This is a genomic window from Oceanibaculum nanhaiense, from assembly GCF_002148795.1.
In the GTDB taxonomy this organism is placed as follows: Bacteria; Pseudomonadota; Alphaproteobacteria; order Oceanibaculales; family Oceanibaculaceae; genus Oceanibaculum; species Oceanibaculum nanhaiense.
The window spans coordinates 393573-450617 of sequence record NZ_MPOB01000002.1; the positions used below are offsets into that span (position 1 = coordinate 393573).

Consider the following 57045-nt stretch of genomic DNA (forward strand, 5'->3'; position numbering starts at 1 on the left):
TGGATGCCAGCGTCGCGCTGCCACGCAGCGATACGAAGGTCATTGGCCTCATCAGTACGGCGCATTTTCTCAGCCATGTCTACATGCTGGTGCTGCCACCGCTGTTTCCGCTGCTGAAGGATGTCTATGGCGTCAGCTTCGCGGCGCTGGGCCTTGCACTGACCGTGTTCAACGTGGCGACCGGCCTGACCCAGGCGCCGATGGGCTTCCTGGTGGACCGGTTCGGCGCACGCGCCATCCTGATCGCCGGGCTGATCGTTGAGGCCATCGCCTTCATGATGATCGGCCTGTTTCCCAGCTACTGGGCGCTGATCGCGTTGATGGCCGTGGCCGGCCTCGCCAATGCGGTCTATCACCCGGCCGACTATACGATCCTGTCGGCCTCGGTCGATGGCAAGCGCATGGGCCGGGCCTTCTCGATCCATACTTTCGCCGGCTATTTCGGCTTCGCCGTCGCGCCGGTGATGATGGTGTTCCTGCTGGGCGCGGTGGGCTGGCAGATGGCGCTGGTCATCGCCGGCGGTGCGGGGCTGGCGGTGGCGCTGGTGCTGATGGCGTTCTCCGGCGTGCTGAAGGACGAGACGCCAGCTGGTGGACGCAAGCCGAAACCGGAAGAATCAGCGTCCGCCTCAGGCCCCCAGGGCGGCCCCCAGGGTATCCGGTTGCTGCTCAGCCTGCCGGTCATCATGGGCTTCCTGTTCTTCGTCGGCATCTCGATGACCAATGGCGGCTTCACCAGCTTCGGCGTCTCGGCGCTGGTGACGATCTATGACGCCCCGCTGGCCCAGGCGAACGTGCCGCTGACCGCCTATCTGTTCGCCAGCGCAGCCGGCGTGCTGGCCGGCGGGTGGGTCGCCGACCGCACCAACCGCCATTCGCTGGTGGCCGGCGGCTGCTTCCTGCTGGTCGGGCTGTTCGTCGCCTGCGTCGCCGCCTTCAGCCCGTCGCTGGCGATTGTCGGCGTGCTGTTCGCGCTGGCCGGGTTCTTCAGCGGCGTCGTCGCCCCGTCGCGCGACATGATGATCCGTGCGGTCACCCCGGCCGGCTCGACCGGCAAGGTGTTCGGCTTCGTCTCCACCGGCTTCAATCTGGGCGGCGCGATCACGCCCCTGATGTTCGGCCTGCTGCTCGACCGGGTGGCCGATCCGTCGATCCTGTTCTGGGTGATTGCGGGGCTCAGCGTGGCGACCATCGCCACCGTGCTGACGGCGGGCAGCGTCAGCCGGCGCTGACCCTGTCGCGGCGCGCGAGCTGGCGTTCGCGGTGCCAGACATACAGGCCGCTGGCGACCAGCAGCGCGGAGCCGGCCAGCATATGGACCGCCGGCACATCGCCGAACATCAGGAAGCCCAGCAACATCGCCCAGACCAGCTGGCTGTAGCTGAACGGCGCCAGCGCCGAGGCCTCCGCCAGCTTGTAGGCGCGGATCAGCACCAGATGGCCGAAGCCGCCCAGCGCGCCGACCACACCAAACAGCAGCCAGCTTTCCAGCGGCACGGCGCGCCAGTAGAACGGCACGATCAGGCTGGTCACGATGCAGCCCACCACCGCCGTATAGAGCAGCATCGTGGTGCCGTCCTCGGTGCGGCCCAGGATGCGGGTCATCAGCGAGAAGCCGGCGAAGGTCAGTGCCACGCCCAGCACCAGGAAGGACGCCCAGTGCACGCTGCCCATGCCGGGCCGCAGGATGATCAGCACGCCGACCAGGCCGACGATGACGGCGGCCCAGCGGCGCGGGCCGACCTTCTCGCCCAGCACCGGCACCGACAAGGCGGTGACCAGCAGCGGCGACAGGAAGCCGATGGCGCTGGCATCGGCCAGCGGGATGTAGCTGATGGCGGTGAAGAACATCGCCGTCGAGGCCAGCAGCAGGCTGGCGCGCAGGATCTGCGCCAGCGGCCGCTGCGTCGCCAGCAGGCGCGGCAGGCGGTGCGGCCCCAGGATCAGCGCCATCGCCAGCAAATGGAAGCTGTAGCGTGCCCAGACCACCTGCGGCATCTCGTGCGATTGCAGCAGGAATTTCGCCAGCGCGTCCATCGAGGCGAAGCAGGCGATCGCCAGAAGGATCAGCAGGATACCGCGGGCATTGTCGATGGGGGTGGCGGGCATGCGTTGTCCGGTGTAGGAACGGCGGGTTGCCGCATCGTGCCACCCTAGCCTTCGGCGCTGCGTCCTGTCATCCTGGAGACGCGCGACACAGCCATGTGCCGCGCCGGGAAACGGGATTCCGGCGCCAAACCGGCCCAGTGCCAGTTGGTCATGTAATTGGCGCAATGCGGCGGCATTGTGCGGTCCCGCCCGCTGGCGGGGAGTGTTCCGTTACCCCTACGCCTCTGCCGGTTGGCGAGAGGCGTTCCTTTACCAGTGCCGGGAAAGCATGTCCTACGGTCTATACGATACTGAACGGCGTTATCGGAAGCGCCTTATCGGGCGGGTGCTGCGCTTCGTCCTTTTCGTTGCCCTGCTGGCGGGGGTCGGGCTGTTCGCCTATCAGCTTGGCATCGAGGATCGCAGAACCCAGCTTGACCGGCAGCGCGACGATCTGGCGACGGCGCGCGCCGAGATCGAGTCGCTGAACCAGCAGGCCCAGGCGGCGCTGCTGCGCAGCCGCGAGGCGGCACAGCAGCTGGCGGCGTTGCAGCAACGCTACGAACGCGATGTGCCGGCGCCGCAGATGCAGCAGATGCTGGCGCTGGTCCAGGAAAGGCTGTCCGCTGGTGTGCCGGCGGAGCGGCTGGGCTTCGTGATCCGCGAGGCCAGCGTCGGGCGCGATTGCGAGCCGGCCGAGACCAAGCGGTTCCTGGTGCGCACGCCGCTCACCGACGGGGCGGCCTCCACGGTCGGTTTCGTGAACAACACCGTCACCATTACCGGCCTCGGCGAATCCGCGCTGAATGCCGAAGGGCGGCCGGAAGCCTGGTTCGACCCGGCACAGCCGATGACGCTGACAATCACCCGGATCGACGGCAAGGCGGAACAGAAGACGGATGTGCTGCCGATGACCCAGTCCGTCGTCATTGGTGCGGTCGAGCATCGTTTCGCGGTGACCGCCGGGCAGCGCGGCTTCGTGCAGGTGACTGCCGAACGCTGCCGCTTCCCGTAAGGATATGACGCAGGACACCCTTCCGGCCCCGGCCCCGACCCCAGTCCCGGCGCTGACGGAGCGCGCACGGCGGCTGGCGATGGTGGCGCTGCTGTCGGTCTCGCTGGGCGCGGGGCTGATGATCGGCATCACCATGCCGCTGCTGAGCATGCTGCTGGAGCTGCGCGGCACCGACACGCTGCTGATCGGCCTGAACGCCGCCATGTCCACCTTTGCCATCCTGCTGACCGGGCCGTTCCTGCCGCTGGCGATCCGGCGTTTCGGCACGCTGCCGGTGATGTACCTCTCCATCGTGTTCGGCATCGCCGTGCTGCTGGCAATGCCGGTATTCACCAGTCTGCCGGCCTGGTTCGTGCTGCGCTTTGCGCTGGGCATCTCGGTCGGCATCGCCTGGATCGCCAGCGAGGCCTGGCTGAATGCCATCGTGACCGACCGGAATCGCGGCAAGATGCTGGGGCTCTACGTCACCTGCTTCGCCGGCGGCTTCGCGCTGGGGCCGGTAATCGTCGGGACGGTGGGGCTGCAGGGGCCGGTGCCGTTCCTGATCGCCGCCGCGATCCTCGGTGCCTCGGCCCTGCCCTTGCCGCTGGCGCGCCACGCCCTGCCGCCGGTGCCGTCGCACGCGGCGGGGAATATCCTGCGGCTGATGCTGCTGGCCCCCACCATCATGCTGGCGGCGATGATCAGCGGCCTGTCGGACGCCACCGTCTTCGCGCTGCTGCCGGTCTATGCGCTGCGTGTTGGTTTCGCGCCGGAAACCGCGGTGCTGCTGCTTTCCACCTTCCTGGCCGGCAATCTGGCGCTGCAGGTGCCGCTGGGCTGGCTGGCCGACCGGGTGAACCGCCGGCTGCTGCTGGCGATCTGTGGTGCTGCCGGCGTGCTGGGGCCGGCAGCCGTTGCGGCGGCGCTGGGTACACCGCTGGTCTGGCCGCTGCTGTTCGCCTGGGGCGGGGTGGTGATGGGCGTCTATACCATCGGCCTGTGCATGCTGGCCGAGCGGTTCGATACGGCGACGCTGTCCGGGGCGAACGCCGCCTTCGTCATGCTCTACAGCCTGGGCAGCATGTCCGGCCCGGTGCTGGGCAGCGCCGCGATGACGCTGTGGGACCCGCACGGCATGCTGGCGTTCGGCGCCGCCGCCAGCCTGCTGTTCCTGCTGATCGTGCTGGCGCGCGCCTGGTTCAGGGCCCGGAAGGTCAGGACCGGTTAGGTCAGGACTCGTTCAGGCTGACCACCTGGCAGAATTGCCGGCGGGCGGCCATGTCGTTGCAGGCTTTCGTTGCCGCCTCGCGCGTCGGGAAGGGGCCGGCCACCAGCCGGACGAAGGCACCACGCGTATCGCCGGTCCTGAACTCCGAATTGAACGGCCGCAGCGAGCCGAGCTGGCCGGGATAACGCTCCTTCAGAATCTCCCAGCCGCGTTCCGCCGCCGGAAGTTCGCGGTACGACCCCAGATGCAGGCCGAACTGCTCGCCGGGGCGCGCCGGGGCGGCGCTGGCGGTCTGCGGCTGGGCTTGCTGTTGCTGGGCGGCGGCGGGTGGCGGAGGAGCAGGCGGCTGCCCGGTCAGCGCCATCGGCGCGCCGCCGGTTGCCGACCGGGGCATGGTTGGTGTCTTTGTGGCCGGCGCCATCGGCGTGGCTGCCATCGGGGTAGGGGCCGCACCGGGCAGGCGCGCGGTGTTGGGCTGTGCGCCCGTCATCTGCTCCAGCCGGGCGAGCACGGCTTCGAGGCGCTGTACCAGCGCCGCCATGTCGCCGGGGGCTGCCATGGCGCCCGCACCGGCCGGCGGCACAGGCGGCGCCGGCGGCAGGGTCCGGGCCGCCGCAGGATCGACCGGCATTTCGGTGCTGCGTCCCAGCGAAGCCTGCCGGCTGTCGCCCTCGGTCATCGCCACCAGCTGGTCGTCCTTGGCCTCGCGCAGCTCGGCATGCTGGAAGCCGGCCAGTTCCTTGCGCTCGGAGCGGAACGGAAACTGCCGGGTGCGCAGCACGTAATTCTGCACGACCGGGGAATAGAACAGCGTCTCCAGCGTGTCGCCGCGCTGGCAGCCGATCTGGAAGGTGTTGAAGGTGCCGGCCTCGACCGTCACCTGGGCCTGGCCGGCAACCTCGCAGCGCTGCTCCATCTTCCAGCCGCCGGGCTGCTTCTCGCTGGAGCCGGTGACCTCGAAGGCGACCTGCTCGCCCGCCATCAGCGGGAACAGGCCGGCCGGGTTGCCATCGACGATGTCCTGACGGCCGCGCCCCAGCTCAGGGTCGGCCGACCAGGAGAACATCGGCGAGACCAGATCGTAGCCGGTGGTCCAGATCAGCCCCTGATCGTTGGTCCAGACCACGCGGTCCGGTGTCGTGGTCAGCACCTGCTCGCGCATGGTGGCGTTGCCGATGCGATAGACGAAAGTATCGCCGGGGACATAGCGGGGCAGCGGTGCCGGCGGCAGCATCGCCTGCGCCGGCTTGCCCGATGCTGCCTGCGGGGCCGCAGCCTGCGGGGCGCCAGCTGTGCTCGTTTGCGGCGTGGGGCTGGAAGAGAAAGTGTCGTTCACGAAGCTGGAAACCGTGTCGCAGCCGCCCAGCAGCAGCGCCAGTCCGGCGAGCGTTATAGTGAGGCGACCCTGTTTTGCCCACGGCTGTATCATGCTCATCGCCCCTGTCCTCCACCCTGCGCTGGCCGCGCGCGCTCTTCCCCCTGGCGCTTATCCGGCTCGCAGTCGGCCAAGAGTCTCATATAGCGGGCGAGTCCTGTCAAGGAATCGCCCTGCTTCAGGCCGTGAAATGCCGTAAAAATGAGGGGGTTGGCCCTGCTTTCCGCTAATCGGTCGTTGCGGTACCGTAAAATTGCAACCTGCCGATTGACTCGCGGCGGACGCTTGCGCCACACTTGTATGTGACATTTACAAGCAAGGCACGGTCACCCTTTGGTGTCATTGGCATCGGCAGGGGGCACGTACCGAATGGAGAGCATGCATGTCTGGGACTGTCACGCCGTTGAAGCCGCGCAGCGTGCGCGATCAGGTCAGCGCCGGGGAATGGGATGCGCGGGTCGATCTGGCGGCCTGCTACCGGCTGGTGGCGCGGATGGGCTGGACGGACCTGATCTACACCCACATCTCGATGCGCGTGCCGGGGCCGGAGCATCATTTCCTGATCAACCCCTACGGGCTGATGTTCGACGAGGTGACGGCGTCCAGCCTGGTGAAGGTCGATCTCGACGGCAAGATCGTCATGGATACGCCCTACAGCTTCAACCCGGCCGGCTTCACCATCCACAGCGCCGTGCATGCGGCGCGTGAGGATGCGATGTGCGTGCTGCACACCCACACCGCGGCCGGCATGGCGGTGGCGGCGCAGAAGGGCGGGCTGCTGCCGATCAGCCAGCACGCCATGCGCTTCCATGACCGGATTTCCTATCACGACTATGAAGGCATCGCGCTGGATCTCGACGAGCGCGAGCGGCTGGTCGCCGATCTGGGCGACACCTATGCCATGATCCTGCGCAATCACGGCCTGCTGACCTGCGGGCGCAGCGTCGCCGAGGCCTTCACCATCATGTTCTATCTGCAGAAGGCCTGCGAGGCGCAGATCGCCGCGATGTCGAGCGGCGCCGAGCTGGCCATGGTGCCGCCGGATGTGGCGGAGCATGCCGCCCAGCAGTTCGAGCGCGGCGGCGAGAAGAGCGCCAGCCGGCCCTGGCAGGCGTTGCTGCGTACGCTCGACCGGGAGGATACGAGCTATCGCGACTGAGTGGCGCGACTGACTGGCGCGGTTGGCCGGCCCGGCTGACTGGCGGATGGGCAGTTGACCGGCTTTTGGGCAGGCTGACGCCTCCGGCGCGCCACCTGAATGCCGGAAGCACCGCGCGGCGCTGCAGGCGATGTGTCATAACCTTCTGATTTAAAATGAATTTTCGGCCCGTGGCGATTATTCGCGACAAAGATGCTGGGTGCCGCGCGAAACGGACCGGCTTTTGCGTAGTGGGTGCCCGGCCCGGCGGCGTTGAAAATTGGCGTTGAACACTGGCGTTGAATAGGGGATGGGGTGAGATGGTGCTGCCGAAGGCAGATGTCGTTCTGAAGAACGGCAGGATTTTTCAGGGGCTTCAGGACGGTTTCGTGGAGGCCTTGGCGGTCTGGAAGGGCCGCGTGCTGGCCGCCGGCAAGAGTTCCGAGATCGAGGCGCTGGTCGGCCCCGCCACCAAGGTCATCGACCTTGCGGGCCGCTGCGCCACGCCCGGCATCAATGACGGCCACCAGCATCTGCTGCCGTTCGGCATGGGGCTGCGCCAGGTCGATCTGTCGGCCAGCCAGGTGAAGACGCTGGATGAGGTGCTGGCCCGCGTGAAGGCCTTCGTGGACAAGGCGAAGCCGGGCGAGTGGATCTTCGGCGGCCGCTACGACCATTTCCATCTGGACGTGAAGCGCCACCCGTTCCGCGAGGAGCTGGACAAGGTCTCGCCGAACAATCCGGTCTATATCAAGCGCACCTGCGGCCATATGGGCGTTGCCAATTCGATGGCGCTGAAGCTGGCCGGTATCGACGAGAAGACGCCGCAGCCGACCGGCGGCTTCATCGAGACGCAGAATGGCCGGCTGACCGGCCTGATGCAGGAACGCGCGCAGGAACTGGTCACCAGGGCGATGCCGCCGCTGCCGATCGCCGATCTGGTGCGCGGCATCGAGGAGGGCGGCAATGTGTTCCGCAGCTACGGCATCACCAGCGTGATGGATGCCGGCGTCGGCCTAGTGCAGGGCTATGACCATTACCTGGCCTATCAGGAGGCGCGCCGCCAGCGCCGACTGCCGGTGCGGACCTACATGTCGCTGACCGGCGGCCCGGCGGGCGTCATGGACAAGGCCTTCCCGCAGGGGCTGATGACCGGTGTCGGCGACGAATATCTGAAGGTCGGGTCGGTGAAGCTGTTCACCGATGGCAGCGCCGGCGGCAAGACGGCGGCGATGCGCCATCCCTACAAATGCTCCTGTGGCTCCATCGGCATCTTCATCTACAGCGATGGCGAACTGAACGACTGGGTCGAGAAATACAACGCTCTCGGCTACCAGCTCTCCATCCACGCCATTGGCGATGCAGCCATCGACCAGGCGGTGAACGCGGTCGAGGCGGCGAATGCGAAGAACCCGGTCGCCGGCAAGCGCCACCGGGTCGAGCATTGCGGCTTCACCACGCCGGACCAGATATCCGCGATGAAGCGCCTGGGCATGATCCCGGCGCCGCAGCCGATCTTCATCTACGAGTTCGGCGACCTCTATATCGAGGTGCTGGGCGAGGAACGGCCGGCGCAATCCTACCCGATGAAGGACTGGATCGCGGCCGGGCTGCACCCCATCGCCAGCTCAGATTCGCCGGTATCCGACTTCAATCCGATGAAAAATCTCTATGAGATGGTGACGCGCAAGACGGATCGCGGCACGGTGATGGGTGCGGATCAGTGCATCACCACCGAACAGGCGATCAGCGCGATGACCTATAATGGCGCCTATGGCAGTTTCTCGGAGCATGTGAAGGGCACGCTGGCACCGGGCATGCTGGCCGACATCGCGGTGTTCGACCGCGACCTGTTCGCCGTAGCGCCAGAGGACATCCTGCCGGCGCTGGCCGATATCACCCTCATCGACGGCGAGATCGTTCACGACCGCAAGGGCGAGGTGTTGCAGTGACCGACCGGCACATGAAAGTCTGATCCGATGTCACGACACATCGCCCACCGCCTGCTGATCTCCATTCCCGTGCTGTTCGGCGTGCTGCTGATCGGCTTCCTGCTGCTGCAGGTCGTCCCCACCGACCCGGCCACGGTGCTGGCCGGCCCGACCGCGACCGCCGCCGATGTCGAGGCGCTGCGTGAATCGCTGGGGCTGAACGAGCCGCTCTGGTACCAGTTCGGGCTCTATATCTTCCGCGTGCTGCAGCTCGATCTCGGCCGCTCGATCATCAGCAATTCCACCGTGGTCAGCGAACTGGCCAACACGGTCGGCCCGACCGTCGAACTGATGCTCGCCAGCCTGATCTGGGCGGTGCCGCTGGGCATCCTGATGGGCACTGTGGCCGCCGTGCGCCGGGGCCGGGTGACCGACCGTATCGTCATGGCCTTTTCGGTCGCCGGCGTGTCGATGCCGATCTTCTGGTTCGGGTTGATGCTGATCCAGTATGTCGGCTTCAAGATGGAGCTGCTGCCGTTCCAGGGCCGTGGCGGACCGCTGTGGTCGATCGACGGGCTGCGCCATATCGCGCTGCCGGCGATCACGCTGGGCGGCGTGTTCATCGGCCCGGTCGCGCGCATGACCCGCACCTCGCTGCTGGAGGTGCTGAACGCCGATTTCGTGCGCACCGCCCGCGCCAAGGGCGCGCCGGAGACCCGGGTGGTGGTGAAGCACGCGCTGCGCAACGCGCTGATCCCCATCGTCACGCTGGTCGGCTTGCAGATCGGCTTCCTGCTGGGTGGTGCTGTGGTGACCGAGACCATGTTCGCCTGGCCCGGCGTCGGCCGGCTGGCGGTCGGCGCCATCGTGTCCAGCGACTTCCCGCTGGCGCAGGGTGCCATCCTGCTGCTCGCGGTCTCTTTCCTGCTGGTGAACCTGATCGTGGACGTGCTGTATGCCTATCTCGACCCGCGCGTCGGGCGGAAATAGGGGGCGACGAGAATGACCGACGCAACCCAGACCCTGTCGCCCGCTGCCGCCCCCGGGCCGGCCAGCACCCAGACGATCAAGCGGCTGTCGGCCTGGCAGCGCCTGCTGCGCGACAAGCCGGCGGTGATTGCCGGGACGTTCCTGCTGCTGGTGGTGCTGGCGGCGATCTTCGCGCCCTATCTGACGCCGTTCGATCCCTACGACACCAACATGCGGGTGCGGCTGCGCCCGCCCGGCGGCGACTATCTGCTGGGCACCGACGCGCAGGGCCGCGATATGGTGACGCGGCTGCTCTACGGCATCCGCACGACGCTGCTGATCGGCTTCTGCGGCGTCATGCTGGGCGGGACGATCGGCGCGGTGATGGGCATCGTGGCGGCGTTCTACAAGCGCCTCGACAACCTCATCATGCGGGTGGTGGACGTGCTGCTGTCCTTCCCATCGATCCTGTTCGGTCTGGCCATCGCCGCCGTGCTGGGGGCGGGCATCACCAGCCTGATCATCGCCCTGACCATCGCTGCCGTGCCAACCGTGGCGCGCATTGCCCGCGGTGCCGCCACCGTGGTCATGCAGAATGAGTATATGGAGGCGGGCCGCGCCATCGGCCTGTCGGACTGGACGCTGATCTGGCGCTATCTGGCGCTGAACTGCCTGTCGGCGATCTTCGTGTACCTCACCCTGCAGTTCGGCCAGACCATCCTGCTGGGGGCGGCGCTCAGCTTCCTGGGGCTGGGCGCGCAGCCGCCGACGGCGGAGCTGGGCACGATGGCCGCCGAGGGGCGCAATTTTCTGTTCTTCGCACCGCATGTCTCGACCATTCCAAGCTTCGCGATCTTCCTGATCGTGCTGGCCTTCAATGTGTTGGGCGATGCGTTGCGCGACGTCCTCGATCCGCGGATGAGGCAATAAAGCCGCGACGGGGAGACGAAGGCCCGCCGCCGGCGGGGCTGGCGAAAGCCAAACATGAGAACGAGGAGGCTTAGATGAAGTTACGGAACACAGTTTGGATGGCGGCGGGCGTTGCCGTCGCGGCGGCGACGGGGTTCGCTGCCCCGGCGATGGCGCAGAAGGAAATCTCGATCATCCGGACCATCGATACGGACCGCTACGATCCGCATCGCTCCACCGCCCGTTCGGCGGCGGAAATCCTGTTCATGGTCGGCGATACGCTGGTCGCGCTGGACTATGACCTGAAGACCGTGAAGCCGGGCCTGGCGAAGAGCTGGACGGTCTCGGAGGATGGCAAGACCTACACCTTCAACCTGAAGGAAGGCGTGAAGTTCTGCTCCGGCAAGGAATTCACCGCGCAGGACGTGGTGGACACCATCAACCGCTGGCGCGATCCGGCCACCAAGGGCGTCGTCACCTGGCGCGCCGGCCCGGTCAAGGAAGTCCGCGCCAAGGACAAGCTGACGGTCGAGTACGAGCTGACCAAGCCGTATTCGGAACTGCTGTTCCAGATGACGCAGCACTTCCACACCATCATCAATGTCGATCAGGTGAAGAAGCTTGGCGACGATTTCGGTGTGAAGGGTCTGGATACCACCGGCCCGTTCTGCTTCGACAGCTGGGAACCGCGCAACCAGACCGTGCTGACCAAGCACAAGGGCTATAACTGGGGCCCGGACTTCTATAAGAACAAGGAAGCCCAGGTCGATAAGATCACCTGGAAGATCGTGCCGGAAGAGAGCACCCGCGTCGCCTCGCTGCAGACCGGCCAGGCCGATGCCAGCCAGTATGTGCCCTACTGGTCGCTCGATCAGTTCAAGGCCAACTCCAAGATGTCGGTGACCCAGGCCGAGGCCTATTTCTGGACCTACTTCATGGGCTTCAAGATCACCCGCGAGCTGATGGGTGACGTGCGCGTCCGCCAGGCGATGAACCTGGCCGTCGATGTCGAGGCGATCACCGATGCGGTGACCTTCGGCTATGCCACCCCGGCCAACACCTACATCTCGCCGGAAGTGCTGGACTTCGACAAGTCGGTGAAGACCGACACCTACAGCTATGACCCGGCCAAGGCAGCAGCCCTGCTGGACGAGGCTGGCTGGAAGCTGGGCGGTGACGGGTTCCGCTACAAGGACGGCAAGAAGCTGGCCCCGCTGGTCTATGGCTTCACCGACACCTGGCGCCAGATCGTCGAGGCGGTGCAGGGCGACCTGCGCAAGGTCGGCATCGACCTGCAGATCCAGCTGTTCGACGCCACCGTCGTCTGGGGCAAGCTGGCGACGCAGGAGTTCGACATCTTCACCATGTCGTTCCCCTATGTCTCCACCGGCGATGCGATGAACCTGTATTTCCGCTCGGCCAACATGCCGACTCCGAACCGCGTCAACTGGGACGACAAGGAGACCGACGCGCTGCTGGAGGCGGGTTCCTCCGCGCTGACCGACAAGGCGCGTGCCGAGGCCTTCGGCAAGGTGCTGCACAAGGTGCATGACGCCGCCGTGTGGATCCCGCTCTACCACGAGCCGCTGTACACCGTTGCCGGCGCGAAGATGCAGCCGGTGCGTGCGCACGGCATCTATGGTGCCGGTTTCTACAAGGGCATCGACCTCGCCCTGAAGTAATCGCGAACCGTCCGGGCGTGTCACCTTGGGACATATCCTGGGGCACGCCCGGACGGGCCTTTTTCGAGAAGTGATTCGTTAGAAAATTTACGACTAAACGGGGATGGACGGATTATGCAGACGATTGTGATCCGCAACGCCGACTACGTGATTGCCTGGGACGAGGCGTCGGGCAGCCATGCCTATCTGGAAGGTGCTGACGTCGCCTTCCAGGGCAACCAGTTCAGCTTCGTCGGCAAGGGCTATGCCGGCGCCGCCGATCGGGAGATCGACGGGCGCGGCCTGATGCTGATGCCAGGCCTCGTGAACATCCATTCCCACCCGACCTCTGAGCCCGGCAACAAAGGCCTGCTGGAGGAGCTGGGCAGCCCGCGCCTTGGCCAGTCCTCGCTGTATGAATTCATGCCGGTGTTCCGGCTCGACCCGAATGCGGCGCGCGCGGCCAGCATGGTGGCGATGAGCGAGCTGCTGAAAAGCGGCGTCACCACCATCACCGACCTGTCCGGCGCGCGCGAAGGCTGGGCTGATGACATGGCCTCGACCGGCATGCGCGCGGTGCTGTGCCCGATGTACCGTTCCGCCGCCTGGACCACGAAGGATGGCCATTCGGTCGAATATCAGTGGGACGAGGCCGCTGGCAAGCAGGCCATGCAGCGCGCGCTGGATGTTGTCGATGCGGCGGCGAAGCATCCGTCCGGTCGCATTTCCGGCATGCTGGGGCCGTCGCAGATCGACACCTGCACCGCCGATCTGATCCGCGACAGCTATGACGCAGCCGCCGAGCGCGGCATTGCCGTGCAGCTGCATGCGGCGCAGAGCGTGGTCGAGTTCAACGAGATCACCCGCCGCCACGGCAAGACGCCGATCGAATGGCTGGACTCGCTGGGCGTGCTGGGGCCGCAGATGATCATCGGCCATGGCATCTTCCTGAACGATCATCCCTGGCTGCACTGGCCGCAGGCCGACGATTTCGCGTTGCTGGCGGGCTCCGGCGCCTCGGTCGCGCACTGTCCGACCGTGTTCTCGCGCCGCGGCATCGCGCTGAACTGGGTGCACCGCTATGTGAAGGCCGGCATCAATCTGGGTCTCGGCACCGACACCTTCCCGCACAACATGATCGACGAGATGCGCATGGCCTGCCTGGCCGCGCGCATCCTGAAGGGCGACTTCACCGGCGCCTCCACCGCGGAAGTGTTCATGGCCGCCACGGTGGGCGGGGCGACGGCGCTGAAGAAGCCGGATATCGGCCGCGTCGCGGTCGGCATGAAGGCCGACTTCTCGCTGGTCGATCTGTCGCATCCCTATATGCAGCCGCTGCGCGAGCCGCTGCGCAGCCTGATCTATTCGACCTCCGACCGGGCCGTGCGCGACGTCTATGTCGATGGCCAGCAGGTGGTCAGCGACGGCAAGGTTCTGACCATCGATATCGAGGCCGCCATCGAAACCCTGCGCGAGGCGCAGGCCCGTACCATCGCCACCGTGTCCGAACGCGACTGGGCCAAGCGCCAGGTCGAGGACATGTCGCCGATGGTGTTCCCCGTCAAATCCGCCCTGTCCAGCCCGCAGCCGGTGATCAAGAGCGCCTGATGAGCGAAACCGCTTCCCCGCCGACCGAAACCGCCCCGCCGACGCTCGAGCCGCTGCTCGATGTGCGCGGCCTGGTGACCGAATTCCATTCCAGCGAAGGCGTGTTCAAGGCCGTCGATGGCGTCAGCTTCTCCGTCTCGCGCGGCGAGACGCTGGGCATCGTCGGCGAATCCGGCTGTGGCAAGAGTGTCACCTCGCTGTCGGTCATGGGGCTGATCCCGCGCCCGCCGGGGAAGATTCCGGCCGGCGAGATCGTCTTTGAGGGGCGCGACCTGCTGACGCTCTCGGCGCGCCAGATGCGCGATGTGCGCGGCAACGACATCTCGATGATCTTCCAGGAGCCGATGACCAGCCTGAACCCGGTCTATACGGTCGGCCAGCAGATCATGGAAGGCATCCTGCTGCATGAGGACATCTCGGAGGCGGACGCGCGCGCGCGGGCCATCGAGATGCTGCGCCTGGTGCGTATCCCCTCGCCGGAAGGCCGGGTGGACGATTACCCGCACCAGATGTCGGGCGGCATGCGCCAGCGCGTGATGATCGCCATGGCGCTGGCCTGCAATCCGAAGCTGCTGATCGCCGACGAGCCGACGACGGCGCTGGACGTGACCATCCAGGCGCAGATCCTTGATCTGATGCGCGACCTGCGCGAGCGCACCGGCACGGCGATCATGCTGATCACCCATGATCTGGGCGTGATTGCGGAGCTCGCCGACCGGGTTGTCGTCATGTATGCCGGCAAGGTGGTGGAGGAGGCGCGCGTCGGAGACCTGTTCACCGACCCGCAGCATCCCTACACGCTGGGCCTGCTGGGCTCGATCCCGAAGATGGATGTGGATGAGGTGCGCCTCGCCACCATCGAGGGCAGCGTGCCGAACCCCTACAACATGCCGGCGGGCTGCAAGTTCAATCCGCGCTGCCCCTTTGCCGACGACAAATGCCGGCAGGAAGTGCCAGCGCTGATCGAGGTGAAGCCCGGTCACAAGGTCGCCTGCTGGAAGGCACCGCTCGAAGACACCATCCTGTGAGGCGCGAGATGAACGAGCAGAGCACTCCCGGCGCCCGCAAGGCGATCCTGAAAGTCGAACGGCTGGTGAAGCATTTCCCGATCACCAAGGGAATCGTGCTGCAGAGCCAGGTCGGCGCCGTGAAGGCGGTCGATGATGTCAGCTTCCATATCAATGAGGGCGAGACGCTGGCCGTGGTCGGGGAATCGGGCTGCGGCAAATCGACGACCGGCCGCCTGATCATGCGGCTGATCGAGCCGACCTCGGGCAGCGTCGAATTCGACGGCACCGACATCACCACCCTGAAGGGGCGAGAGATGCGGATGATCCGCCGGCAGATCCAGATCATCTTCCAGGATCCCTATGCGTCGCTGAATCCGCGCATGACGGTCGGCGACATCATCGCTGAGCCGCTGGAAGTGCACGGCATCGCGCACGGCAAGGAAAAGCGCGCGCGGGTCGAGGAATTGCTGAAGGTCGTCGGCCTGTCGCCCTGGCACATGGTGCGCTATCCGCACGAATTCTCCGGCGGCCAGCGCCAGCGCATCGGCGTCGCCCGCGCGCTCGCCGTGAATCCGAAGCTGATCGTGTGCGACGAGCCGGTCTCGGCGCTGGACGTGTCGATTCAGGCGCAGGTGGTGAATCTGCTGCAGGATCTGCAGACCCAGTTCGGCCTCGCTTACATGTTCATCGCCCATGATCTGGCGGTGGTGAAGCACATCGCCGACCGGGTCGCGGTCATGTATCTCGGCAAGATCGTCGAACTGGCGGACAAGAAGACGCTCTACGATTCGCCGCGCCATCCCTACACCCAGGCGCTGCTGTCGGCGATCCCGGTGCCCGACCCGTCGGTGAAGCCGGAGCGCATGCTGCTGGATGGCGACGTACCCAGCCCGATCAACCCGCCGTCCGGCTGCCGCTTCCACACCCGCTGTCCGCATGCGCGCGAGCGCTGCAAAGTCGAGGATCCGGCCTTCCTGGATATCGGCGGCGGGCATCAGGTGGCCTGCCATTTCTGGAACGAGATCGAGGTGCCGAAGGCGGTGAAGGCAATCAAGGCCGGCAACGCGTCGGACCATTATCTGCCGCGGCTGGAAGCCTATCGCAAGGCGACCGAGAAGATGAAGGCGGCCGCCGAGAAGGCCGGCTGACATAAAGGCGACGCATAAAGGCGACAGGGGAGGCGAGGATGGCTGATTTCGACCTGGTGATCCGTGGCGGGACCGTCGTCACGGCCTCCGACACGGTGGTCTGCGATGTCGGCGTGAAGGACGGCGTGATCGTCGCGCTGGGCAGCAGCCTGGCGAAGGGCGCGCGTGAGATCGACGCCACCGGCAAGCTGGTGCTGCCCGGCGGCATCGACAGCCATGTCCATGTCGATCAGCTCTCCTCCAGCGGCGCCTATACCGCCGACACTTTCCTGTCCGGCACGCGTTCGGCGATGTGCGGCGGCACCACCGGCATCATCCCCTTCGCCGCCCAGTACAAGGGCCAGAGCCTGCGCCAGACGGTCGAGGATTATCACGCCAAGGCCGATGGCCAGGCGATGACCGACTATGCCTTCCACCTGATCATCTCCGACCCGACGGAGAGCGTCATCGGGCAGGAGCTGCCGGCCCTCATCAAGGACGGCTATACCTCCTTCAAGATCTACCTGACCTATGACGCGCTGAAGCTAAACGACCGGCAGTTCCTGGAAGTGCTGGCCGCAGCCCGCCGCGAGGGCGCCATGGTCATGGTGCATGCCGAGAACCACGACATGATCGCCTGGCTGTCGGAAAAGCTGCTGGAATTCGGCCATACCGCGCCGAAATTCCACCGCGTCGCGCATGCCAACATCGCCGAAGGCGAGGCGACCAACCGCGCCATCGCGCTGGCGGAGCTGGTGGACCAGCCGATCCTGATGGTGCATGTCTCGGCGAAGGAGGCCATCGATCGTATCCGCGAGGCCAAGGCGCGCGGCGTGAAAGTGTTCGCCGAGACCTGCCCGCAATATCTGTTCCTGACCGAGGATGATCTCGACAAGGACGGGTTCGAGGGTGCCAAATGTATGTGCTCGCCGCCGCCGCGCGACAAGGCGAACCAGGAATTTGTCTGGCAGGGGCTGGCTGATGGCACGTTCGACGTGTTCTCCTCCGACCATGCGCCCTACCGCTATGACAGCCCGACCGGCAAGCGCGTCGGCGGCGCCGATACCAGCTTCAAGAAGGTGGCGAACGGCGTGCCGGGGCTGGAAATCCGCATGCCGATGCTGTTCAGCGCCGGCGTGCTGACCGGGCGCATCGACATCAACAAGTTCGTCGCACTCTGCTGCACCAACCCGGCCAAGATGTACGGCCTCTACCCGCGCAAGGGCACCATCGCGGTCGGCGCCGATGCCGATATCGCGATCTGGGACGCGGAAAAGAAGGTCACCATCTCCATCGACATGCTGCATGACGATATGGACTACACCCCCTATGAGGGGCATGAGGTGACCGGCTGGCCGATCATCAGCATGGTGCGCGGCACCATCGTCTGGAACGATGGCGAGGTTCTCGCCAAACCCGGCGACGGCAAATTCCTGCGCTGCGACGTGCCCGCCACCGCGCGGCCGCGCGGCACCAGCGTTCACGGCTTCAACCCGACTTCGGGCGACTACATCAAGTTCTGACAGAGGATATAAGAAAATGGCCCGCATCCTGACCGCCGCCGCCGCCCAGATGGGCCCCATCGCGCGCGCTGAATCCCGCACCTCCTGCGTCAACCGCATGATCGAGATGATGCGCGAGGCGAAGTCGCGCGGCGTGCGCTACATGGTGTTCCCGGAACTGGCGCTGACCACCTTCTTCCCGCGCTGGTACATGGAGGACTGGAAGGAGGTCGAGACCTTCTTCGAAAAGCAGATGCCGACCAAGGAAGTGCTGCCGCTGTTCGAGAAGGCGGCGGGGTGGGGCATCGGCTTCTATCTGGGCTATGCCGAGCTGACCGAGGATGGCCACCATTTCAACACCTCGATCCTGGTGAACGACAAGGGCCGTATCGTCGGCAAGTACCGCAAGGTACATCTGCCCGGCCATTCCGAGCATGAGCCGCAGCGTCCCTGGCAGCATCTGGAGAAGCGCTATTTCGAGCCGGGCGATCTCGGCTTCCCGGTCTGGCGCACCATGGGTGCCATCCATGGCATGGCGATCTGCAACGACCGCCGCTGGCCGGAAACCTACCGCTCGATGAGCCTGCAGGGGGCCGAGATCATCTCGCTCGGCTACAACACGCCGGACGAGAACACCTCCGCCTTCGAGCCGAAGCATCTGCGCAACTTCCACAACGACCTCGTCGTGCAGGCCAGCGCCTATCAGAATTCCTGCTATGTCATCGCCACCGCGAAGGCCGGCATCGAGGAAGGTGTCGGCATGATCGGCGGCTCGCTGATCGCGCAGCCCTCGGGCGAGATCGTTGCCAAGGCGCAGACGCTGGAGGACGAGCTGATCGTCGCCGATCTGCGCCTCGACCTGGTGCAGATGGGCAAGGAGACGGTGTTCAACTTCGCCAAGCACCGCCGTATCGAGCATTATGGCCGCATCACCAGCCAGACCGGCGTCACCCTGCCGCCGGAAGCCGAGATCGAGGGCGAGGACGTGCTGTCCGGCAAGTGAAGGGGAGCCTCACTTTCCTTCGCCCCGGAAGGGTAGAGGCCAAGGGGGATTATAAAAGGTCCCTCGCCCCGGAAGGGGAGAGGGATGACGAGGCTTGGCGAAGGAACTGAGCCTAGCCGAGGCTGGGTGAGGGGAGACCGGTTCCGTCCTTGGCCTTCCCCCTCACCCAGCTCCGCCTAATCTCGGCTGCCGCCTCGATAAGGCTGCGCAACCCTCTCCCCCCCTTTGGCAAACGATAGCTGATGGCGATAGGTCGCCATCAGCGGGGGGCGAGGGATAGATTATGACGGGAGAGTTTTTTTCAGGAGGCAAGGCGCCATGAAGATCCTGGTCATCAATCCGAACACCACCCAGTCGATGACCGACACCATCGGTCATGCGGCGGCGAAGGCGGCGGCACCCGGCACGGTCACGGTGACGGTGCAGCCGGACAAGGGGCCGGTCTCCATCGAAAGCCAGTATGACAGCGCGTTCTGCGTGCCCGGCATGCTGGAGATCATCAAGGCGGCGGAGGAAGAGGGCGGCTATGCCGGCTATGTCGTCGCCTGCTTCCGCGATCCGGGGCTGGAGGCGGCGCGCGAGATCGCGACCGGCCCGGTGATCGGCATCTGCGAGGCGGCGATGCATGCGGCCTCGATGCTCGGCAAGGGCTTCTCGGTGGTCAGCACCCTGAAGCGCTCGGCCAAGGTGCAGTACGACCTCGCCCGCAAATATGGCTTCATCGACCAGCTGATGAGTGTGCGCGCCGCCGGCGTGCCGGTGCTGGAACTGGAGGACGCGCATTCCGGGGCCGCCGACAAGGTGAAGGCGGAGACGCTGAAGGCGATCGAGGAAGATGGCGCCGAATGCGTGCTGCTGGGCTGCGCCGGCATGGTCGATCTGGCGCAGCGCCTGACCCAGGAAACCGGTATCCCGGTGATGGATGGCGTCACGGTTGCGGTGAAGATGGTGGAGGCGCTGGCCGGGCTCGGCCTCGGCACCTCGAAGATCGTGTCCTATGCCCCGCCGCGAGAGAAGCCCTATACCGGCGCCTTTGCGGGGAATGCGCCCGGCCCGGTTCGGAAAAAGGCGGCGGAATAGAAAAGCTCCCCCCGTCATTCCCGCCCGTCATCCCGATGAGGGGAGCGGGAATCCACGGGTCGGCTGTCCCCATTGTCGGTGTAGGCAACCTAGCGTGGGCCTCTATCGGGCGAACCCGTCAGAGGCGACGCAAAAGATAACGTGGGATTACGGTGCGGGTTCCAACTCATGGACCGGAACCACGCGCACGGTGCTGCCGTCGGCGGTCAGCGCCAGCCGGCCGTGCTTCAGCGCCAGCGCGTCGGCGCCGAAAATCTCCCGGCGCCAGCCGCGCAGGGCGGGCGTATCGGCATTGTCGTCGGCGGCGATGGCCTCCAGGTCGGCGCTGTTGGCGACCAGCTTCTGCGCCGCCTGATATTCCTCGCAGCGCAGCTTCAGCAGCACTTTCAGCAGTTCCAGGATCGGGCCGCGCCCGGCCGGCAGGTCGATCTTCTGCGGCAGTTCCGGGCGCTGCTCCTTCGGCAGGTCGAGCCCGCGCTGGGCCGCTTCCAGCAGCTGCCGGCCCATCGCGCCCTCGGCGAAGCCCTTGGACAGCGCGCGGATCTTGGCCAGCTCGTCGGCATTGTTCGGCACCCGCGCGGCGATCTCCAGCAGTGCCTCGTCGCGCAGCAGGCGGTTGCGCGGCAGGTCGCGCTTGCGCGCCTCGATCTCGCGCCAGGCCGCAATCTCGCGCAGGATGGCCAGGAATTTGGTGCTGTTGGTGCGCGGCTTCAGCCGGCGCCAGCTGTCCATCGGGTCGGCATCGTAGGTGGCGGGGTTGCTCAGCACCGCCATCTCCTCGTCCAGCCAGGAGGCGCGGCCATTCTTTTCCAGCGTCGCCGACAGCTTGTCGTAGATGACGCGCAGATGAGTCACATCGGCCAGCGCATAGTCCAGCTGGTGCGTCGCCAGCGGCCGGTGCGACCAGTCGGTGAAGCGCGAGCTCTTGTCGATGCGGGCATTGGCCAGCCGGGTCGCCAGCGTCTCATAGCCGACCGAATCGCCAAAGCCGCAGACCATCGCGGCGACCTGGGTGTCGAACAACGGTGCGGGCACCACGCCGGTCAGCTGGTAGAAAATCTCGATATCCTGCCGGGCGGCGTGGAACACTTTCAGGATGCCGGGATCGGCCAGCAGGTCGAATACCGGTTTCAGGTCGATGCCTGCTGCCAGCGGGTCGATGGCGGCGGCGGCGTCCGGGCCGGCGATCTGGATCAGGCAGAGTTGCGGGTAGTAGGTCTTCTCCCGCATGAACTCGGTATCGACGGTGATGTAGTCGGCCGCGGCAAGACCGCGGCAAAAGACGGCGAGCGTCTTCGAATCGGTGATGAGTGTCGTCATCCCCGTCTCATAACATTCGCGGGCGCGTCGGCAAAGCCGTATCAGGCCACCTCGAGCCGTGTCCGGCCGCGCTTGCAGTCATACATGCGCCGGTCGGCGCGCTCCAGCAGCGCCTCGGGGCTGTCATCGGGCGAGAAGGCGACGGCGCCGACACTGGCCGTCACCGAGATCGCGATGCCGTCATGCACGATGGTCACCTGCTCCAACGCCTGCGCGATGTCGCGCACGCGGCGGAAGCCCTGCGCCGCGCTGGTGCGGGTCAGCAGGGCCGCGAATTCGTCGCCGCCCAGCCGGCCGACGCTGTCATGCTGGCGCACCTTGTGGGACAGCAGCCCGGCGATCTCGCGTAGCACGGCGTTGCCGGCGGCATGGCCATAGGTGTCGTTGATCTTCTTGAAGTCGTCGATATCGACATAGATCAGCACGCCGCCGATACCGGTGCGCTGCGCCTCGGCCAGCCCCACGCTGACCTGGCGGTTGAAGCCGCGCCAGTTGAACAGACCAGTCAGATCGTCGTTCAGGCTCAGCGCCTCCAGCTTCTCGATCTCGGCCTGCTGCGCCTTGATGATGCGCTCTGCCTCGGCGAGGGCAAGGGCGAGGCGCAGCACATCGCTGCGCCGGCTTTCATCCGTCGGCAGCGGCGTGGCGCCCAGCAGGCGCGCCGTCTCGGAGAGCCAGAGCTCGATATGGCGGTCGAGCCGCGGCTGCTCCTCGCCCCAGGGGGCCGGCAGCGTAACCGGTGCGCTGTTCTGGGCGGGCGGCAGGATCGTGACGGTAGAGTGCAGGCTCATGGCGAAGGTCCGCTCGTTGAAACGATAGTCGTTCCCCATGGAGCAAGCGCCGTGCCATCTTTTAAGTCATTGATTTATTGTGTTCATTCAAAGTATCTGAATATCGCTGGGCGGAGGTTGCCCGGCAAAAGCTACCCCCTGCCCGCGGTACTAGCGTCCACTCTTGCCTAGGCTAGACGGTCCCGGGACTCCTTGCCGGCAAAGAACGCGTCCAGATTGTCCAGCGCCCGGAAGCCCATGGCGTGGCGGGTTTCCAGCGTGGCGCTGCCGATATGCGGCAGCAGGAAGCAGTTGGGAAGGTCGCGGTAGCCCGGATGGATGTTCGGTTCGTTCTCGAACACGTCCAGCCCGGCGGCGGCCAGCTTGCCGGATTTCAGTGCTGCGATCAGCGATTCGTCATGCACGATGTTGCCGCGCGCGGTGTTCACCACAACCGCGCCGTCCGGCAGGCGGGCGATCCGGTCGGCATTCAGGAAATGATAGGTCTCCTTGCTCGACGGGCAGTTGATCGACAGGAAGTCGGCGACGCTCAGCAGCTCTTCGGGATCTTCGTGGTAGATCGCCCCCTGCTCCAGCTCCGGTGCCAGGCGGCTGCGGTTGTTGTAGTGGATTTCCATCTCGAAGCCGCGCGCCCGCTGCGCCACGGCGCGGCCGATGCGCCCCATGCCGAGGATGGCCAGTCGCTTGCCGGTGACATGCACGCCCAGCATGCCGGTCGGTTCCCAGCGGCCCCAGCGGTCCTCGCGGATCGTCCGCTCGCCCTCATAGGCGCGCCGCGCAGCGGCCAGCAGCAGCAGGAAGGTAATGTCGGCGGTGGCGTCGGTCAGCACGTCCGGCGTGTTGGTGACGGCCAGGCCGCGCGTCTTTGCGGCGGCGAGGTCGATATGGTCGTGCCCGACCGAGAAGGTGGCGACGATCTTCACCTCCGGAGGCAGCGTTTCGATGACAGCGGCCGGCAGCTTCTCGGTGGAGCAGACCAGGATGCCGTCATGGCCGGCGCTCTCCCGCACCAGCCGGTCGGCATCGAACACGTTGTCGGCCGGATTCAGGGTCGCGTCATAGTCGCGCGTGATCCGCGCCTCGACGGCATCGGGCAGTTTGCGCGTGACCAGGATGCGCGGGCGTTGGCCATGGGGCTGACTGGGGCGCTGCTGCGGGGACGTCGATGCCATGAAACCTCCTTATTGCTGTTGCCAAGCTATTGCCCGTGAACCTGTTTGGCTGAACATGCTTCTTGAGGCATCCGTTTGCGGATGCGCTTGCCTGGCCAGTTCGGCACTATAGCGTGGATGGCACCGGGGCAAGAGGCAACCGCCACATGACCGGCCAGCGCGCCGAAGGAGAAATGAATGGCTTGGCGATATGGAGTACGGCTTGGCGTGGCGGCGGTTGCGCTGCTGGCGGCGGGCGCCGCGCAGGCCTACGAAATCGCACCGCACCGCGCGGTCTATCGCATGGCGCTGGCCAAGGCGACGTCTGGCAGCGGCATCGCCAATGCGGAAGGCGCCATGGCGCTGGAGTGGGGCGAAAGCTGCGAAGGCTGGACGGTCGAGCAGCGCTACCGCCTGCGGCTGGGCTATGCCCAGGGCGGCGAATCCGATGTCGCAGTTTCCTTCGCGACCTATGAGGCGAAGGATGGCAGCGGCTACCGCTTCTTCATCGAACGCGCCCGGCCGGGCGACGTGCCGGAGAATATCAGCGGCCGGGCGGTGCGCACTGACAAGGGCGTCCGCGCCGATTTCGAGGCGCCGGAAGCCGTCACCCTCGACCTGCCGCTGGAGGTTCTGTTCCCGACCCAGCACAGCATCAGCATCCTCGATGCCGCCGAGGCCGGCCGGAAATTCGTCAGCGGCATGGTGTTCGACGGCAATGAGGTGGAGGAGGCGACGGAGATCACCGCCCTGATCGGCAAGCCGATCCCGGCCCCCGCCGAGGGGGACGTGCTGCTGCGCCGCCCGTCCTGGCCGGTACGGCTGGCCTTCTTCGGCCCTGATGGCGCGCCGGGCGGCCTGCCGGATTACGAAATGGGCATCCGGCTCTACGACAATGGCATCGTTACCGAGATGAAGCTGGATTATGGCGACTTCGTCGTGAATGCGACCCTCGACACGCTGGAGGCGCTGCCGAAGCCGGGATGCTGACCCGCGCTTTCGGGCAGTTGTGCGCGCTTTCCTCCACCGCTAGCGTTCTCTCATAAGAATAAAGAATCGAGAGGGAAGGGGTGCGAATGGGGGTGTACCGGTGCCTTACGGTCGTTGGCGCTTTGCTGCTGATGACGGCAGGGCCGGCTTTTGCCGGGGGCGGCAGAGGCGGGAGCAATGAAGCTGACCGGCTGCGGCTGGACCAGCAGGCCTATGGCCTGTTGCGCATCGAATGGGGGCAGTATGCCCATCTCAACGACATCACAATGCTGCGCGGCGACGTCACCTGCGACGGGCGGGAAGATCGCGTGCTCGGCTGGCTCGACCAGGACAGCCCGGAAGGGCTGTTCTACCGGGTGATGCTGGCAACCGATGCGGTCGGCGAGGCGGAGGCGTTCTCGGTGCTGGGCGACATGGCCGCGATGTCCGTCAGCCTGCCGGCGGACCGCAAGGGGGCGGACCATATGGACGCAGCTGAGCCGCTGCTGTGTGCGCGCGGCGATCTGCCGGAGGTCACGATACGGATGGAGGATCGCCTGCCGGATGCCGAGGCCGCGGCGCTGACCGGCATCGAAGGCACCTGCGGCACGGCGATCCGCCTCGATGACGGGCTGTGCGATTCGATCCGGCTGTTCTGGCTGCGCCGCCCGGTGGATGGCGAGCGCTTCGTGCTCCACCGCAACTGAGGCCGGCCGCATGTGGCGCGAGATTCCCTATATGCCGTTGTTCGCCACCCTGTTCGTGCAGGCGCTGGCGACCATGTCGGCCTATTCGATTCCGGCTGCCGCCCCGGCGATTGCCGCCGATGTCGGCGTCGATGGCGCGCGGGTCGGGCTGTTCATCTCCATCGTCTATGGCGTGGGCATTTTCTCCGCCGTGCTGAGCCCCAGCTTCGTGCACCGGTTCGGCGCGGTGCGGGTCAGTCAGGTCATCCTGGTCTGCACCATCATCATGCTGCTGACGGCGGCATTGGGCGGTACGGCGGGCGCCATCGCGCTGGGCGGCGTGCTGCTGGGCTTCGCCTATGGCGCGACGGCGCCTTCCAGTTCGCACCTGCTCATCAGCCGTACCCCGGTGCGGCTGCGCAACCTGGTCTTTTCCATCCGGCAGATCGGCGTGCCGCTGGGCGGTGTCATGGGCGGGCTGCTGGTGCCGCCGCTGGTGCTGGGCTTCGACTGGCAGACAGCCCTTCTGGTGCAGCTTGGCCCGGCCATTCTGCTGCTGGTGCTGCTGCAGGCGATGCGCACGGAATATGATGCCGACCGCGACGTGGCGCGCGCCCTGACGCGTGGCAATGCGCTGGCCCCCTTGCGGCTGCTGGTCGAGCTGCCGGAGGTGCGCACCCTGTGCATCGCCATGTTCTGCTATGCCGGCGCGCAGCTCTGCTTCATCGCCTTCATGGCGGTGCATCTGACCAGCATGGCGGAGATGAGCCTGATCCGCGCCGGGCAGGCGCTGGCGATGTTCCAGGTCGCCGGTGTGATCTCCCGCCCGATCTGGGGCTGGATGGCGGATAATGTGATCTCCGCCCGGCTGCTGCTGGCACTGCATGGCATTGTCATGGCCGGCACGGCGCTGGCCGCCGGGCAGTTCGGCGCCGACTGGTCCTATGCGCTGATCCTGCTGGTCTGCGCGGTGGCGGGGGCGACGGCCAGCGGCTTCACCGGCATCGCCTTCGCCGAATATGCGCGCATCGGCGGGCCGGGCCGCACGGCGGAATCCAGCGGGCTGGCCGCCGCCATGATGTTCCTCGGCGTGATGTCGATGCCGGCCATCTTCAGCGTGTTGATCGCCTCGGGCCAGAGCTATGGCGTGGCCTATGGCGCGGTCGCCATCGTGACGGGGCTTAGCGGCCTGATGCTGCTGCGCCGCGCCGGCTGACCGGCCGCCCTGGGGCAAGGCGCTTGAGCAGTTGCATATGCGCTGTTTTGCATGATCTGCACTGCACAAAATTTTGGCAAAAAAATTGTGCATCTGCTATATGAGCGCAATAATATTACGTAAATTCAACTAGATAAATTTTTTTCAGAAAGACTCGCCCGTCAGGAAAATGTGTTTTACGCTTACAACTTAGTAAGCAAAAACAACAAGCGAACGACGTAACAGGTGGGCTCTGGATGGTAGATGCAGCGGTGCCGGAAGCGTCCCTCTCCGGCGCGAAGACACAATCGCATTCCCTGTCGCTTCGCCGGCTGCGCAAGGTCTATGGCGACCTCGCCGCGGTGGACGATGTCAGCTTCGAGGTCGAGCGCGGCAAGTTCCTGACGCTGCTGGGCCCCTCCGGTTCCGGCAAGACAACCATCCTGATGTCGATCGCCGGCTTCGTGCAGCCGACGGCGGGGCTGATCCTGCTGGACGACAAGGACATCACCGCGCTGCCGCCGGACAAGCGGAATTTCGGCATGGTGTTCCAGGGCTATGCCCTGTTCCCGCATATGAGCGTCGAGGACAATATCTGGTTCCCCCTGCGGGTGCGCGGGGTGAAGCGCGCGGAGGCGCGCAAGAGCGTCATGGCCTCGCTGGAGCTGGTGCAGATGGCGCATCTCGCCAAGCGCCTGCCGGGCCAGCTGTCGGGCGGCCAGCAGCAGCGCGTGGCGCTGGCCCGCGCGCTGGTGTTCCAGCCCGACCTGCTGCTGCTCGACGAGCCGCTGTCGGCGCTCGACAAGAAGCTGCGCGCCGACCTGCAGTGGGAGCTGAAATCCCTGCATAACCGGCTGGGCGCCACTTTCATCTATGTGACGCACGACCAGGAGGAGGCGTTGTCCATGTCGGACGACATCATCATCCTGCGCGACGGCAAGATCGAGCAGATGGGTGGCCCCGGCGATCTGTACGAGCGCCCGGCGACCCGCTTCGTCGCCGACTTCCTGGGTAAGAGCAACTTCATCAACGGCACGGTCGCGGGCACCGAGTCCGGCAGCTTCACCTACACCGCCGGCGGCCATGCGCTGGTGCAGGCGGGGGCGGCGGAACCCGTCGGTCCGGATGGTTCGGTGCTGATCGCGCTGCGCCCGGAGAAGCTGTTCGTCAGCCAGGCCGAACCGGCCACGCGCAACCGCGTGCCCGGCACCATCGACGCCTTCAACTATTACGGCGCCAACTATCACTTCCAGGTGCGCACCCAGGCGCTGGGCGATCTGATCGTCACCGCGCCGGCCTGGAAATGCGAGGTCGATCCCGCCATCGGCAATCAGGTCTGGCTGGGCTGGGAGCCGGACGCCTCGGTGGTGGTGCGCGACAACTGAACGATAGAGAACGACCCGGACAACGGGTTGGAGCGACAGGGACAACACGTAAAAGCAGAGGAGACCGGTTATGAAATCGCGCAAGGATCTGAGCAAGACGCTCTATGAGAAGGATCTGTATCCCGACGAGCAGTCCTTCGCCGAGGATTGTGCCGCCATTGCCGCCGAAAAGCTGGCGCGCGGCGAGATCGGCCGCCGCAGCTTCGTGAAGGCGCTGGGCCTGCTGGGCCTGGCCCCGGTCGCGCTGAAGCTGGGCACCGGCAGTGCCGCCGCCCAGGCCAAGGAGCTGGTGGTGGTGAACTGGGGCGGCCCGGCGGTCGAGGCCTATGCCAAGGCGTTCGGCGCGCCGTTCGAGGCGGCCAGCGGCACCAAGGTGGTGATCGACGGCACCGGCCCGCTCGGCTCCAAGATCCGCGCCATGGTCGAGGCCAAGGCGGTGACCTGGGACGTGTGCGACACCGGTACCGGCACCACGCTGGTGCTGCAGACGCATGACGTGCTGGAGCCCATCGACTATGCCATCGTGGACAAGGCCAAGATGGCGCCGGAATTCGCCTATGAGTATGGCTGCGCCAATTACATGTTCAGCTTCGTGCTGACCTACAACAAGGCCAAGCTGTCAGCGGCGCCGAAGGACTGGAAGGATTTCTGGGACCTGGCGAAGTTCCCCGGCGGCCGCACCCTGCGCAAGCAGCCCAACGGCATGCTGGAGGCCTGCATGCTGGCGGCCGGCAAGTCGCACAAGGACGTCTATCCGATCGACCTGAACCTTGCCATGAGCAAGCTGAAGGAGATCAAGAAGGATGTGGTCGCCTGGGGTTCCGGCTCGCAGAGCCAGGAGCTGTTCCGCACCGGCGAGGTGGTGATGGGCAATATCTGGCATACCCGCGCCAATCTGCTGACCCGCGACATGGGCGGCGACATCGCCTGGCTGTGGCAGGACGGAATCGTCACGTCGGGCATGTGGAACGTGCCGAAGGGCAATCCGGCCGGCAAGGAGACGGCGATGAAGTTCATCGCCTCGGCGCAGGACCCGGCCGGCCAGATCGAGCTGTTCAAGGCGATGGGCAATGGCCCGGCCAACCCGGCCGCCGCCGACATGGTGCCCGCCGACATGAAACACATCGATCCGGGCCAGCCGGAGAACCTGAAGCTGCAGGTGCTGCAGAATGGCTACTGGTATCAGGAGCCGAGCGGCAAGGGCAGCCTGACCAACGACGAACTGGCCCGCGAGATGTGGCTGGACACGCTGTCCTCGTAACGGCGCTTTCTGTTGCCTCGCACCCGGTTGGCGCCCTTTGGGGCCGCCGGGTTGATCTGACGTAGAAAAGAGAGCATCGGCGGGATTTCGGATGCTGACCTCGCAACGCAATACCTATTGGCTGCTGATCGCGCCCGCGGTCCTGCTGATGCTCATCTTCTATATCTATCCGCTGTTCCAGGTGCTGTGGATCAGCGTGACCGAGCCCTATCCGGGCCTGCAGAATTACGAGGCGCTGCTGACGCGCCCGCTGCTGCACCGCATCTGGCTGACCACCCTGCGCATCTGCGCCATCACCACCATCATCACGGTGGTGCTGGGCTATCTCGTCGCCTATGCGATGGTGCATGTGAAGCAGACCCAGCGCGCCTGGATGATGTTCTGCATCCTGCTGACCTTCTGGCTCAGCGTGCTTATCCGCGCCTTCGCCTGGGTCATGCTGCTGCGCAACGAAGGGCTGGTGAACCAGGGCTTGATGGCGCTGGGGCTGATCTCCGAGCCGCTGCCGCTGGTGCGCAACGAATTCGGCGTGATCCTCGGCATGGTGCATTTCATGCTGCCGCTGGCGGTGCTGCCGATCTTCTCCAACATGTCCGGCATCGACGGGCGCTATGTCTCGGCGGCGCGCGGGCTGGGGGCGTCGCCGATCGGCGCCTTCCTGCACATCTATCTGCCGCTCAGCAAGCCGGGGCTGATCGCGGCGACCATCCTGGTCTTCGTGTTCTCGCTGGGCTTCTTCATCACGCCCGCCATTCTGGGCGGCGGCAAGGTGGTGATGATCTCCGAATATATCCGCGTCAGCTTCGAGGAGACGTTGCGCTGGGGGCAGGCGACCATGCTGGCCTCGACGCTGCTGTTCGCGGTGCTGCTGACGCTGGCGCTGGTGGCGCGCTTCGTCGATCTTAAAAAAGTGTTCGGGGCGCGATGATGAAGGGCGATTTCCGCGAAACCTTCGGGCGGGGCATGGTGCTGGGCGGCGCCTGGACGGTGCTGGCTTTCCTGGTGCTGCCGATGGTGGTGGTGATCCCGGTCTCGATCACCGACCAGTATTATTTGTCGCTGCCGCAGGACGGCGTGTCGCTGCAGCATTACGCCGCCTTCTTCAGCAACGACATCTGGCTGTCTGCTACCGGCCAGAGCATCGTGATCGCGGTCGCCTCGACAATCGCCGCCGTGGTGCTGGGCACGCTGTGCGCCATTGGCTGCTGGCGGCTGTCCACCAACGCGTCGGAGGCGGTGCGCACCTTCATGCTGATCCCGATCATCGTGCCGACCATCGTGCAGGCGCTGGCGATGTACCGGTTCTGGATCGATCTCCGGCTGCTGGATTCCTATCTCGGCGTCATCCTGGCGCACACGCTGGTCGCGATCCCCTATGTGATCATCACGGTGTCCGCCTCGCTGGCCAATTTCGACGTGCGGCTGGAACAGGCGGCGCGCAGCCTGGGGGCGTCGATGAGCGAGACCATCCGCCTGGTCATCATGCCGCGCATCATGCCGGGCATGCTGTCGGGGGCGATCTTCGCCTTCACCATCTCCTTCGACGAGATCGTGATGGTGCTGTTCCTGACCAGCCGCAACATCTACACACTGCCGAAGCGCATCTGGGACGGCATCGAGGACCATCTCGACCCCACCATCGCCGCCGTCGCCACGCTTCTCATCATCGTTACGCTGGCGCTGCTGCTGTTCGAGCTGTGGTCGCGCCAGCGCCGGGCTGCGCGCCTGAAGGCGTTGGCCGCCGAGGGCGGGGAATAACACCCGCCGGCAATCAAAACGCTCCACCACAGGAAGAGGAAATACCCCATGGGTGCCGTCAGCGAGTTCGAATATCGCTACAACATGACGATGAAGATTTTCCACTCGCACGCCGAGCCGGCGTTCGAGACGCCGCAGCAGCAGGAGACGGTGTGGGGGCAGCAGTGGGGCTGCGACAATGATGTGGGCCAGCTGCGCAAGGTGCTGATGCACCGGCCGGGCGAGGAGATGAACATCATCGACCCGTCCAAGCGCATCGAGGAGCTGGGCAGCTATGGCGATGTCGAGGGCCAGACCTGGTACTGGCGCGGCGACGTGATCCCGTCGCTGGAGGAACAGCAGGCCCAGCATGACGCGCTGGCCGACACGCTGCGCAAGGAAGGTGTCGAGGTCATCTATCTGAAGCGCTGCGCGCCGGGGCGGCACAAATCGATCTATACCCGCGATTCGGTGATCGGGGTGAAGGGCGGCGCCATCGTCACCCGCCTTGGCCCCATCGTGCGGCGCGGCGAGGAAGCGCCGGCGACCGAGACGCTGGCCGCCATCGGCATGCCGATCCTGCGCACCATCCACGGCACCGGCCTGATGGAGGGCGGCAGCTTCGCCTGGCTGAAGCCGGGGATCGCCGCCGTCGGCCGCTCCAACCGGGTGAATGAGGAAGGCACGCGCCAGGTCGAGGAGGTGCTGAAGGCACAGGGCTGCGAGTTGCTGCGCGTGGACCTGACCGGCTACCGCCTGCATATCGACGGCAATCTGGTGATGATCGATGTCGATACCGCGATCATCAACCCGACGCAGCTGCCCTTCTGGTTCCTGGAGAAGCTGAAGGAGCTGGGCATCCGCACCATCGATGTCAGCCCGGACGATCCCTCGGGCGCCGTCAACTGCATCGCCGTGCGGCCGGGCCGCGTGGTGATGGAGGCGAACCTGTCGCCGCGCACCGCCGACAAGCTGGACAAGCTGGGCATCGAGATCGTCGATGTGAAATACGACAAGATCTGGCTCGGCGGCGGCGGCATCCACTGCTCGACCAGCCCGCTGGTCCGCGATTCCATCTAAGGGGCTGACATGACCTTCTCTCTCGTCGCGCGCTGTGGCCGAACCGGTGAGATCGGCGCGGTCATCTCCACCTCTAACCTCGCGGTCGGCAGCCGCTGCGTCTATCTGAAGTCCGGCGTCGGCGGCTTCCTGACCCAGCACCGTACCGACCCCAGGCTGGGGCCGCGCGGCATCGCCCTGCTTCAGGATGGTGCCACCGCCGCCGAGGCGATGGCCGCCGTGGTCGCCAGCACGAAGGATATCGGCTGGCGCCAGCTTGCCTGCGTCGATCGGCACGGCAACACCGCCTTCCACCATGGCGACAGGATTTATTCGATCCGGGCCGAATGCCAGGCGCCGGGCGTCGTCGCCATCGGCAACATCATCGACAATCCCGAGGTGCCGAAGGCGATGGTTGCGGCCTTCACCGCCGATCCGTCGCTGGAGATTGCCGAGCGCCTGCTGCGCGCCATCGAGGCGGGCGAGGCGGCGGGCGGCGAGACCGGCACGGTGCATGCCGCGCAGATGATCGCCATCGGCGAGAACAGCTTCCCGCTGTTCGACCTGCGCATCGATTATTCGGAGACGCCGCTGCCCGACCTGCGCCGGCTGTGGGAACGCTACCGGGCGGAGGCGGCGGGCTTCGCCGTGCGCGTGCTGGACCCGGACAGCGTGCCGCCGCAGCAGGATCTGTACGACGCGGCGCAGGCGCGCATGAAGGAGCTGGGAATCAGCTACACATGACCGAGAAGCTGCCTGAGACGCTGTTCCGGACCATCGGCACCTATCTCGGCGTGCCGCAGACGCTGGACCTGACCGGCGCGAAGGCGGCGGTGATCGGCCTGCCCTTCGATTGCGGCCGGCACCCCCGGCGCGTCGGCGCCCGGCTGGGGCCGGCGGCGATCCGCTATATGTCCACCGACATGGTGCGGCATTACCGCCCCGACGATCCCGGCGATTTCGACCCTGTCCGTGCGCTGGGGCTGGTCGATTGCGGCGATGTGCCGGTGGTCTCGGCGGAGGTCGAATCCTCGGTCGAGACGATGACGGCGGCGATCTCGGCGGTGGTGGAGCGGGGCGTCGTGCCGATCTGCATGGGCGGCGATGGCGTCATCAGCCTGCCGCAGATGCAGGCGCTCAGCCGGAAATATCCCGACCTCTGCGTGCTGCATTTCGATTCCCACACCGACGCCTATCCCGAAGCCGGCAACGAGAGCGAGATCAACCCCGCCACCACCTTTGCCTGTGCGGTGCAGAAGGGCTATGTGGATGCCAGCCGGTCGATCCATTTCGGCCTGCGCGGCTTCACCTATGTGCCGCGCGTGTTCGACTACACGCAAGGCCTCGGCTACCAGACCATCCCCATCGAGGCGCTGGAGAGCGAGGGCGTCGCCGGCCTTGCCAAACGCTTCAAGGACACGGTTGGCGACCGCCCGGTCTTCCTGTGCTTCGACATGGATTTCTTCGATCCCTCGGCGGCCCCCGGCGTCTTCACTCCGGCCTGGGGCGGGGCGACGGCGCGCGAGGGGCTGGCGCTCCTGCGCGCCCTGAAGGGTATCAATTTCGTCGGCTTCGACGTGAACACGCTGACGCCGGGCGCCGATCTGAAGGGCCAGACCGCCTGGCTCGCCGCCACGGTCATGCTCGAATTCTGCTACCTCGCCTGCGATGCGCTGGGCCTGACACCGGAGGGTGGGTCGGCTTATTGAGCCGCAACCCTCTCCCGCTAGGGGAGAGGGAAAGACAGAACTACGCCGCCACCGTCTCGGCGAGGCAGTGGCCGGCAATCTGCTCGATATGGCGGTGGTCGGTGCCACAGCAGCCGCCCAGCACCACGGCCTTGTCCAGAATCCGCAGCAGGTTGCGGTACTGTCCGCCCAGCTCCTGCGGGTTGCCGTCGTCCAACGCGGTCGCGGCGTCCAGCTCGGCATGGCTGAGCGCCGAGGCGTTGGCGCGCAGGCCGCGAATGCGCCCGAGCCAGTCGCCCTTTTCGGCCAGCACGCCCTCGAAGTGCGTCGGGTGCGCGCAGTTGATCATGTAGTAGGCCGGCGCCTTGCCGGTCTCACGGTCCACCATCGCAATGGCGTCGCGCAGCGTCTGGCCGGTCGGCAGGCGTCCGTCGGTCTCCACGGTGAAGGAGATCACGATCGGCATGCCGGCCTTGCCGGCGGCCCGGGCGATGCCGATGGCCTCCTCAGCATAGTTCATGGTGATGGCGGAGATCATGTCGGTCTCGGTGCCGGCGAAGCACTTCACCTGCGCGGCATGATAGGCCTCGGCCTCGATGGCGCTCATCAGCCGGTCCGGCTGGTAGCCGTCGCCGCGCGGGCCGATGACGCCATTGATGACGATGGGCGTGCGGCCGGATTCCAGCTGCCAGCGCAGTGCTACCAGGAAGGCCACGCAGCGGCGATTCAGTTCGGCCAGCCGGTCCGCATCGTACCCCAGTTTCGCCGCCCAGTCGGGATTGGCGCGCCAGGTCGGCGTATCCAGCACGAAGCCGACACCATGCTGGCGGGCAACCTCGATATAGCGGGTGAAATAGCGCTTCAGCCGGTCGCGGCCCGATTCCTCCTCCATCAGGGTGAAGGCGGCGAAATAGGGCAGTTCCATCGCGTCATGGAAAACCAGCGTGGTTTCCAGTCCGCCATCGGTCAGAAGCCGGTTGCCGGAAAGCTGCGGCAGGTCGTGTCTGTATTTGCTCATCAATAATCCCCTGTTTGCTTTGCCCCATGGGGCGGGTGGCGGGGACTATACGGAGCGGGCGCGGAACAACTAGAAAACCCATGGCACGGCTGGAGCGGATTATTTTTCTTCTTTTGTCATAGGCCTGTATTGGACTTTCTGGAGCGCTTCGACTAAACAGGCGCCGGTATTTCAGAATTAACTGTACTTGCGGTATAGTGGGCCATGAACCAGATGCCCCCGAAACGGCGTGGCGACGCCCGCGAGAAGATACTGGAACTGGCCGAATCGGCGGTTCTGGCGAAGGGATTCACCGCGACCTCGATTGATGAGCTGGTCGCGGGTGCGGGCATCACCAAGAGCGGCTTCTTCTATCATTTCAAGGATAAGAACGCGCTCGCCAAGGCGATGATCCTGCGCTACCTGGAGCGCGACCAGACATTGCTGGACGATCTGTTCCGCCGTGCCGACGAGCTGAACGAGGACCCGCTGCATGGTTTCCTGGTCGGGCTGAAGATGTTCGTCGAGCTGATGGCTGATCTGCCGGATAATTATCCGGGCTGCCTTGCCGCTTCCTTCTGCTATCAGGATCAGCTGTTCGACGCCGAGATCCGCGACCTCAATGCGCAGGGTATGCTGGAATGGCGGCAGCGCTTCCGCGCCCGCTTCGAGGCGATTGCCGGGCGCTACCCGCCGCGCGAACCGGTGGATATGGAAGCCCTGGCCGACATGACAACGGTGCTGGTCGAGGGCGGGCTGATCCTGGGCCGCGCGCTGCAGGATTCCAGCATCCTGCCGCGCCAGATCCTGATGTTCCGCGATTATGTGCGGCTGGTCTTCGCGCCGGGCTGATTTGCGCCGTTACAGCCCGCCATGTACAAGCCGGCCGCCCAGCAGGGTGGCGGTCACGCCGACCTCGCGGATTTCCTCCGCCGGGATGCTGAAATAATCGCGGTCCAGCACGGCGATGTCGGCCAGCTTGCCGGGTTCCAGCGATCCCTTCACGGCTTCCTCGCGGCCTGACCACACCCCCAGAACCGTATAGGCGCGCAGGGCTTCCTCCGCCGTTACCGCCTCGGCCTCGTCCAGCGACGCGCCGGTCTGCGCCTTGCGGTTCACCATCGACCACAAGGCGAAGAACGGGTTCGGGTCGCACACCATGGCGTCGGAATGGCCGGGGGCGGGGATGCCGGCATCGATCAGGCTGCGGTGCGGCCACATCCAGCGCATCGCCGCCTCGCCGCGATTGGCGCGGTAGGCCTCGCCCAGATCATACATGAAGCCGGTGGCGGAGCTGTCCACCGCGCCGACCCGCTTCAGCCGCTCCAGGATCGGTGGGGTGACGTAGCAGCAATGCTCGACCCGCATGCGGTGATCCGCCACCGGATGCGCGGCCAGGCAATGCTCGATCACGTCCAGCGCGAAATCGATGCCGCGGTCGCCCACGCCCTCGATCATCACCTGCAGCCCGCCCTTGTGCGCGGCAAGCGCGCGCAACTTCAGATCTTCCAGCTCGTACAGCAGCATGCCGGTGTTCGGCTCGGGCTCGCCCTCAATGCGCGTGCCGACATAGGGCTCGTAATAGGCGGCGGTGCGGCCGGAGGTGGAGCAGTCCGGACACCATTCGACGCCGATGATGCGCACCATGTCGTCGCCGAAGCCGGAGCGGATGCCGGCCTTCACATAGGATTCCACCAGCCCGTCCTCACGGCCGGAGACGATGATGCCGACGCGCATGCGCAGCCGCTCCTGCTGGCGCAGCAACTGATAGGCCTGGATCGAACGGCTGCCGGCCAGCGAGTTATAGACGGTGGTGATGCCGTAACGCGCCCAGTCATCGAACACCTTCTCCAGCCCATCGGCAAGGCGGGCGGGCGTGTCGGCGCCGTGGATCATTTCGAGGAACAGATGCACCGCCGTTTCCCGCATCAGGCCGGTCAGCTCCCCGGTTTCTGGGTGATGGTCGAAGCGGCCGAAGGCGGGGTCGGGCGTGTCGCGGTCGATGCCCAGCTCCTGGAAGGCGCGGGAATTGGCGAGGCCGATATGCCCGTCGGTGCGCAGGATGAAGAGCGGCCGCCCCTGGCCCGCCGCATCCAGCTCCGCCAGTGTTGGGTAGCCGCCGGACTTGTTCTCGTTCAGCCGGTAGGCGACCACCCACTCGTCCGTGCCGCGCGCGGCGGCGACATCGGACAGCCGCGCCAGCAGGGCGGCGCGCGACTGGATGCGGTTCGGGCCGACATCCTCCCACCCGGCGAGGCGGGCGGCATAGCTGTCCGGGTGGCAGTGGCTGTCCACGATGCCGGGGATGGCGGTACGCCCGCCAAGGTCCATGATCTTCGTCTCCGGTCCGCTCAGCCCGTCCAGATCACCCTCGCCGCCGACGGCCAGGATACGCCCGTCGCGGATGGCAAGCGCGCTGGCGATGCTGCTGCGCGCGTCCAGCGTGTGGATGCGCCCGTTGCGCAGGATCAGGTCGGCGGCCAGTCGCGGCATGGTTCTCTCCCCCCGGTTCAAGGCCAATGAAGCTTGGCAGGATTTGTCAGGAGAGAAAACAGCTTTGCGGCCTGAAGGAGGGTTGGCACCACATGGTTGACGCTGCCGCCGGCTCTGTGCACAGTAGGGACATGATTATTCGCGCGGCAGCCCTTCTACGACTTCTAGGCCCGACCTCCTGAGGGAGGCGGGATTACGCACGTCGTCGATCTGTCCGTTGCTGCCGGTTTAATCATGTTCCCTTTATCGATTCTCGACTCCCTCTTTGCCTCCCGGCTTGCCTTTCTGGCGCTGGCGGAGCGACTGCGCGGCGGTCGTCGGGCCTAGACGGTAGCCCGGCGGCCGTAGCTCCTGCCGCATTCGCCCCACCTCATAAAAAGCATGCCTCATAAAAAGATAGTCCGGAGTCGCTTCCATGTTGACCAATCCCGAAACCAAGTACCGCCGCTTTACCACCGTCGATCTGCCTGACCGCACCTGGCCGTCCAAACGCATCGAGAAGGCGCCGATCTGGCTGTCCACCGATCTGCGCGACGGCAACCAGTCGCTGATCGACCCGATGGATGGCGAGAAGAAGCGCCGTTTCTTCGATCTGCTGGTGGCTTCCGGCTTCAAGCAGATCGAGGTGGGATTCCCGTCCGCCTCGCAGACCGAGTTCGATTTCATCCGCAGCCTGATCGAGGAAAACCGCATCCCCGACGACGTCACCATCCAGGTGCTGACGCAGTCGCGCGAGGATCTGATCCGCCGCAGCTTCGAATCGCTGAAGGGCGCGAAGCAGGCCATCGTCCATCTGTACAACGCCACCTCGCCCAGCTTCCGCCGCACCGTGTTCAACATGGAAAAGGCGGATGTGGTGAAGCTGGCGGTGGCGGGTGCAAAGCTGTTCGTCGAGGAAGCGGCGAAGCAGCCGGACACCAAATGGACCTTCCAGTATTCGCCGGAAACCTTCTCTGCCACCGAGCCGGATTTCGCCGTCGAGGTGTGCGAGGCGGTGCTGGATGTCTGGCAGCCGACGCCGGAGAATCCCGCCATTCTGAACCTGCCGGCGACGGTGGAGGTGGCCGGCCCGAACATCTATGCCGACCAGATCGAATATTTCTGCCGCACCATCTCGCGCCGTGATTCGGTGATCGTCAGCGTGCATCCGCATAATGACCGGGGCACCGGCGTGGCAGCGGCGGAATTCTCGGTGATGGCCGGCGCCGACCGCATTGAGGGCTGCCTGTTCGGCAATGGCGAGCGCACCGGCAATGTCGATCTGGTGACGCTGGCGCTGAACCTCTACACCCAGGGCATCAATCCGGGGCTGGATTTCTCCGACATGCGCAACGTCGTGCGCACGGTGGAATACTGCAATCAGCTGCCGGTGCATCCGCGCCACCCCTATGCGGGGGAGCTGGTGTTCACCGCCTTTTCCGGCTCGCATCAGGACGCCATCAAGAAGGGCTTCGCCGCGCAGGAGAAGCGCAACGACGAATATTGGGACGTGCCCTATCTGCCGATCGACCCGGCGGATGTCGGCTGCTCCTACGAGGCGGTGATCCGGGTGAACAGCCAGTCCGGCAAGGGCGGCGTCGCCTGGGTGCTGGAACAGGACAAGGGCCTGCAGCTGCCGCGCCGCATGCAGATCGACTTCTCCCGCCAGGTGCAGGAGATTTCCGATCGCACCGGCAAGGAGATGACGGCCCCGGCGATCTGGCAGGCCTTCGAGGAATCCTACTGCCTCACCGGGCCGCAGCGTTTCGACCTGATCGAATATGACGATACCGGCGCGCGCAAGCCGGGGCAGGACCGGGTGTTCGTCGGCCGCATCAATGTGGACGGCAAGGAACGTTCGATCAGCGGCAAGGGCAACGGCCTGATCTCCGGCATGCTGGAGGCGCTGAAGGCCGATTGCGGCATGGAGCTGGAGGTGCTCGACTATCACGAGCATGCGCTGCGCAAGGGCTCCGACGCGCAGGCCGCCGCCTATGTCGAATGCCGCACGCCGGACGGGCGCACCCTGTTCGGGGTCGGCATCGATGCCGATGTCGCCATTGCCTCGGTGAAGGCGGTGCTCAGCGCCGCCAATGTCGCCTCGAAGGGGTAATTGGCCCCTGACGACGATCATTCTCTCTGACCGTCACCCCCGGGCTTGTCCCGGGGGTCCATGTTTCAGCTTACTGAAACGAGGCCGAAGCAAGCTGATGCCTGGATTCCCGGCACAAGGCCGGGAATGACGGTAAGGAAAAGCGAGTAGCTTCCTGACCTTCCTACGCCCCCTGTCGGCCGGGGCTCTGGGACCGGCCCGCCGAAGCGATCCGGGCTAGCGGTTTCAGCCAGGCGCTTCGCCAGGTCAGCGTCGCGACTGTCGCCAGCCCGCCGACGCTGAGCCCCACCACCCACAGGATGCTGCCGAAGCTGGCGCCGTCGCGCTCCAGCGACAGGGCCAGTGCCAGCGCCAGCAGCCCATAGCCGGCGAGGCGCAGCGGCAGGGTGCGCCCGGCAGGCATATCGCGCTGGCTGGGGCGCTGGCCGGTGACGCGTTCCCAGTGTTTCTCCTGGCTCAGCGCCAGCAGGGCGAAGCCCAGATAGCTGGCGGCCAGAATCAGGGTCAGCAGGATCGTCTCAGGCATGTTGTTGCTCCGGCTTGTCGGTGCGGATGGTGCGCGATGGCGATGACACCGCCTGTTGCGCGGCGACGGTCTGGCGGCGCTGCAGGCGGATGGCGGTTGCCAGCGCGATGGCACCGCCCGCCAGCATCACCGAATCCATGCCGAACACCGGCCAGTTGCCCTGCATCAGGGTGCGCAGCATATGGTCGCCGGTGGTGATGGCGTTCAACAGCACGGCCAGCAGCGCCGCGGCGGCAGTGGCGTAGCATTGCTCGATCCAGCCGCGCTTCGTGCGCATCCAGGCATGGGCGAAGCTCAGTACCCAGATGGCGAAGAAGCCCCAGAATTCGATGTCCGCGCGATGCTCCAGCCCCAGCGGCAGCAGCCGGTTCACGATGAAGAAGCCCAGCGTGGCGAGGATGATGCCGGTGGTGCTGCCGATGGTCAGCCCCTCGACGATGCGCACGCCGCGCAACCCCTGCTGGGTGTGGCGCTTGCGCCGCGATTCCAGCCAGAACAGGAAGCCGGTGACGATCAGCACGCAGCCCGACAGGCCGAGGGTGAAATAGACCCAGCGCAGCGTCCAGTGCCGGAACTGGATGAAATGCAGGCCGGAGATGAAGCGCTGACTGTTCAGGACCGGCTTGCCGATATGATGGTGCAGCACCGCGCCGCTTGCGGCGTCGAAATACACCCGGTCCAGCGACATGGTGACCTTGTTGTCGTAGGATTGCCGCATCTCGACATAGCCATTGGCATCGCCCGGATGGTGGATGCGGACGAAGAAGGGCTTTGTGCCGTCGCCCCAGAGCCGGACAGCCTCCGCCGCCATAGCGTCCAGCGATCCGATGCTGCCGGGCTGTCCCGCACGGTCGCGCGAATAGCTGCCAAAGGCCTCCTGGAAATAGGCCTTCTCGTCCTTGTCGTAGAGAATATCGGAGGCGGCCGGGAAATAGATCGTCACGAAGATGATCAGGCCCGACAGGGTTATGAGAAAATGGAAGGGCAGGGCCAGCACGCCGGTCACATTGTGCAGGTCCAGCGCCACCCGCGGTGTCTTCCTGTCGGTGCGGAAGGTGAAGAAATCCTTGAATATCTTCACATGCACGATAACGCCGGAGACCAGCAGCGCCATCATCGCCATGCCGGCGAGGCCGACCAGCCAGTAGCCGACGCCGCCGGCGTTGGCGCGCAGATGCAGGCTGTAATGGAACGGGAAGATGAAGCCGGTGCCGCCCTTGGTGCCGGCCTCGGGCAGCACCTCGCCGGTCGCGGGATCGACGAACCTGCTCTTGAAGCCGTCCTTGCCGCGATAGCCGACCCGGGCCATCGGCGCGCGTTCTGCCGGCGGGATGATGAAGCCGTTGCGGGCGCCTTCCTCCCTGTTGGCCTCCATGTCGGACAGCAATATGTCGCGCAGCGTGTCCAGCTTCACCGGCGTTTCCGTTGGCGCGAGGCGCGTCATCGGCATCATCCAGCGGTCGATCTCGCGGTCGAACACGCTGAGCGTGCCCATCCAGAAGATCGCGAACAGCAGCGCGCCGATGACCACGCCCGCCCAGGTGTGCAGCCAGTTCATCGAGGCCCGGAAACCCTGTTCCATATCTTCCGTCCTTATCGGCTTTTCAGGTTATACCGACAGCCAATGGACCAGCGTCTGACCCATCGCGGTCCCGGCCAGCGTTACCGCCAGCAGGCGAGGCAGGCTGCGTTCGGCAAAGCCCCAGATCAGCACCAGCAGATAGAGCACGAAGCCCAGCATGGTCATCAGGATGACGGCCTCGCTGCGCGCCATGCCGAGGCCGGCCAGCCCGGCGGCGCCCAGCGCGACAAGGGCCGCGCTGAGGAAATAGCCGCCGCCGACAATCGCCAGCAGCCGCAAGGCCAGCAGCAGGCCGGCGCGGATATGCTGGCCCCTGTTATGGGCGGGGGCTTGGTGGGTCATGGTTCCGGCCATCGCTGTCATGCCGGCCTCAGGTACGGCAAGGGGTACGAGCGCATGAGGCTCCCTCTTTGCGAATCAGTATCAGTGGAGTCTGCTACCGCCCGTTATAGTCGCAAACGAGAATGATCCTCAATAACATATCGCCCGGGAGGTTCCGCCAGAACCTTAAATTTTAGCGCCGTTGTTGCGGTTGCGCGGATAAAGGGTCATATCATTTCAAGCTACAGTAGAAATCGCACCGAAAAATAAGTGCGAAAACCGCGTCGGAGGGATATGCCGGTCGGGACGGATGATATGGATGTGCCGCATGCGAAATTGCGGGCGCTCCATGAGTTCTGGCGCACGCGCGCAGGCGGGCGGATTTTGCCGTCGCGTCTCGACTTCCTGCCTGAGGAATTCGCCCCCTGGATGGGGCACATCGCCGTCGTCGATGTTGGGCATCCGTCGATGGAGATGCGCTTTGGCCTGTTCGGTGCCGCCTTCGTTTATGTGAACAATATGGACCTGTCCGGGCGCCCGGTGGCCGAACTGCCGGCCAGGGTCAGCGAGCTGGTCCTGGCCGACTATCGCGGCTGCGTCGAAAGCCGGCAGCCGCTCTATACGAGACGACAGAGCGTGAACCGCGACTGGACGCACATCCATCGCATCGTTCTACCCTGCTCATCCGACGGCGAGCAGGTCGATAAGCTGATCGTCGGTCTCTACACCGAAGGCGGCAAGAGCCCCTTCTCCGGCTAGAGCTTCAGCGCCTCGCCTTCGCGGGCGGAGAACACGGCATTGGCTTCCGCCGCCTGGGCATCGTCGAAGCAGACCTTACCCTGAAAGCCGATGCGCCGGACCATGTCGCAGGCCTCGCCCCAGCCGGGACGGCCGGGTGGGAACTGGCCGCCATCGAACGGACCCGACAGGCCGGCGGCGCGGGCCGCCAGCACCAGCATGCGGCGCGGCAGCGACAGCGCCTCCGGGTCCAGCGTGGCGCGGGAGACCGGGCTGCCGATATCGGCCATGAAATCGGATGCGCCGATGCCCAGCGTCAGCAGGCGCGGCGTGGCGCGGGCGAGGTTTGCCGCCTCCAGCGCGCCGAGGCAGCTCTCCACCAGCCCGATGATCTTCGTGCGGCCAACCTCGATGCCCAGCGCCTTTTCCTTCTCGGTCAGGCGGCGGTCGATATCCTGCAGATCGGCGGCGCGCTCGGCCTTCGGCAGGATCACTGCGCCGATGCCGGGGCCGAAGCATTCCAGATCCTCGGGGATCATGCCGCTATCGGCCTTGTTGACGCGCAGCGCCACCAGCGGCGTCCAGTCCTGCTTGGCCAGCGCCGTCGCCTTCACGCGGGCGGCCGGCTTGTCGGCCAGCGGCACGCCATCCTCCAGATCGAGCATCACCACATCGGCGGGCGTATTGGCGAAGACCTGCTCCAGATTGTCGCGGTGCGCCGGGGCGTAGAGGATCGATCGGTACCAGCCGTTTTCGCGGAACATTCTGTCTGTCCTTAATTCTTGTGGGAGGCCGGGCGCATGTCATGCGCCTCCATGGCGCGGACCAGGCCGGCGACGATGGAATTGGTCGGCGTCGGCACGCCCAGCTTTGCCCCTTCATCGGCGACCGCGCCGTTCAGGAAGTCGATCTCGCCCTGCCTGCCGGCCAGCCGGTCGAGCAGCAGCGAGGGCTTGGCGCCGGGAATGGCGGAGCCGAACTTGCGTACATAGGCGACCGGGTCGTCGAAGCTGAGGCTGATGCCGCGCGCCTTCGCCACGGCGAAGGCCTCCGATGCGCAGGCAGACGCCACGCGCCAGGCTTCCGGCGTCTCCATCACCTGGCCGATGGTCAGGCCGGTGATGCCGCACACCGCGCTGTAGGTGACGTTGCAGATCAGCTTCGACCAGATCATCGACTGGATGTCGGGCGCGGCCTCGGCGCGGAAACCGGCATCGGCCCAGATTTTCGCCACGCACTCGGCGGCGGGCTGCGCCTCCGGCGTTGTCGCGCCGATCTTCACGATCTCGAAGCCGTTATGATGCACATGGCCGGGCGTCGGGATGGTCGCGCCGAAGCCGCCGGCGATGCCCAGCAGCAAGCGGTCCTGCGCCACGCTCTTCACCAGAATGTCGTAGGCGCCGAGGCCGTTCTGGATCGACAGCACCAGCGTGTCCGGGCCGATCATCGGCGTCGCCCCGGCCAGCGCCGAGTCGATGTCGCGGGTCTTGGTGGCGACGATGACCAGCTCGCATAGGCCCGCTTCGGCCGGGTCGGTGGTCGCCTTGGAAGGCGACATCCAGTCGCCGCTGGCCCCGGTCACCTTCAGCCCGTGCGCGCGGATGGCGTCGATATGCTCCTGCCAGCGGTCCACCAGCCAGACGTCATTGTCGCCGGCGCGGGCCAGAATGGCGCCATAGACGGAGCCCATGGCCCCGGCGCCGAGAATGGCGATTTTCATCGGTATTTCCTCTCAGGCTTTCTTGTTTATTCCGGCACGGCGATCCGTCGTGACCGCTTGTCCAGCCGAAGATGCAGCGCGAGGCCCGCGCCGGCAAGCGCCAGGCCGATCAGGTCGGTCTTCCAGTCCGGCTCGATCAGCGCCAGCGCGCCGGCTGCGATCAGGATGCGCGGCAACCAGGAAACCGCCCCCCGGCAATGGCCGATGGCGGCGATGGAGATGCCGGCGATGCCGATGGTGGCGGAGACCAGCGCGGTGGCGATGGCGGACGGGTCGCCCTGCAGCGTCAGTTCCGGGTTCATGATGAACAGGAAGGGAATCAGGAACAGGCTGCAGGCCAGAATCATGGCGAAGGCGGCCGTGCCCATGATTGTGCCGCCACTGATCGCCACGGCGGCGAACACGCCGGCCGCAACCGGCGGGGTGATGGCCGACACGCTGGCGAAGAAGTAGAGGAACAGATGGGCGGGCAGCAGATCGAAGCCGAGGTTGATGAGCGGTGCCGCCAGCACCGCCGCCCCCACCGCATAGGCCGCCGGGGTCGGCATGCCCATGCCCAGAATGATGGCGATCACCATGGTCAGCACGAGGGAGAGCAGCACATTGCCCTGGCCGATGCTGACGATCATCTGCGAGAAGGTGACGCCCAACCCGGTCAGATTGATCAGCGAGACGATGATCTGTGCCGCCGCGATGATCATGGCGATGAACACGACGCCGCGCGCCGCGTCATAGAGACCGTCGCGGATCGAGCGCGCCATGCTGGCGCAGCGCTGCAGCGTCGGCTCAAGCGGCGCTGCTTCGGCGACAGGAATCTGCTCCGCATTGGTGCGGATCGTCGGCGCCGGGCGGGCGCGCAGCAGGATGCCGGCCAGCATCATCACGACGATGGCGATGATCGCCCAGAACACGGCCAGCTGGATCGTGTACTGGTTCACGATGAAATAGATCAGGATGCCGATGGGGATGAACAGGCTGGCCATCGGGAACGGCGCGAAGGCCTCGCGCGCGCTGGGGATCAGCTCCGCCGGCAGTGGCTTCAGATCGTATTTCAGCGCATAGAGATAGACGCCGATCAGCAACGCCATGAAGAACAGCAGCGAGGGCACCAGCGCCGCCGTCACCACCTGCAGATAGGCCACGCCCAGCAGCTCCGCCATCAGGAAGGCGCCCGGCCCCATCACCGGCGGCATGATCTGCCCGCCGGTCGAGGCCACCGCCTCGATGGCGCCGGCGAGGTTACGCTTGAAGCCGAGGCGTTTCATCAGCGGGATGGTCAGCACGCCGGTGCTGGTCACATTGGCGACGGTGCTGCCATTCACCATGCCCATGAAGGCGCTGCCGAACACGGCGACCATGCCGGCGCCGCCGCGGATACGCCCGCCGATGCGCATGGCGATCAGGATGAACACCTGACCGGCGCCGCTGCTGTTCAGCAGCGCGCCGAGGATCAGGAACAGCGTGACGACGGTCGCCGAAATCCCCATCAGCGGGCCGAGCAGGCCGTTCTCGCCGAGATAGAAGGCATAGATCAGCCGGTCGATGGACAGGCCGCGATGGCCGAGCGGCCCCGGTATGTAGCCGCCGAAATAGGCGTAGAGATAGAAGGCGAGGATCAGGCCGACGAACAGCCAGCCCAGCGCGCGGCGCACGCCCTCCAGCACCAGCAGCAGCAAGGTTACGCCGAAGATTTTCTCAAGGGTTTCGTCGGTGAACCAGGTGCTCTCGACGATGATGTCGTAGTTCCAGACGATATAGCCCAGCACCACGACGCTGAGGATGGCCAGGATCAGGTCGCCGAAGCGGTGCAGGGACGAATCGCGCCGCGCCCCCGGATAGAGCAGGAAAACCAGCGCCAGCGCGCCGCCCAGATGGATTGCGCGCTGCTGGTAGTTCGGCAGGGTGCCGATGCCGGCTGTTACCACATGGAACAGAATCCAGAGGATCGCCACACTCATCAGGGCGAGTCCGATAATACCGCCATAGCTGCGGTAGGCGCTTTCTCTCTCTTCTGGTTCCATCGTCCGGTCGAACTGGTCAGCGTGATGAAAAAAGGGACCGCCGGCGCGGAACGCCGGCGGTCAAGTTTGGGTTGGACGGGAAACGGCGTTACTTCGCCATCAGCCGGTCGGGCACCGCGATGCCCTTTTCCTTGTAGAAGCGCGCGACGCCCGGATGCAGCGGGGCGACCGAGGCTTCCAGCGTCAGCTCTTGCGGGTTGGCGCGGTCGGCGGCGGGATAGCCGGCCTTCGCGGCGGCCATGCCGTCGGCGGAGAAGACGCGCTTGGCGATCTCATAGGCCACGGCCTCCGGCAGCGCGCCGGTAGTGTTGATGCCGATGGCGGTCTGCACCGTCACCAGCTCCGCCGGCTGGTCGCCGTAATTCTCGCCGGGCTTGCCCTTCGCCACGCTGAAATACGGGAACTCGGCGGCGATCTTCTTTGCCTGGTCGTCGGTCATCGGCAGCAGCTTGATCGGCCGCGAGGCATGCGCCTGCTGAATGTAGCCATCGGGGTGCAGGCCGGCCTTCATGAAGCCGACGATGCGGCGGTTCTGGTAGGCGTCCAGCGCGTCGGAACCGCCGGCGCGATGCAGCTCGGCATTGATGCCCAGCAGCTGCAGGATGGCTTCCGCCTGCTTCTCGGTGGCCGAGCCGCGGCCACCCGGATTGAACTGCTTGCCGGCCAGGTCGGTCAGGCTGTTGATGCCGGAATCGGCGGAGACCACCCAGTTGGCCGGCAGCGGCGCGAAGTAGTAGAGCGTGCGCAGCTTGCCGCCATCCTTGCCCTTCATGGTGGCGAAATCGCTGGAGGTGACGGCGATGCCCATATCGACCTCGCCGCGCATCAGCGCCGTGGTGGAGGCCGAGGCGCCGCCCAGCTCCTGCACGCTGATATTCACGCCCGGCACTGCCTTGTTCCAGTCGGACACGACGGCGACCTGATAGGCGTAGAAGGCGGAATTGCCGTGCGTGGCGCCCATGGCCAGGCGCTGCTGCGCGCTGGCGGCACCGGCTGTCAGGCCCAGCGCCACGGCAACACCCAGAACGGACGCAAGGCGACCGTGAATCCCTGTGATCTTCATTCTATTCCCCCCAAGAGACAGGCTGTTGCGCAACCCGTTGCCGTGTTTGCCGGCCTGTCCGATCGTTTCGGATTGATGCCGTTCCGCCCGCTTCGGGGTCAGAACGTATGATCGCGGCAACATAGTCATCTTTTCGGCAGGGTGAAATATTTTTCTGTCATTGGAAAAACACTCTCCGGGTAATAATGTTTCGTGTCGTGCTGTGGAAGGCTGAAATCTGGATTTTCCGGCATCGGCAATGTCATAGTCCGGGCATCAAGAAGGGAGGCGGGCGCTGCAAGCCTGCCCCATGGCCCCATGGCTCTATGAAGCGTGAGGGCGGAACAGGGTTTCGAGAGAGGGGACGCATGGCCGGTCAGGATGCCGTGAAGACGGCGGCGCGCACGCTGGATCTGCTGGAAGCATTCGCCAAGGCGCGCGGCCCGTTGTCACTGACGGAGATCGCCCAGCGCATCAACACGCCGATCAGCAGCTGCCATTCGCTGGTCCGCACGCTGCAGGCGCGCGGCTATGTCTATGTGCTGGACAATCGCAAGCGGGTCTATCCGACCAAGCGGCTGCTGGCGGTCGCCAACGCCATCGCGCGGCACGATCCGCTGCTGGAGAAGCTGGCGCCGATCCTGGAGGAGCTGCGCCGCGACACCGGCGAGACCGTGCTGCTGGGCAAGCGGCAGGACGATCATGTGACCTATCTGGAGGTGATCGAGGGCACGCATATCGTGCGCTACACCTCCAGCCCCGGCGACACCAAACCGCTGCATTCCAGCACCATCGGCAAGGCGACGCTTGGCCTGATGGACCCGGCCGAACGGGCGGCACTGGTCGCCCGCATCGCGATGCCGCGCGTGACCCCCAATACCGTGACCGACCGCGACGCCCTGCTGGCGGAGATCGACCGCTCCGCCGCGCGCGGCTGGTACGAGACGCGCGGCGAGAACATCGCCGACGTCATGGCGATCTCGGTCTCCTTCCGCATTCTCGATGAAGGGCTGGGCGTGGCGCTGGCCGGCCCGATCTCCCGCATGACCGAGAATTTCGACGCCTATCTCGCCCGGCTGAAGCAGGCCCAGGCCGCCTTCGAGGCGCTGAACGCGTCGTTCGAGGGACGGTAGGGTAGCCTCTCCCCTCTTGCATATTTCGAAATGACGAAATAGTTTTCGGAATATCGAAAATCAGAAACGCAAGAAACCTTCGGAGGAGGCCTGCCGTGGCTCAACTCGACATTCGCAAGATCGCCGGCGCCTGCGGTGCGGAAATCCTCGGCATCGACCTGTCCGTCGCCCTCGACGCCGAAACCGTGGCGGCGCTGCGCCAGGCCTTCCTCGACCATCAGGTGATCTTCTTCCGCGACCAGGACCTCTCCTCGGCGCGATTCCTGGAAACGGCGAAGCTGTTCGGCCAGCCGGTTGAATATCCCTTCGTGAAGGGGCTGGACGGGTTCCCGGAGATCATCCAGGTCGCCAAGCTGGAGCATGAGACCAGCAATTTCGGCGGCATCTGGCATTCCGACACGGTCTATCTGGAGCGCCCGCCGATGGGCACCATGCTGATCGCGCGCGAGGTCCCGCCCTATGGTGGTGACACGCTGTTCGCCAACCAGTACATGGCCTATGAGGTGCTGTCGGACGGCATGAAGGCGCTGCTGGACGGGCTGGTGGCGATCAACAGCTCGGCCAAGGCGGATGTCACCAAGACCCGCGAGGACCGCATCAAGGACAGCGGCTCCAAGGAGGCCGGCAAGACCTACCTGTCGGAACACCCGGCGGTGCGCACCCATCCGGAGACCGGGCGCAAGGCGCTCTATGTGAACACCGCCCATACCGTCGCCTTCAAGGGCATGACGGAGGAGGAGAGCGCGCCGATCCTGGGCTATCTGTTCCGGCATCAGGTGAAGCCGGAATTCACCTGCCGGTTCTCCTGGCGGCCGGGCTCCATCGCCTTCTGGGACAATCGCTGCGTGCAGCACAATCCGGTGAACGATTATCACGGCTTCCGCCGCATCATGAACCGCATCACCCTGGCCGGCGATACGCCGGCATAGGCTCCGCTTTCGCCGGGCCTCTCTGCAAGCGTCCTTGAGGCCGCCCTGTGCGCTGCTATGTTAGAGAATAGCGTGCAAGATGGTGTGCGGGGCGCAGGACAGGCGAACATGCAGCAGGCGAAAGACCGACGCGATAACCGGACTCCCGCATGGTGATCGCCAGTCTGGATAGCCGGAGCAGCCATCGCGCGCTGCGCCGGGCGGCGGTCCGCGAGGCCGGAATCGGCTGCCTTGCCGGCCTGCTGCTGGTGCTGCTTCTGGAATGGTCTTTCTCGGACGTCGCGTTACAGAACCAGAAGGCGAATGCGCGCGAAGCGGTGAACGAACTACGCGCCGACATCCAGCAGGTTCTGAGCCGCGACGTCCAGCTGATGCGCGGCGTCGTCGGCTATGTCCGCGCCGCGCCGGACCTGACGCAGGAAGAGTTCGAACTGCTGGCCGAGGATATCCTGGAAGGCGCCGCCGACCATGTGCGCAACATGGCGCTCGCCCGGAATCTCAAGATCAGCCACATGTACCCCATTGCCGGGAACGAGGCGGCCGTCGGGCTCGATTACCGCCTCGTCGCGCCGCAATGGCCGGCGGTCGAGAGGGCGATCCGGGAGCGGCAGACCATCATTGCCGGCCCTGTCAATCTGGCGCAGGGCGGGGTCGGTCTGATCGCGCGCTTCCCGGTCTTCCTGCGCGAGGGTAAGGAGGAGAATGGCGATCTGTGGGGCATCGCCTCGACGGTGATCGATTTCGAAAGCCTGCTGGAGCGGGTCGATTATGCCGGTTATGCGGAATCCTACCGGCTGGCGCTTGTCGGCCAGGATGGCGATGCGTCGAATGACACGATCATCTGGGGCGACAGCGATATCCGGCTCTACGATCCGGTCGCGCTGGCAATCGTCATCCCCGAGGGCAGCTGGCTGATTCTGGCGGCACCGCGCGACGGATGGCCGGTCCTGACTCCTTATTTTCCTTATTTCCTGGCGGTTGGGCTGCTGACTGTCCTTGCGGCCATACTGTCCGCCCTGGTGCGCTATCGGCTGGCCGTGGAGCGCGGCCGTGCCGAACGCGAACTGCTGGAGGCGATGCGGCGGGCCGAAATGGCCAATGCGGCGAAATCCGACTTCCTGGCCAATATGAGCCACGAGCTGCGTACGCCGCTGAACGCGGTAATCGGCTTCAGCGCGCTGCTGGAATCCGCGCCGCCGGGCAGCAAATTATGGGACAAGGCGCCGGAATATGTTGGCGATATCCGCCGAAGCGGCGAGTTCCTGCTGTCGCTGATCAACGATATTCTGGACCTGACACGGATTGAGCGGGGCCACCCGGATCTGACCATCGAGCGGTTCGACGCCGTGCCGCTGGTCCGCCGCTGCCTCCTGCAGTTCGATGCGCAGTATGCGGCGGCGGGTATGATCCTCGCGGACAGGATCGGCACGGACCCGGTATGGGTCAGGGCGGACCGGCGCGCGCTGCAGCAGATAGTGTCCAACCTTCTGTCCAATGCGCTGAAATATGCTGGCCGGGGTGCCACGGTTTCCGTCGCCATTGCGCCGCCGAAAGCCAGGGAAGTCACTGTCACGGTCAGCGATACCGGCCCCGGCATCCCGTCGGACGCGGTCGACCGCATCATGGAGCCGTTTGTGCAGCTTGCCCCGCCCACCGCGCGCGCCGCCGGCGGTGTCGGGCTGGGGCTGTCGATCTGCAAATCGCTGTCCGCCGCGATGAATGGCCGGTTCGCCATCGTCAGCGCGCCCGGTACGGGCATGACGGCCAGCCTCACGCTGCCGGCGGGATAAGCACCCTGCCTTGACTTTGCCGGGGGGAAGGGCGATCTAATGGATATGAACCAGATCGCCCGATACAGCCTGTCCGCACCGCGCAGCAAGCGCTTGGTCGCAGGAGTCTAACCCCAGGTTCGGGCATCACGCGCCCCCGGGTCTGGGGGCATTACGATTTATACTATGGGATGTTCGCTGCATGCGCTGGCATGCGGCCAATCACATCCGGTCCGTTGGGCGCGACTTTCATACCGCATCGTTGTTACGGCCATCGAAGGCCACTGTCTCCCCAGCCGGAGACGAAGGAGGATTCATGTCGATTTCCGTAAAGAAGCGCCGCAAGCCGGCCATCGCCATCGGTATCGAGGCGCACCGCCGCCTGACCGACCTGGCCATGGCGTTCGAGGATCGCATGCCGGAGATCGCCGATGCCCTGCTCCAGGAGCTGGATCGTGCCCGGCTGGTGCCGGATGCGAAGCTGCCCGACAAGACGGTGCGGCTGGGCAGCACGGTAGAATTCGCCACCAATGGCGATCAGTCGCGCCGCATCACGCTGGTCATGCCCGCCGAGGCGGATATCGCGCAGGGCCGGATTTCCATCGCCACCCCCATCGGCGTGGCGCTGATTGGCCTGTCGGAAGGGCAGTCGATGACGGCGCATGCGCGCGACGGGCGGGAAAATCTGCTGAGCGTGCTGAAGGTGACGGCGCCGCAAATGGCCAGCGCCGGGTAGAGTTCAGCTCAGCGCAGTGTGGCGACCGCTGTTCCCAGCGGTGTGCCGGCATCCGCGGTCGGGATGCAGTATTGCCCGGCCTGCTTCAGCCTGTCGCAAATGGTGCGGGCCTCGCCGGGCGTGAGGGCGGATGCCTGCAGTCGCAGCATCCGGCCGCGCCCGCTGCCCAGATCGACTTCCAGAATCATTGGCACCAGCGTGCCCAGCTCGTTCGGATAGCGCCGCTGCAGGATGCGCCAGCCATCGCGCGCATTCTCGATGCTGCGGTAGGAGGCGAGATGTACCGCCGCCGTCAGCGCCGCCGGCGCGGCCGGTTGTTGGGCGGTCGGTTGCTGCGTGGCCGGTTGCTGCATGGTCGGTTGCTGGGCGGGCCGCTGCGGTTGGGCTTGCGGCTGGGGCAGTGCCGGAGTCGGCGACAGGGAGAGGCGCAGGCTGCCGGGATCGGCCAAGGGTCCTGAGGGCGGCCCCGAGGGCGGCCCGGATGGCGGCCCGGATGTTGGGGCGGCCAAGGGGGTGCCCAGAGACGCACTCGGCCGGATCGGCGTCGCCATGGTCAGTGTGGTTTCGGCGGACCGGTCAGGACGGCCATCAGCCGGGGGGGCAGAAGATGCGCCTGGGCGCGATGTGACCGCCTTGGCCACCGGTGCCTCTTCCGATCGGGCGGCCACCGCCCCCTCCATCTGCGCCAGCAGGGCGCGGATGTCGCCATCGATCCGTGTCAGCCGGCTGATCGCCGGCTCGGCGGCCTGGAACTGCTTTTGCAGCCCGGTGATCCGGCTGTCCAGCTCCTCCAGCCGCGCCAGGATTGCATCGACGCCCGGCATGGCGCCCGGCATAGCCCCCGGCGCCATCTGTGCGCTGTAGGCGCTGCCGGAGCCCAGGGTGGGAACGCCGGCATCGTTCGGCGCGGTGGCGGTTGATTGCATTGCCGGGGCGTCCGCCGGCAGGCGGGGCGGGGCCAGGAATCCGGTACGCGCGCTGCCGCATCCGGCAAGGCTGACAGCCAAACCGGCTGCCACGCAGGCAGTCAGGATCGGTCGGTTGTTGGATCGCCCAGCCATGGCCCCGGATTCATCAGCGAAACATACTGAATATAGTAGCCTGTCAGCGTATGGCACACAACGAGTATCCAGTTTCAGAAAAATAATGGTAAATTTTATATAATATTGCCTACGCCTGGTTTTCTGGCATATTAGGTGGGTTACATAGGCAAATACCCCAGAAGGGGGGCGCCCTGACCTTGATAGGCAGGCGTTGTGGAGGAGGTAGAAAACATGAAACGGCTAATCAAATTCGGCCTGGCCCTGGCGGCTCTGGCCTTCGTCGTCCCAGGTTTCGTCATGCAGGCCGCGCAGGCACAGACGACCGAGACTTTCACGGCGACGGCCACGGTGGCCAGCAGCCTGACCATCACCGAAAACACGCCGCTCAGCTTCGGCAGCCTGGTGGTTATCCAGGACGGCACCAACGCTGCGGAGGCTACCCTGACTGCCGCGGGCACCTTTACGACCACGACGCCGACCGGTACGGAAAATCTGGTGCAGACCGGCACTCCGACGCCCGGCAATTTCACCGTCGATACCGGCGTCACCAGCTTCGTGAATGTGGAGGTTACCTTCCCGGCCACCGCCACGCTGACCAATGGCGCCGCCCCTCCGGGTAACGGCACCTTCACGGTGGATACTTTCCAGATCGCCGCGCCGTCCGCCGGCACCTTCACCGGCACCACGGCCACGGTGGGTGCGTGCAACACGGCGATCGCGGGCGGTGGCGACTGCCAGTTCACCACTGGCGCTGCCGGCACGCTGACCTTCCCGATGGGCGCAACGATCACCGTCGGTTCGGCGACCGCCACCTTCATCGATGGCACCTACACCGGCACCTACGACATCACGGCCGCCTTCTTCTAAGGCCGTTCGTTCGCTTGAGATGACCAGCAGAATGGCCGCCATTGCCTTCACCGGGGCGATGGCGGCCTTCGCCTGTCCGGTTATCTGTCCGGCGCCTGCCACTGCGCAGACCGTGCAGGAGATGGAGCCGCTGGTCTTCGGCACCTTCGTCGTGCCGTCGAACGCGGCGGTCAGCACGCTGACTATACCGCTGAGCGGGTCGGTTTCGACGACCGGCAGCATCATCGCCCTGACCCAGGGCATGCCCGGCCGCTATCGTGTTGGCGGCCTGCCGGGCAGCGCCATCGTCGATATCGACGTGAACGCCGCCCCGCTGTTCGGTGCGGCGGTACCGGCCAGCCAGTTCTTCCAGATCACGGCGTTCGACCATCCGCCGACTGTCATCACCAATGCCGGTGGCACGGCGACTTTCCGGCTGGGGGCGACATTGTCCACCTCGGGCAGCGGCGTTCCCTACACCGAAAGCACCTATACCGGCACCATCGACATCACGGTAACGCTGCAATAGAGGGCGGCCCGGCCATGCGTGGATTATCCTTCCTGCTTTTCGTCTTGCTGGCCCCGGTGCTGCTGGGGGCGGCACCGGCTTCCGCCGACCTGCTGATCACCCCGAAGCGGCTGGTGCTGGACGCGCAGAGCCGCGACGGCAGCTTCCGGCTGGTGAATACCAGCGACCGGGCGCAGAGCTACGAGTTGATCTGGCAGCAGCTGCGCATGAATGAGATGGGCGGCCTGGACGATCAGGGCGAGAACGCCGCCGGCGCCGCCAGCCGTCTGCTCACCCTGGCGCCGACGCGGGTGACGCTGCAGCCGGGCGAGCGCCAGACCGTGCGGCTGATTCCCCGGCTGCCGGAAGGACTGCCGGAGGGCGAGTATATGTCGCACCTGCTGTTCCGCCCGGTGACACCGCCGCCGCCCGGATCGGCGACCGGGCAGGGCGCGGCGATGCAGCTTGCCGTGCGCGTCGGCTTCTCCATTCCGGTGATCCTGCGGCATGGCGATCTCGCCGCCCGCGCCGCCATCCGTCCCATCGGCATCGATGCCGGCGGGGTGACGGTGGAGATGCAGCGCGAAGGCACGGCCAGCCTGTTCGGCAATATGTCGGTCTTCTGGGGGCAGCCGGGCAAGGACGGGGTCCAGGTCGGCCGGCTGGACAGCGTCGCCATCTATGCCAACCTCACGCGGCGGACGGTAACCGTGCCGTTCGATCCGGCCAGTGGCGTGACGGTGGGGGCAGGCCTGCTGATGGTTCGCTATATCGATCCGGCGAGCAACGCGGTGCTGGCCGAATCGACCGTCCGGCTGGAATGACCGGGCAATGCGGGGGCAGGCCGGATATGGGAGGATTGGCGGCGGGGTAATCCTCGCCGCGCTGCTGTCTGTCTCCGGTTCTGCAATTGCCAATACCGCCGACCCGATGCAGCGGCTGCTGCGCGACTTCTACCAGCGTGTGGCCCCGGTCTATGGTGCGCCGGAAGCACTGCCCCAGGCCGCACCTCAAGCCGCGCCACAAGCTTCGCCGCGCCTGCCGCAGGCGGCTCCTTCCTTGCCGCCGCTACCGGCAGACCCTGCGCGGGCGGCCCGGCCTTCCTCCGGCAGTACCAGCCGGGTGCCGGACGGCACGGCGCTGCTGCTGACCGTGCGCATCGACCGCGAAAAACTGGTCGAACCGCTGATGGTGATTGCCGAGGGCGGCGGTTTCCGTGTCCCGCTGGATTCCTTCGTGCAGGCCTTCGAATTCCCGATCCTGGTCGATGCCGCGCAAGGCCGGGCCGAGGGCTGGTTCATCAATCCCGACAAGGATTTCCGGCTCGATCTCGCCGCCGGCACCGTCACCAGCCGGGGCGAGACGCGGGCACTGCGCGAGGGCGAGGTGGTGCAGCGCGACGGTAGCCTGCTGATCGGCGACTGGGTGCTGAAGGACTGGTTCGGGCTGGAGGCGACGGCCAATCTCGCCGATCTGGAACTGCGCATTGAATCGGAGCAACTGCTGCCGTTCCAGCAGCGCCAGCGGCGCGAGCGGCGCTTTGTCCAGAGCCAGGGCACGGTAGCACCAACCGCTTCCCTGCCGCCGCCACCCGAGGGGCCGCCGCTGGTCGGCCCGCCGGTGGTCGATCTGCTGGCCTCCGGGCAGATGACCGGCGGCAACAATCAGGAAACCCGGCTGGGCGGCAATTATGCGGCCACGGTCGGCGCGGGGCTGCTGGGCGGCGCCTTCGCCGCCTATCTGTCGGGCACGGAGGATGATCCGCTGTCTTCCGCCCGCGCCAACCTGTCCTATTACGACCCGGACGGGCTGGATGGTCTCGGCCTCGTGACGCAGGCGCGGTTCGGCGATATCTCCGGCTTTTCCACCACGTTGCTGGCGCCCAGCGCCAGCGGGCAGGGCGTCTATCTCAGCAATCTGCCGGTCGGCGCGCAGCTGCGCAGCGATGCCACCACGATCAGCGGCGACGCCCTGCCGGGCTACGATGTCGAGCTGTATCGCGAGGAGCAGCTGGTCGGCTATCAGCGGGTCGGCGATGACGGGCAGTATCTCTTCGAGAATGTCGAGCTGTTCGCCGGCGAGAACCGTTTCCGGATCGTGCGCTATGGCCCGCAGGGTCAGATCGAGGAGGAAATCCGCACGGTCAGCGCTGGCGGCGAGATCGGCGGCGTGCCGCTGACCTACCAGTTCGCCGCCTCGATGATCGATGACGGGCCGGATGAGGGCGGGCTGCAATCCAGCCTGGCCACGCGGCTGTCGGTCGGCGACGGGATCGCCGTGCTGGCCAGTACGGGCACCACGGAATTCCGTGGCGAGCGGATCAGCGATGCGCTGCTCGGCACGCAATACCGCATCGGCACCTTCCTGGCGGAGGGGCTGGTGGGGCGTGACACGCGGGGGCAGACCCTCGGCAGGGCCGCCGTGCAGACACGCATCGGCGCGGATTCGCTGCGCTTCAGCCACGAGGTGCGGCCGGAATCGGTGAGTGCCGATATCGGCACCCGCCGCCGGACCGAGCTGTCCCTCACCGGATCGGTCAAGGGCCCGGTGCTGGGTCTGCCCTATCTGCGCTATACGGTGGGCGCGGAGGAGATCAGCGATTCGACGCTGGAGTCGGCGCAGTCGCTGACCGGCAAGCTGGGCACCCAGATCGGCCGCTTCACGCTGAACAACGATCTGCTGTGGACGCGCAGCACGGAGCGCGATACCGACCTGCGCGCCGGCCGCGAGGGCACCAGCCTGAATGCGGTCCATCAGGCCAGCTTTCCGATTGGCCCGCTGCGCAACCGCTTCCGCCTTGGCTACCGGGCCGCACCGGAATTCGAGATGACCGAGTTCCAGGCCAATTCGCTGTGGCTGATCGACCGGGATTTCACCACCGAGCTGGACATACGGCACCGCTTCGAGACGGATGTCACCCGCGTGCAGGCGCGGCTGAACTACGATCTGGGCAGTGTCGTTCTCAGCCCGCGCCTCAGCTACGACAATAACGGCGTCTATGGCGCCTTCCTCGATCTGCGGCTGTCCACCGGCATCGAGCCGATGACCGGCAAGGTCAGGATGCAGAGTCGCCCCGCCGCCAATGACGGCGCCATCGCCGTGCAGGTGTTCCTGGACGAGAACGAGAATGGCGTGTTCGATTCCGGCGAGGAGAGGCTGGAGGGTGTCGAGGTGCAGGCACTGCAGGCGCGCCGCTCGGCGCTGACCGACGCGCAGGGCATCGCCATCCTGCGCAATGTCCAGCCCTTCGAGGCGAGCGACGTGCGCATCATCCCCTCCACCCTGCCGGAAACCCATCTGCAGCCGGGCATCGAGGGTTATTCGGCGCGGCTGCTGCCGGGCGGCACGCAGAACATGATTCTGCCGGTGGTGCGCAGCTGGACGGTGGAGGGCAAGGCGATCAGCGCCACCGCGCAGGGCGAGACGGTGCCGCTGCCCGGTATTCAGGTCGTGGTCACCGACCGCGACAGCGGCGATCTGGTCGCCAGCGCCACGACGCTGGGCGATGGCAGCTACAGCATTACCGGGCTGCGCCAGGGCAGCTACCGCATCTCGCTGTCGGCCGAGGCGCTGGGCAGCCGGCTTGCCCCTGCCCATGCCAGGCCGCTGCTGACCGACGTGCGCGAGACCACCTATCACGCCGTCGATCTGCTGGCCGTGGCGCCGGGCGCCGCACCGCAT

Annotated in this window: 50 protein-coding genes (2 of these 50 running past the window's edge); 35 read left to right on the plus strand and 15 right to left on the minus strand. The window is 65.9% G+C overall.

The window, feature by feature from the left end:
- Positions 1-1232: the 3' portion of an MFS transporter gene (locus BKM74_RS04980; RefSeq protein ID WP_086464573.1), read on the plus strand. Its footprint begins 1 nt before the window's first position; the window shows 1232 of its 1233 coding nt (coding positions 2-1233); only part of the start codon is in view: it crosses the left edge, with 2 bases visible at positions 1-2; its stop codon occupies positions 1230-1232.
- Here BKM74_RS04980 and BKM74_RS04985 read toward each other — a convergent pair.
- On the minus strand, positions 1219-2109 hold the full coding sequence (locus tag BKM74_RS04985; RefSeq protein WP_086464574.1) for a DMT family transporter: 891 nt from the start codon (positions 2107-2109) through the stop codon (positions 1219-1221). The genes BKM74_RS04980 and BKM74_RS04985 overlap by 14 nt on opposite strands.
- Positions 2110-2377: 268 nt before the next feature.
- Between BKM74_RS04985 and BKM74_RS04990 the strand changes: the two genes are divergently transcribed.
- Together BKM74_RS04990 and BKM74_RS04995 are read left to right on the plus strand one after the other, a co-directional pair.
- The gene (locus BKM74_RS04990; protein ID WP_086464575.1) at positions 2378-3103 is read left to right on the plus strand and encodes a hypothetical protein; all 726 of its coding nucleotides are present in this window, start codon (positions 2378-2380) and stop codon (positions 3101-3103) included.
- 4 nt (positions 3104-3107) lie between these two features.
- The gene (locus BKM74_RS04995; protein WP_086464576.1) at positions 3108-4313 is read left to right on the plus strand and encodes an MFS transporter; all 1206 of its coding nucleotides are present in this window, start codon (positions 3108-3110) and stop codon (positions 4311-4313) included.
- Between the two features lies 1 nt (position 4314).
- Here the strand turns inward: BKM74_RS04995 and BKM74_RS05000 are convergent, their stop codons facing one another.
- Positions 4315-5748: an SPOR domain-containing protein gene (locus BKM74_RS05000; protein ID WP_086464577.1), complete on the minus strand. Its 1434-nt coding sequence runs from the start codon at positions 5746-5748 to the stop codon at positions 4315-4317.
- A 322-nt stretch (positions 5749-6070) separates the two neighbouring features.
- Here BKM74_RS05000 and BKM74_RS05005 point away from each other — a divergent pair, with 322 nt between their 5' ends.
- The 11 genes from BKM74_RS05005 (at position 6071) to BKM74_RS05055 (ending at position 19626) form a co-directional block, all read left to right on the plus strand.
- Positions 6071-6847 carry a class II aldolase/adducin family protein gene (locus BKM74_RS05005; RefSeq protein ID WP_176342394.1) on the plus strand — a complete coding sequence of 259 codons (777 nt, stop codon included), beginning with the start codon at positions 6071-6073 and terminating at the stop codon, positions 6845-6847.
- Positions 6848-7146: 299 nt separating this feature from the next.
- On the plus strand, positions 7147-8778 hold the full coding sequence (locus BKM74_RS05010; RefSeq protein ID WP_086464579.1) for an amidohydrolase: 1632 nt from the start codon (positions 7147-7149) through the stop codon (positions 8776-8778).
- 27 nt (positions 8779-8805) lie between these two features.
- On the plus strand, positions 8806-9747 hold the full coding sequence (locus BKM74_RS05015; RefSeq protein WP_086464580.1) for an ABC transporter permease: 942 nt from the start codon (positions 8806-8808) through the stop codon (positions 9745-9747).
- A 12-nt stretch (positions 9748-9759) separates the two neighbouring features.
- Positions 9760-10656 (plus strand): ABC transporter permease, encoded by an 897-nt coding sequence (locus tag BKM74_RS05020; protein ID WP_086464581.1) that lies wholly within the window; start codon positions 9760-9762, stop codon positions 10654-10656.
- Positions 10657-10730: 74 nt separating this feature from the next.
- Complete coding sequence (locus tag BKM74_RS05025; RefSeq protein ID WP_245825809.1) at positions 10731-12317, plus strand: ABC transporter substrate-binding protein; 1587 nt, start codon at positions 10731-10733, stop codon at positions 12315-12317.
- A 114-nt stretch (positions 12318-12431) separates the two neighbouring features.
- Complete coding sequence (locus BKM74_RS05030) at positions 12432-13904, plus strand: amidohydrolase family protein (RefSeq protein ID WP_086464583.1); 1473 nt, start codon at positions 12432-12434, stop codon at positions 13902-13904.
- The gene (locus BKM74_RS05035; protein WP_086464584.1) at positions 13904-14932 is read left to right on the plus strand and encodes an ABC transporter ATP-binding protein; all 1029 of its coding nucleotides are present in this window, start codon (positions 13904-13906) and stop codon (positions 14930-14932) included. Before BKM74_RS05030 ends, BKM74_RS05035 begins: the two co-directional genes overlap by 1 nt.
- Before the next feature lie 8 nt (positions 14933-14940).
- Positions 14941-16062: an ABC transporter ATP-binding protein gene (locus BKM74_RS05040; RefSeq protein WP_086464585.1), complete on the plus strand. Its 1122-nt coding sequence runs from the start codon at positions 14941-14943 to the stop codon at positions 16060-16062.
- A 38-nt stretch (positions 16063-16100) separates the two neighbouring features.
- On the plus strand, positions 16101-17564 hold the full coding sequence (gene hydA / locus BKM74_RS05045; protein ID WP_086464586.1) for a dihydropyrimidinase: 1464 nt from the start codon (positions 16101-16103) through the stop codon (positions 17562-17564).
- Positions 17565-17580: 16 nt separating this feature from the next.
- Complete coding sequence (locus BKM74_RS05050; RefSeq protein WP_086464587.1) at positions 17581-18546, plus strand: N-carbamoyl-D-amino-acid hydrolase; 966 nt, start codon at positions 17581-17583, stop codon at positions 18544-18546.
- A 318-nt stretch (positions 18547-18864) separates the two neighbouring features.
- Entirely contained in the window at positions 18865-19626 is a 762-nt protein-coding gene (locus tag BKM74_RS05055) for an aspartate/glutamate racemase family protein (protein ID WP_086464588.1), read from the plus strand.
- 147 nt (positions 19627-19773) lie between these two features.
- Here BKM74_RS05055 and rnd read toward each other — a convergent pair whose 3' ends face one another.
- The 3 genes from rnd to BKM74_RS05070 form a co-directional block, all read right to left on the minus strand.
- Positions 19774-20946, minus strand: coding sequence for a ribonuclease D (gene rnd / locus BKM74_RS05060; protein WP_086464589.1), 1173 nt, complete (start codon positions 20944-20946; stop codon positions 19774-19776).
- Between the two features lie 41 nt (positions 20947-20987).
- Positions 20988-21776 (minus strand): GGDEF domain-containing protein, encoded by a 789-nt coding sequence (locus BKM74_RS05065; RefSeq protein ID WP_086464590.1) that lies wholly within the window; start codon positions 21774-21776, stop codon positions 20988-20990.
- A gap of 128 nt (positions 21777-21904) precedes the next feature.
- Positions 21905-22909, minus strand: a complete 1005-nt coding sequence (locus BKM74_RS05070; protein WP_086464591.1) for a 2-hydroxyacid dehydrogenase — start codon at positions 22907-22909, stop codon at positions 21905-21907.
- 177 nt (positions 22910-23086) lie between these two features.
- Here BKM74_RS05070 and BKM74_RS05075 point away from each other — a divergent pair, with 177 nt between their 5' ends.
- The 10 genes from BKM74_RS05075 (at position 23087) to BKM74_RS05120 (ending at position 32889) form a co-directional block, all read left to right on the plus strand.
- A complete protein-coding gene (locus BKM74_RS05075) occupies positions 23087-23878 on the plus strand; it encodes a cell envelope integrity EipB family protein (RefSeq protein WP_086464592.1) in 792 nt (263 codons plus the stop codon).
- Positions 23879-24009: 131 nt separating this feature from the next.
- Positions 24010-24564: a hypothetical protein gene (locus BKM74_RS05080; RefSeq protein WP_176342395.1), complete on the plus strand. Its 555-nt coding sequence runs from the start codon at positions 24010-24012 to the stop codon at positions 24562-24564.
- A 10-nt stretch (positions 24565-24574) separates the two neighbouring features.
- The gene (locus tag BKM74_RS05085; RefSeq protein WP_176342396.1) at positions 24575-25759 is read left to right on the plus strand and encodes an MFS transporter; all 1185 of its coding nucleotides are present in this window, start codon (positions 24575-24577) and stop codon (positions 25757-25759) included.
- Between the two features lie 236 nt (positions 25760-25995).
- Positions 25996-27123, plus strand: a complete 1128-nt coding sequence (locus tag BKM74_RS05090; RefSeq protein ID WP_086464595.1) for an ABC transporter ATP-binding protein — start codon at positions 25996-25998, stop codon at positions 27121-27123.
- 70 nt (positions 27124-27193) lie between these two features.
- Complete coding sequence (locus BKM74_RS05095) at positions 27194-28384, plus strand: ABC transporter substrate-binding protein (RefSeq protein WP_086464596.1); 1191 nt, start codon at positions 27194-27196, stop codon at positions 28382-28384.
- 91 nt (positions 28385-28475) lie between these two features.
- Complete coding sequence (locus BKM74_RS05100; RefSeq protein ID WP_086464597.1) at positions 28476-29312, plus strand: ABC transporter permease; 837 nt, start codon at positions 28476-28478, stop codon at positions 29310-29312.
- Positions 29312-30142 (plus strand): ABC transporter permease, encoded by an 831-nt coding sequence (locus tag BKM74_RS05105; protein ID WP_245825811.1) that lies wholly within the window; start codon positions 29312-29314, stop codon positions 30140-30142. Before BKM74_RS05100 ends, BKM74_RS05105 begins: the two co-directional genes overlap by 1 nt.
- A 48-nt stretch (positions 30143-30190) precedes the next feature.
- A complete protein-coding gene (locus BKM74_RS05110) occupies positions 30191-31201 on the plus strand; it encodes a dimethylarginine dimethylaminohydrolase family protein (protein ID WP_086464599.1) in 1011 nt (336 codons plus the stop codon).
- A 9-nt stretch (positions 31202-31210) separates the two neighbouring features.
- Complete coding sequence (locus tag BKM74_RS05115) at positions 31211-31924, plus strand: DUF1028 domain-containing protein (protein ID WP_086464600.1); 714 nt, start codon at positions 31211-31213, stop codon at positions 31922-31924.
- A complete protein-coding gene (locus BKM74_RS05120; RefSeq protein WP_086464601.1) occupies positions 31921-32889 on the plus strand; it encodes an arginase family protein in 969 nt (322 codons plus the stop codon). The genes BKM74_RS05115 and BKM74_RS05120 overlap by 4 nt, the downstream gene beginning before the upstream one ends.
- A gap of 40 nt (positions 32890-32929) precedes the next feature.
- On the opposite strand, the gene BKM74_RS05125 is transcribed toward BKM74_RS05120, so the two are convergent.
- Positions 32930-33886 (minus strand): homocysteine S-methyltransferase family protein, encoded by a 957-nt coding sequence (locus BKM74_RS05125; RefSeq protein WP_086464602.1) that lies wholly within the window; start codon positions 33884-33886, stop codon positions 32930-32932.
- Positions 33887-34090: 204 nt separating this feature from the next.
- Between BKM74_RS05125 and BKM74_RS05130 the strand changes: the two genes are divergently transcribed.
- Positions 34091-34717, plus strand: a complete 627-nt coding sequence (locus tag BKM74_RS05130; protein WP_086464603.1) for a TetR/AcrR family transcriptional regulator — start codon at positions 34091-34093, stop codon at positions 34715-34717.
- A 9-nt stretch (positions 34718-34726) separates the two neighbouring features.
- Here BKM74_RS05130 and BKM74_RS05135 read toward each other — a convergent pair whose 3' ends face one another.
- Positions 34727-36358: an amidohydrolase gene (locus BKM74_RS05135; protein WP_086464604.1), complete on the minus strand. Its 1632-nt coding sequence runs from the start codon at positions 36356-36358 to the stop codon at positions 34727-34729.
- Positions 36359-36773: 415 nt separating this feature from the next.
- Between BKM74_RS05135 and leuA the strand changes: the two genes are divergently transcribed.
- Positions 36774-38450, plus strand: coding sequence for a 2-isopropylmalate synthase (gene leuA, locus BKM74_RS05140; RefSeq protein WP_086464605.1), 1677 nt, complete (start codon positions 36774-36776; stop codon positions 38448-38450).
- Positions 38451-38613: 163 nt separating this feature from the next.
- Here leuA and BKM74_RS05145 read toward each other — a convergent pair whose 3' ends face one another.
- From BKM74_RS05145 to BKM74_RS05155, 3 genes are read right to left on the minus strand one after another with little or no spacing between them, the layout of a single operon-like run.
- On the minus strand, positions 38614-38976 hold the full coding sequence (locus tag BKM74_RS05145) for a DUF3325 domain-containing protein (protein WP_086464606.1): 363 nt from the start codon (positions 38974-38976) through the stop codon (positions 38614-38616).
- A complete protein-coding gene (locus BKM74_RS05150; protein ID WP_086464607.1) occupies positions 38969-40558 on the minus strand; it encodes a PepSY-associated TM helix domain-containing protein in 1590 nt (529 codons plus the stop codon). The genes BKM74_RS05145 and BKM74_RS05150 overlap by 8 nt, the downstream gene beginning before the upstream one ends.
- A gap of 27 nt (positions 40559-40585) precedes the next feature.
- Positions 40586-40900: a hypothetical protein gene (locus BKM74_RS05155; RefSeq protein WP_086464660.1), complete on the minus strand. Its 315-nt coding sequence runs from the start codon at positions 40898-40900 to the stop codon at positions 40586-40588.
- A gap of 294 nt (positions 40901-41194) precedes the next feature.
- Between BKM74_RS05155 and BKM74_RS05160 the strand changes: the two genes are divergently transcribed.
- Positions 41195-41638: a PAS domain-containing protein gene (locus tag BKM74_RS05160; protein WP_176342397.1), complete on the plus strand. Its 444-nt coding sequence runs from the start codon at positions 41195-41197 to the stop codon at positions 41636-41638.
- Here the strand turns inward: BKM74_RS05160 and BKM74_RS05165 are convergent.
- The 4 genes from BKM74_RS05165 to BKM74_RS05180 all read right to left on the minus strand — a co-directional run bounded on the left by BKM74_RS05165 (position 41635) and on the right by BKM74_RS05180 (position 46421).
- Entirely contained in the window at positions 41635-42381 is a 747-nt protein-coding gene (locus tag BKM74_RS05165; RefSeq protein ID WP_086464609.1) for an HpcH/HpaI aldolase/citrate lyase family protein, read from the minus strand. The two genes, BKM74_RS05160 and BKM74_RS05165, sit on opposite strands and share 4 nt — an antisense overlap.
- A gap of 11 nt (positions 42382-42392) precedes the next feature.
- A complete protein-coding gene (locus tag BKM74_RS05170; RefSeq protein ID WP_086464610.1) occupies positions 42393-43337 on the minus strand; it encodes a ketopantoate reductase family protein in 945 nt (314 codons plus the stop codon).
- Between the two features lie 26 nt (positions 43338-43363).
- Positions 43364-45295: a TRAP transporter permease gene (locus tag BKM74_RS05175; RefSeq protein WP_176342398.1), complete on the minus strand. Its 1932-nt coding sequence runs from the start codon at positions 45293-45295 to the stop codon at positions 43364-43366.
- 151 nt (positions 45296-45446) lie between these two features.
- On the minus strand, positions 45447-46421 hold the full coding sequence (locus BKM74_RS05180; RefSeq protein ID WP_176342399.1) for a TAXI family TRAP transporter solute-binding subunit: 975 nt from the start codon (positions 46419-46421) through the stop codon (positions 45447-45449).
- A gap of 347 nt (positions 46422-46768) precedes the next feature.
- On the opposite strand from BKM74_RS05180, the gene BKM74_RS05185 reads away from it, so the two are divergent.
- The 4 genes from BKM74_RS05185 (at position 46769) to rnk (ending at position 50967) form a co-directional block, all read left to right on the plus strand.
- Positions 46769-47533 (plus strand): IclR family transcriptional regulator, encoded by a 765-nt coding sequence (locus BKM74_RS05185; protein WP_176342400.1) that lies wholly within the window; start codon positions 46769-46771, stop codon positions 47531-47533.
- Between the two features lie 95 nt (positions 47534-47628).
- Positions 47629-48462: a TauD/TfdA dioxygenase family protein gene (locus BKM74_RS05190; RefSeq protein ID WP_176342401.1), complete on the plus strand. Its 834-nt coding sequence runs from the start codon at positions 47629-47631 to the stop codon at positions 48460-48462.
- A 149-nt stretch (positions 48463-48611) separates the two neighbouring features.
- Entirely contained in the window at positions 48612-50252 is a 1641-nt protein-coding gene (locus BKM74_RS05195; RefSeq protein ID WP_086464615.1) for a sensor histidine kinase, read from the plus strand.
- A gap of 295 nt (positions 50253-50547) precedes the next feature.
- Positions 50548-50967 (plus strand): nucleoside diphosphate kinase regulator, encoded by a 420-nt coding sequence (gene rnk, locus BKM74_RS05200; RefSeq protein ID WP_086464616.1) that lies wholly within the window; start codon positions 50548-50550, stop codon positions 50965-50967.
- 8 nt (positions 50968-50975) lie between these two features.
- Here rnk and BKM74_RS18685 read toward each other — a convergent pair whose 3' ends face one another.
- The gene (locus BKM74_RS18685; RefSeq protein ID WP_086464617.1) at positions 50976-51893 is read right to left on the minus strand and encodes a hypothetical protein; all 918 of its coding nucleotides are present in this window, start codon (positions 51891-51893) and stop codon (positions 50976-50978) included.
- A 348-nt stretch (positions 51894-52241) separates the two neighbouring features.
- Here BKM74_RS18685 and BKM74_RS05210 point away from each other — a divergent pair, with 348 nt between their 5' ends.
- The 4 genes in view from BKM74_RS05210 to BKM74_RS05225 are tightly spaced (at most 19 nt apart) and all read left to right on the plus strand, a layout consistent with a single transcriptional unit that may run on beyond the window.
- Positions 52242-52877 carry a DUF4402 domain-containing protein gene (locus tag BKM74_RS05210; RefSeq protein WP_086464618.1) on the plus strand — a complete coding sequence of 212 codons (636 nt, stop codon included), beginning with the start codon at positions 52242-52244 and terminating at the stop codon, positions 52875-52877.
- A 19-nt stretch (positions 52878-52896) separates the two neighbouring features.
- Positions 52897-53385 carry a DUF4402 domain-containing protein gene (locus BKM74_RS05215; RefSeq protein ID WP_176342402.1) on the plus strand — a complete coding sequence of 163 codons (489 nt, stop codon included), beginning with the start codon at positions 52897-52899 and terminating at the stop codon, positions 53383-53385.
- Between the two features lie 14 nt (positions 53386-53399).
- Positions 53400-54188, plus strand: coding sequence for a fimbrial biogenesis chaperone (locus BKM74_RS05220; protein ID WP_086464620.1), 789 nt, complete (start codon positions 53400-53402; stop codon positions 54186-54188).
- 7 nt (positions 54189-54195) lie between these two features.
- A protein-coding gene (locus tag BKM74_RS05225) for an MSCRAMM family protein (RefSeq protein WP_086464621.1) crosses the window boundary here: on the plus strand, positions 54196-57045 show its 5' portion. It continues 426 nt past the right edge of the window; only the first 2850 of its 3276 coding nucleotides appear in the window; its start codon is at positions 54196-54198; the stop codon falls past the right edge of the window.

Excerpts from the sequence above, each read along its gene's own strand:
- BKM74_RS04985 (WP_086464574.1), bottom strand. The coding sequence starts at position 2,109 with ATGCCCGCCACCCCCATCGACAATGCCCGCGGTATCCTGCTGATCCTT.
- BKM74_RS04990 (WP_086464575.1), top strand. The coding sequence starts at position 2,378 with ATGTCCTACGGTCTATACGATACTGAACGGCGTTATCGGAAGCGCCTT.
- BKM74_RS04995 (WP_086464576.1), top strand. The coding sequence starts at position 3,108 with ATGACGCAGGACACCCTTCCGGCCCCGGCCCCGACCCCAGTCCCGGCG.
- BKM74_RS05000 (WP_086464577.1), bottom strand. The coding sequence starts at position 5,748 with ATGAGCATGATACAGCCGTGGGCAAAACAGGGTCGCCTCACTATAACG.
- BKM74_RS05005 (WP_176342394.1), top strand. The coding sequence starts at position 6,071 with ATGTCTGGGACTGTCACGCCGTTGAAGCCGCGCAGCGTGCGCGATCAG.
- BKM74_RS05010 (WP_086464579.1), top strand. The coding sequence starts at position 7,147 with ATGGTGCTGCCGAAGGCAGATGTCGTTCTGAAGAACGGCAGGATTTTT.
- BKM74_RS05015 (WP_086464580.1), top strand. The coding sequence starts at position 8,806 with ATGTCACGACACATCGCCCACCGCCTGCTGATCTCCATTCCCGTGCTG.
- BKM74_RS05020 (WP_086464581.1), top strand. The coding sequence starts at position 9,760 with ATGACCGACGCAACCCAGACCCTGTCGCCCGCTGCCGCCCCCGGGCCG.
- BKM74_RS05025 (WP_245825809.1), top strand. The coding sequence starts at position 10,731 with ATGAAGTTACGGAACACAGTTTGGATGGCGGCGGGCGTTGCCGTCGCG.
- BKM74_RS05030 (WP_086464583.1), top strand. The coding sequence starts at position 12,432 with ATGCAGACGATTGTGATCCGCAACGCCGACTACGTGATTGCCTGGGAC.
- BKM74_RS05035 (WP_086464584.1), top strand. The coding sequence starts at position 13,904 with ATGAGCGAAACCGCTTCCCCGCCGACCGAAACCGCCCCGCCGACGCTC.
- BKM74_RS05040 (WP_086464585.1), top strand. The coding sequence starts at position 14,941 with ATGAACGAGCAGAGCACTCCCGGCGCCCGCAAGGCGATCCTGAAAGTC.
- hydA (WP_086464586.1), top strand. The coding sequence starts at position 16,101 with ATGGCTGATTTCGACCTGGTGATCCGTGGCGGGACCGTCGTCACGGCC.
- BKM74_RS05050 (WP_086464587.1), top strand. The coding sequence starts at position 17,581 with ATGGCCCGCATCCTGACCGCCGCCGCCGCCCAGATGGGCCCCATCGCG.
- BKM74_RS05055 (WP_086464588.1), top strand. The coding sequence starts at position 18,865 with ATGAAGATCCTGGTCATCAATCCGAACACCACCCAGTCGATGACCGAC.
- rnd (WP_086464589.1), bottom strand. The coding sequence starts at position 20,946 with ATGACGACACTCATCACCGATTCGAAGACGCTCGCCGTCTTTTGCCGC.
- BKM74_RS05065 (WP_086464590.1), bottom strand. The coding sequence starts at position 21,776 with ATGGGGAACGACTATCGTTTCAACGAGCGGACCTTCGCCATGAGCCTG.
- BKM74_RS05070 (WP_086464591.1), bottom strand. The coding sequence starts at position 22,909 with ATGGCATCGACGTCCCCGCAGCAGCGCCCCAGTCAGCCCCATGGCCAA.
- BKM74_RS05075 (WP_086464592.1), top strand. The coding sequence starts at position 23,087 with ATGGCTTGGCGATATGGAGTACGGCTTGGCGTGGCGGCGGTTGCGCTG.
- BKM74_RS05080 (WP_176342395.1), top strand. The coding sequence starts at position 24,010 with ATGACGGCAGGGCCGGCTTTTGCCGGGGGCGGCAGAGGCGGGAGCAAT.
- BKM74_RS05085 (WP_176342396.1), top strand. The coding sequence starts at position 24,575 with ATGTGGCGCGAGATTCCCTATATGCCGTTGTTCGCCACCCTGTTCGTG.
- BKM74_RS05090 (WP_086464595.1), top strand. The coding sequence starts at position 25,996 with ATGGTAGATGCAGCGGTGCCGGAAGCGTCCCTCTCCGGCGCGAAGACA.
- BKM74_RS05095 (WP_086464596.1), top strand. The coding sequence starts at position 27,194 with ATGAAATCGCGCAAGGATCTGAGCAAGACGCTCTATGAGAAGGATCTG.
- BKM74_RS05100 (WP_086464597.1), top strand. The coding sequence starts at position 28,476 with ATGCTGACCTCGCAACGCAATACCTATTGGCTGCTGATCGCGCCCGCG.
- BKM74_RS05105 (WP_245825811.1), top strand. The coding sequence starts at position 29,312 with ATGAAGGGCGATTTCCGCGAAACCTTCGGGCGGGGCATGGTGCTGGGC.
- BKM74_RS05110 (WP_086464599.1), top strand. The coding sequence starts at position 30,191 with ATGGGTGCCGTCAGCGAGTTCGAATATCGCTACAACATGACGATGAAG.
- BKM74_RS05115 (WP_086464600.1), top strand. The coding sequence starts at position 31,211 with ATGACCTTCTCTCTCGTCGCGCGCTGTGGCCGAACCGGTGAGATCGGC.
- BKM74_RS05120 (WP_086464601.1), top strand. The coding sequence starts at position 31,921 with ATGACCGAGAAGCTGCCTGAGACGCTGTTCCGGACCATCGGCACCTAT.
- BKM74_RS05125 (WP_086464602.1), bottom strand. The coding sequence starts at position 33,886 with ATGAGCAAATACAGACACGACCTGCCGCAGCTTTCCGGCAACCGGCTT.
- BKM74_RS05130 (WP_086464603.1), top strand. The coding sequence starts at position 34,091 with ATGAACCAGATGCCCCCGAAACGGCGTGGCGACGCCCGCGAGAAGATA.
- BKM74_RS05135 (WP_086464604.1), bottom strand. The coding sequence starts at position 36,358 with ATGCCGCGACTGGCCGCCGACCTGATCCTGCGCAACGGGCGCATCCAC.
- leuA (WP_086464605.1), top strand. The coding sequence starts at position 36,774 with ATGTTGACCAATCCCGAAACCAAGTACCGCCGCTTTACCACCGTCGAT.
- BKM74_RS05145 (WP_086464606.1), bottom strand. The coding sequence starts at position 38,976 with ATGCCTGAGACGATCCTGCTGACCCTGATTCTGGCCGCCAGCTATCTG.
- BKM74_RS05150 (WP_086464607.1), bottom strand. The coding sequence starts at position 40,558 with ATGGAACAGGGTTTCCGGGCCTCGATGAACTGGCTGCACACCTGGGCG.
- BKM74_RS05155 (WP_086464660.1), bottom strand. The coding sequence starts at position 40,900 with ATGACCCACCAAGCCCCCGCCCATAACAGGGGCCAGCATATCCGCGCC.
- BKM74_RS05160 (WP_176342397.1), top strand. The coding sequence starts at position 41,195 with ATGGATGTGCCGCATGCGAAATTGCGGGCGCTCCATGAGTTCTGGCGC.
- BKM74_RS05165 (WP_086464609.1), bottom strand. The coding sequence starts at position 42,381 with ATGTTCCGCGAAAACGGCTGGTACCGATCGATCCTCTACGCCCCGGCG.
- BKM74_RS05170 (WP_086464610.1), bottom strand. The coding sequence starts at position 43,337 with ATGAAAATCGCCATTCTCGGCGCCGGGGCCATGGGCTCCGTCTATGGC.
- BKM74_RS05175 (WP_176342398.1), bottom strand. The coding sequence starts at position 45,295 with ATGAGTGTGGCGATCCTCTGGATTCTGTTCCATGTGGTAACAGCCGGC.
- BKM74_RS05180 (WP_176342399.1), bottom strand. The coding sequence starts at position 46,421 with ATGAAGATCACAGGGATTCACGGTCGCCTTGCGTCCGTTCTGGGTGTT.
- BKM74_RS05185 (WP_176342400.1), top strand. The coding sequence starts at position 46,769 with ATGGCCGGTCAGGATGCCGTGAAGACGGCGGCGCGCACGCTGGATCTG.
- BKM74_RS05195 (WP_086464615.1), top strand. The coding sequence starts at position 48,612 with ATGGTGATCGCCAGTCTGGATAGCCGGAGCAGCCATCGCGCGCTGCGC.
- rnk (WP_086464616.1), top strand. The coding sequence starts at position 50,548 with ATGTCGATTTCCGTAAAGAAGCGCCGCAAGCCGGCCATCGCCATCGGT.
- BKM74_RS18685 (WP_086464617.1), bottom strand. The coding sequence starts at position 51,893 with ATGCAATCAACCGCCACCGCGCCGAACGATGCCGGCGTTCCCACCCTG.
- BKM74_RS05210 (WP_086464618.1), top strand. The coding sequence starts at position 52,242 with ATGAAACGGCTAATCAAATTCGGCCTGGCCCTGGCGGCTCTGGCCTTC.
- BKM74_RS05215 (WP_176342402.1), top strand. The coding sequence starts at position 52,897 with ATGACCAGCAGAATGGCCGCCATTGCCTTCACCGGGGCGATGGCGGCC.
- BKM74_RS05220 (WP_086464620.1), top strand. The coding sequence starts at position 53,400 with ATGCGTGGATTATCCTTCCTGCTTTTCGTCTTGCTGGCCCCGGTGCTG.